General features: G+C 71.7%; 50 protein-coding genes (1 of these 50 only partly in view). 33 read left to right on the top strand and 17 right to left on the bottom strand.

The window, feature by feature from the left end; translation table 11 throughout:
• The 8 genes from ACFFR3_RS48465 to ACFFR3_RS48500 all read left to right on the top strand — a co-directional run.
• Positions 1–66, top strand: the final stretch of a protein-coding gene (locus ACFFR3_RS48465; protein ID WP_345406468.1) for an SDR family oxidoreductase. Its footprint begins 684 nt before the window's first position; 66 of the gene's 750 nt are visible here — the last part of the coding sequence; the start codon falls outside the window, past its left edge; the stop codon is at positions 64–66.
• Between the two features lie 343 nt (positions 67–409).
• On the top strand, positions 410–2,347 hold the full coding sequence (locus tag ACFFR3_RS48470; RefSeq protein ID WP_379485396.1) for a hypothetical protein: 1,938 nt from the start codon (positions 410–412) through the stop codon (positions 2,345–2,347).
• Between the two features lie 34 nt (positions 2,348–2,381).
• Positions 2,382–4,286, top strand: a complete 1,905-nt coding sequence (locus ACFFR3_RS48475) for a TOMM precursor leader peptide-binding protein (protein ID WP_379485397.1) — start codon at positions 2,382–2,384, stop codon at positions 4,284–4,286.
• A gap of 23 nt (positions 4,287–4,309) precedes the next feature.
• Positions 4,310–5,851 carry a SagB family peptide dehydrogenase gene (locus ACFFR3_RS48480; RefSeq protein ID WP_345406486.1) on the top strand — a complete coding sequence of 514 codons (1,542 nt, stop codon included), beginning with the start codon at positions 4,310–4,312 and terminating at the stop codon, positions 5,849–5,851.
• 39 nt (positions 5,852–5,890) lie between these two features.
• Complete coding sequence (locus ACFFR3_RS48485; RefSeq protein ID WP_355413690.1) at positions 5,891–6,070, top strand: thiopeptide-type bacteriocin; 180 nt, start codon at positions 5,891–5,893, stop codon at positions 6,068–6,070.
• 120 nt (positions 6,071–6,190) lie between these two features.
• Positions 6,191–8,815, top strand: coding sequence for a lantibiotic dehydratase (locus tag ACFFR3_RS48490; protein ID WP_379485398.1), 2,625 nt, complete (start codon positions 6,191–6,193; stop codon positions 8,813–8,815).
• Positions 8,812–9,801: a lantibiotic dehydratase C-terminal domain-containing protein gene (locus ACFFR3_RS48495; RefSeq protein WP_364375148.1), complete on the top strand. Its 990-nt coding sequence runs from the start codon at positions 8,812–8,814 to the stop codon at positions 9,799–9,801. The genes ACFFR3_RS48490 and ACFFR3_RS48495 overlap by 4 nt, the downstream gene beginning before the upstream one ends.
• Positions 9,789–10,922, top strand: a complete 1,134-nt coding sequence (locus ACFFR3_RS48500) for a thiopeptide maturation pyridine synthase (RefSeq protein WP_379485399.1) — start codon at positions 9,789–9,791, stop codon at positions 10,920–10,922. The genes ACFFR3_RS48495 and ACFFR3_RS48500 overlap by 13 nt, the downstream gene beginning before the upstream one ends.
• 93 nt (positions 10,923–11,015) lie before the next feature.
• Here ACFFR3_RS48500 and ACFFR3_RS48505 read toward each other — a convergent pair whose 3' ends face one another.
• Positions 11,016–11,153 carry a hypothetical protein gene (locus ACFFR3_RS48505; protein ID WP_345406504.1) on the bottom strand — a complete coding sequence of 46 codons (138 nt, stop codon included), beginning with the start codon at positions 11,151–11,153 and terminating at the stop codon, positions 11,016–11,018.
• Positions 11,154–11,201: 48 nt separating this feature from the next.
• Positions 11,202–12,095: a LysR family transcriptional regulator gene (locus ACFFR3_RS48510; protein ID WP_345406507.1), complete on the bottom strand. Its 894-nt coding sequence runs from the start codon at positions 12,093–12,095 to the stop codon at positions 11,202–11,204.
• 119 nt (positions 12,096–12,214) lie between these two features.
• Between ACFFR3_RS48510 and ACFFR3_RS48515 the strand changes: the two genes are divergently transcribed.
• From ACFFR3_RS48515 to ACFFR3_RS48525, 3 genes are all read left to right on the top strand, one after another.
• Positions 12,215–13,345 (top strand): FAD-dependent monooxygenase, encoded by a 1,131-nt coding sequence (locus ACFFR3_RS48515; RefSeq protein ID WP_379485400.1) that lies wholly within the window; start codon positions 12,215–12,217, stop codon positions 13,343–13,345.
• Between the two features lie 222 nt (positions 13,346–13,567).
• Positions 13,568–15,100 (top strand): serine hydrolase domain-containing protein, encoded by a 1,533-nt coding sequence (locus tag ACFFR3_RS48520; protein WP_364375156.1) that lies wholly within the window; start codon positions 13,568–13,570, stop codon positions 15,098–15,100.
• A 313-nt stretch (positions 15,101–15,413) separates the two neighbouring features.
• Entirely contained in the window at positions 15,414–16,127 is a 714-nt protein-coding gene (locus tag ACFFR3_RS48525; RefSeq protein WP_379485401.1) for a GNAT family N-acetyltransferase, read from the top strand.
• A gap of 11 nt (positions 16,128–16,138) precedes the next feature.
• Here the strand turns inward: ACFFR3_RS48525 and ACFFR3_RS48530 are convergent, their stop codons facing one another.
• From ACFFR3_RS48530 to ACFFR3_RS48540, 3 genes are all read right to left on the bottom strand, one after another.
• Positions 16,139–16,609 carry an SAM-dependent methyltransferase gene (locus tag ACFFR3_RS48530; protein WP_379485402.1) on the bottom strand — a complete coding sequence of 157 codons (471 nt, stop codon included), beginning with the start codon at positions 16,607–16,609 and terminating at the stop codon, positions 16,139–16,141.
• A 29-nt stretch (positions 16,610–16,638) separates the two neighbouring features.
• Positions 16,639–17,262: a class I SAM-dependent methyltransferase gene (locus ACFFR3_RS48535; RefSeq protein WP_345406529.1), complete on the bottom strand. Its 624-nt coding sequence runs from the start codon at positions 17,260–17,262 to the stop codon at positions 16,639–16,641.
• A gap of 150 nt (positions 17,263–17,412) precedes the next feature.
• Positions 17,413–17,649, bottom strand: a complete 237-nt coding sequence (locus tag ACFFR3_RS48540; RefSeq protein WP_345406532.1) for a hypothetical protein — start codon at positions 17,647–17,649, stop codon at positions 17,413–17,415.
• Positions 17,650–17,815: 166 nt separating this feature from the next.
• On the opposite strand from ACFFR3_RS48540, the gene ACFFR3_RS48545 reads away from it, so the two are divergent.
• On the top strand, positions 17,816–20,596 hold the full coding sequence (locus ACFFR3_RS48545; protein ID WP_379485403.1) for an AfsR/SARP family transcriptional regulator: 2,781 nt from the start codon (positions 17,816–17,818) through the stop codon (positions 20,594–20,596).
• A gap of 120 nt (positions 20,597–20,716) precedes the next feature.
• Here ACFFR3_RS48545 and ACFFR3_RS48550 read toward each other — a convergent pair whose 3' ends face one another.
• Positions 20,717–21,631, bottom strand: coding sequence for an NmrA family NAD(P)-binding protein (locus ACFFR3_RS48550; protein ID WP_379485404.1), 915 nt, complete (start codon positions 21,629–21,631; stop codon positions 20,717–20,719).
• Positions 21,632–21,749: 118 nt separating this feature from the next.
• On the opposite strand from ACFFR3_RS48550, the gene ACFFR3_RS48555 reads away from it, so the two are divergent.
• Positions 21,750–22,346, top strand: a complete 597-nt coding sequence (locus ACFFR3_RS48555; protein ID WP_379485405.1) for a TetR/AcrR family transcriptional regulator — start codon at positions 21,750–21,752, stop codon at positions 22,344–22,346.
• On the opposite strand, the gene ACFFR3_RS48560 is transcribed toward ACFFR3_RS48555, so the two are convergent.
• On the bottom strand, positions 22,341–22,784 hold the full coding sequence (locus ACFFR3_RS48560) for a VOC family protein (protein ID WP_345409865.1): 444 nt from the start codon (positions 22,782–22,784) through the stop codon (positions 22,341–22,343). The two genes, ACFFR3_RS48555 and ACFFR3_RS48560, sit on opposite strands and share 6 nt — an antisense overlap.
• A gap of 20 nt (positions 22,785–22,804) precedes the next feature.
• Positions 22,805–23,239, bottom strand: coding sequence for a helix-turn-helix transcriptional regulator (locus ACFFR3_RS48565; RefSeq protein ID WP_345406544.1), 435 nt, complete (start codon positions 23,237–23,239; stop codon positions 22,805–22,807).
• Between the two features lie 103 nt (positions 23,240–23,342).
• Here ACFFR3_RS48565 and ACFFR3_RS48570 point away from each other — a divergent pair, with 103 nt between their 5' ends.
• Positions 23,343–23,771, top strand: coding sequence for a DUF1801 domain-containing protein (locus tag ACFFR3_RS48570; protein ID WP_379485406.1), 429 nt, complete (start codon positions 23,343–23,345; stop codon positions 23,769–23,771).
• 10 nt (positions 23,772–23,781) lie between these two features.
• On the opposite strand, the gene ACFFR3_RS48575 is transcribed toward ACFFR3_RS48570, so the two are convergent.
• Positions 23,782–23,994: a hypothetical protein gene (locus ACFFR3_RS48575; RefSeq protein WP_345406550.1), complete on the bottom strand. Its 213-nt coding sequence runs from the start codon at positions 23,992–23,994 to the stop codon at positions 23,782–23,784.
• A gap of 353 nt (positions 23,995–24,347) precedes the next feature.
• Here ACFFR3_RS48575 and ACFFR3_RS48580 point away from each other — a divergent pair, with 353 nt between their 5' ends.
• Positions 24,348–26,366, top strand: a complete 2,019-nt coding sequence (locus tag ACFFR3_RS48580; protein ID WP_345406553.1) for an SUKH-4 family immunity protein — start codon at positions 24,348–24,350, stop codon at positions 26,364–26,366.
• 46 nt (positions 26,367–26,412) lie between these two features.
• Here the strand turns inward: ACFFR3_RS48580 and ACFFR3_RS48585 are convergent, their stop codons facing one another.
• Both ACFFR3_RS48585 and ACFFR3_RS48590 read right to left on the bottom strand, forming a co-directional pair.
• Complete coding sequence (locus ACFFR3_RS48585; protein WP_379485407.1) at positions 26,413–27,429, bottom strand: GDSL-type esterase/lipase family protein; 1,017 nt, start codon at positions 27,427–27,429, stop codon at positions 26,413–26,415.
• Positions 27,430–27,434: 5 nt separating this feature from the next.
• Positions 27,435–29,225, bottom strand: a complete 1,791-nt coding sequence (locus ACFFR3_RS48590) for a right-handed parallel beta-helix repeat-containing protein (protein WP_379485408.1) — start codon at positions 29,223–29,225, stop codon at positions 27,435–27,437.
• Positions 29,226–29,434: 209 nt separating this feature from the next.
• Here ACFFR3_RS48590 and ACFFR3_RS48595 point away from each other — a divergent pair, with 209 nt between their 5' ends.
• Genes ACFFR3_RS48595 through ACFFR3_RS48640 form a run of 10 tightly spaced genes read left to right on the top strand, consistent with a single transcriptional unit; the run spans position 29,435 to position 41,408 of the window.
• Positions 29,435–30,490: a LacI family DNA-binding transcriptional regulator gene (locus tag ACFFR3_RS48595; RefSeq protein ID WP_345406565.1), complete on the top strand. Its 1,056-nt coding sequence runs from the start codon at positions 29,435–29,437 to the stop codon at positions 30,488–30,490.
• Positions 30,487–31,413, top strand: coding sequence for an ABC transporter permease (locus tag ACFFR3_RS48600; RefSeq protein WP_379485409.1), 927 nt, complete (start codon positions 30,487–30,489; stop codon positions 31,411–31,413). Before ACFFR3_RS48595 ends, ACFFR3_RS48600 begins: the two co-directional genes overlap by 4 nt.
• Positions 31,410–32,276, top strand: coding sequence for an ABC transporter permease (locus tag ACFFR3_RS48605; protein WP_379485410.1), 867 nt, complete (start codon positions 31,410–31,412; stop codon positions 32,274–32,276). The genes ACFFR3_RS48600 and ACFFR3_RS48605 overlap by 4 nt, the downstream gene beginning before the upstream one ends.
• A 28-nt stretch (positions 32,277–32,304) precedes the next feature.
• Positions 32,305–33,834 carry an ABC transporter substrate-binding protein gene (locus ACFFR3_RS48610; protein ID WP_379485411.1) on the top strand — a complete coding sequence of 510 codons (1,530 nt, stop codon included), beginning with the start codon at positions 32,305–32,307 and terminating at the stop codon, positions 33,832–33,834.
• A complete protein-coding gene (locus tag ACFFR3_RS48615; RefSeq protein WP_345406574.1) occupies positions 33,831–34,847 on the top strand; it encodes an ABC transporter ATP-binding protein in 1,017 nt (338 codons plus the stop codon). Before ACFFR3_RS48610 ends, ACFFR3_RS48615 begins: the two co-directional genes overlap by 4 nt.
• Positions 34,844–35,638, top strand: coding sequence for an ATP-binding cassette domain-containing protein (locus ACFFR3_RS48620; protein ID WP_364375202.1), 795 nt, complete (start codon positions 34,844–34,846; stop codon positions 35,636–35,638). Before ACFFR3_RS48615 ends, ACFFR3_RS48620 begins: the two co-directional genes overlap by 4 nt.
• Before the next feature lie 26 nt (positions 35,639–35,664).
• Positions 35,665–37,275: an FAD-dependent oxidoreductase gene (locus ACFFR3_RS48625; RefSeq protein WP_379485412.1), complete on the top strand. Its 1,611-nt coding sequence runs from the start codon at positions 35,665–35,667 to the stop codon at positions 37,273–37,275.
• Complete coding sequence (locus ACFFR3_RS48630) at positions 37,275–38,183, top strand: dihydrodipicolinate synthase family protein (protein ID WP_345406581.1); 909 nt, start codon at positions 37,275–37,277, stop codon at positions 38,181–38,183. Before ACFFR3_RS48625 ends, ACFFR3_RS48630 begins: the two co-directional genes overlap by 1 nt.
• On the top strand, positions 38,176–39,870 hold the full coding sequence (locus ACFFR3_RS48635; protein ID WP_379485413.1) for an alpha-amylase family glycosyl hydrolase: 1,695 nt from the start codon (positions 38,176–38,178) through the stop codon (positions 39,868–39,870). Before ACFFR3_RS48630 ends, ACFFR3_RS48635 begins: the two co-directional genes overlap by 8 nt.
• On the top strand, positions 39,867–41,408 hold the full coding sequence (locus ACFFR3_RS48640; protein ID WP_379485414.1) for an arylsulfatase: 1,542 nt from the start codon (positions 39,867–39,869) through the stop codon (positions 41,406–41,408). Before ACFFR3_RS48635 ends, ACFFR3_RS48640 begins: the two co-directional genes overlap by 4 nt.
• Before the next feature lie 329 nt (positions 41,409–41,737).
• On the opposite strand, the gene ACFFR3_RS48645 is transcribed toward ACFFR3_RS48640, so the two are convergent.
• Both ACFFR3_RS48645 and ACFFR3_RS48650 read right to left on the bottom strand, forming a co-directional pair.
• Complete coding sequence (locus ACFFR3_RS48645) at positions 41,738–42,343, bottom strand: peptidase inhibitor family I36 protein (protein WP_379485415.1); 606 nt, start codon at positions 42,341–42,343, stop codon at positions 41,738–41,740.
• 730 nt (positions 42,344–43,073) lie between these two features.
• The gene (locus tag ACFFR3_RS48650) at positions 43,074–43,496 is read right to left on the bottom strand and encodes a hypothetical protein (protein WP_345406588.1); all 423 of its coding nucleotides are present in this window, start codon (positions 43,494–43,496) and stop codon (positions 43,074–43,076) included.
• A 572-nt stretch (positions 43,497–44,068) separates the two neighbouring features.
• Here ACFFR3_RS48650 and ACFFR3_RS48655 point away from each other — a divergent pair.
• Both ACFFR3_RS48655 and ACFFR3_RS48660 read left to right on the top strand, forming a co-directional pair.
• Positions 44,069–47,746: an nSTAND1 domain-containing NTPase gene (locus ACFFR3_RS48655; RefSeq protein ID WP_379485416.1), complete on the top strand. Its 3,678-nt coding sequence runs from the start codon at positions 44,069–44,071 to the stop codon at positions 47,744–47,746.
• Positions 47,747–47,820: 74 nt separating this feature from the next.
• Positions 47,821–48,069 (top strand): helix-turn-helix domain-containing protein, encoded by a 249-nt coding sequence (locus ACFFR3_RS48660; protein WP_345406594.1) that lies wholly within the window; start codon positions 47,821–47,823, stop codon positions 48,067–48,069.
• Positions 48,070–48,149: 80 nt separating this feature from the next.
• Here the strand turns inward: ACFFR3_RS48660 and ACFFR3_RS48665 are convergent, their stop codons facing one another.
• Complete coding sequence (locus tag ACFFR3_RS48665; protein WP_345406597.1) at positions 48,150–48,455, bottom strand: DUF1330 domain-containing protein; 306 nt, start codon at positions 48,453–48,455, stop codon at positions 48,150–48,152.
• A gap of 155 nt (positions 48,456–48,610) precedes the next feature.
• Here ACFFR3_RS48665 and ACFFR3_RS48670 point away from each other — a divergent pair, with 155 nt between their 5' ends.
• Positions 48,611–49,513: a LysR family transcriptional regulator gene (locus tag ACFFR3_RS48670; RefSeq protein WP_379485417.1), complete on the top strand. Its 903-nt coding sequence runs from the start codon at positions 48,611–48,613 to the stop codon at positions 49,511–49,513.
• Positions 49,514–49,530: 17 nt separating this feature from the next.
• On the opposite strand, the gene ACFFR3_RS48675 is transcribed toward ACFFR3_RS48670, so the two are convergent.
• Positions 49,531–50,130 carry a TetR/AcrR family transcriptional regulator gene (locus ACFFR3_RS48675; protein ID WP_379485418.1) on the bottom strand — a complete coding sequence of 200 codons (600 nt, stop codon included), beginning with the start codon at positions 50,128–50,130 and terminating at the stop codon, positions 49,531–49,533.
• Positions 50,131–50,207: 77 nt separating this feature from the next.
• Here ACFFR3_RS48675 and ACFFR3_RS48680 point away from each other — a divergent pair, with 77 nt between their 5' ends.
• Positions 50,208–51,686, top strand: a complete 1,479-nt coding sequence (locus tag ACFFR3_RS48680) for a carboxylesterase/lipase family protein (protein ID WP_379485419.1) — start codon at positions 50,208–50,210, stop codon at positions 51,684–51,686.
• A 293-nt stretch (positions 51,687–51,979) separates the two neighbouring features.
• Here ACFFR3_RS48680 and ACFFR3_RS48685 read toward each other — a convergent pair whose 3' ends face one another.
• Positions 51,980–52,219 (bottom strand): helix-turn-helix domain-containing protein, encoded by a 240-nt coding sequence (locus tag ACFFR3_RS48685; protein WP_379485420.1) that lies wholly within the window; start codon positions 52,217–52,219, stop codon positions 51,980–51,982.
• Between ACFFR3_RS48685 and ACFFR3_RS48690 the strand changes: the two genes are divergently transcribed.
• The 4 genes from ACFFR3_RS48690 (at position 52,188) to ACFFR3_RS48705 (ending at position 55,662) form a co-directional block, all read left to right on the top strand.
• Positions 52,188–52,346 (top strand): dihydrofolate reductase family protein, encoded by a 159-nt coding sequence (locus ACFFR3_RS48690; RefSeq protein ID WP_379485433.1) that lies wholly within the window; start codon positions 52,188–52,190, stop codon positions 52,344–52,346. The genes ACFFR3_RS48685 and ACFFR3_RS48690 overlap by 32 nt on opposite strands.
• A 157-nt stretch (positions 52,347–52,503) precedes the next feature.
• The gene (locus ACFFR3_RS48695; RefSeq protein WP_379485421.1) at positions 52,504–53,889 is read left to right on the top strand and encodes an alpha/beta fold hydrolase; all 1,386 of its coding nucleotides are present in this window, start codon (positions 52,504–52,506) and stop codon (positions 53,887–53,889) included.
• A 10-nt stretch (positions 53,890–53,899) separates the two neighbouring features.
• Positions 53,900–54,988, top strand: coding sequence for a sensor histidine kinase (locus tag ACFFR3_RS48700; RefSeq protein ID WP_364375252.1), 1,089 nt, complete (start codon positions 53,900–53,902; stop codon positions 54,986–54,988).
• Positions 54,985–55,662, top strand: a complete 678-nt coding sequence (locus ACFFR3_RS48705) for a response regulator (protein WP_379485422.1) — start codon at positions 54,985–54,987, stop codon at positions 55,660–55,662. Before ACFFR3_RS48700 ends, ACFFR3_RS48705 begins: the two co-directional genes overlap by 4 nt.
• Before the next feature lie 257 nt (positions 55,663–55,919).
• Here the strand turns inward: ACFFR3_RS48705 and ACFFR3_RS48710 are convergent, their stop codons facing one another.
• Entirely contained in the window at positions 55,920–56,564 is a 645-nt protein-coding gene (locus ACFFR3_RS48710) for a hypothetical protein (RefSeq protein ID WP_379485423.1), read from the bottom strand.
• Positions 56,565–56,612 lie beyond the last annotated feature (48 nt).

The following is a 56,612-nucleotide window of genomic DNA, read 5'->3' on the forward strand; positions in this document are numbered from 1 at the left end:
GCCTCCGACGACAGCGGCTACGTCACCGGCCATCGGCTCGACGCCTCAGGCGGGACGACCATGTAGTCGTAACTTACTTTGTAAAGGCGCCGGGTTTTCGCAAACCCATCCATACAAAGGCACGGGCTCCGCCCGTACCCCCACCGACAACCAGGAGGCGCCCTCGAGTGCCCCTGGGTTGTCGGTCTTTCTACGCGTTCGCCGTACTGGAGATGGTGCCAGTTGGTGGTGGTGCCGGCGCGGAGCACGGTGACTCTTTTTCGGTAAGTGACATTCCGTGACCGTTAGTGGGAATTGAGGATTATAACCGGCATCGGACTTCCTTTAAAGGGGTGATATGGGGTTTACATAAAGGCTTTCCGTTCGTAATATCCACTTCATGGGAGCGCTCCCAAAAGCCGATTCGGCGATGAGACCGCAGCTTAGAGACGACGTACGGTTCGTCGAATGCCCCGACGGCGCCTACGTTCACAGCGACTACGGTGCGTGCACCTTGCGCGGGCGGCAGGCGTACGCGTGGCTCACCCGGCTGGCCCCCGCGCTGACCGGCCACCACACCCTGGGCGAGCTGACCGCGAACCTGTCCGGCGACCGGAAGGCCATGGTCGAGCGGCTGGTGGGGCAGCTCGCCGAGTGGCGCTTCGTGGTGGACGCCCGGCAGGCCGGCGCCCACGGGCTGAGCGAGATGGAGCTGGGGGCGTACGCGGAGGAGATCGCCTTCATCGGCTACGCGCTCGACTCGCCGGAGGAGCGCTTCGAACGGATCCGGCGCGCGCGGCTGGCGCTGGTGGGTGCGGGGCCGCTGCTGGAGGCGCTGGCGGAGGCGTGTGTGGGGTCGGGATGGCGGCACGTCACAGTGATCGCCTCCAGCTCTGAGCGGGACGGGTTCGAGCGGGTGCGGCGGGTTGCTGATGCCGCTCGCCGTGATCCTCTTCAGGAGATCCGTACGCTGTCCCTCTCCGGCGGCATCCGGGCGATCGCGGAGAGCGCCGACATCGTGCTCCAGGTGAGCGCGGACCTCGATGAGCTGGTGGCGGCGGCCCGAGCCTGTGAGGCGGCCGGGATCGTGCTGGGGCAGGTTCTGGTCCGCCCGGCGGAGGTCTGGGTCGGCCCGGTGGGGCGGCCCTCGGAGACGGCGGCCGAGTCGGGCTGGCAGCGGCTCGCCGGCCTGCCCGCCGCGTCCCCGGCCCCGCCCGGCGAGGACCTGCTGATGGGGCCGGTGCCCACGGTGGTGGCCGCGATCGTGGCGCTGGCCTGCTTCAGCCGCGTCACGGGGCTCGACACGGGCTCGGAGCGTGAGCTGATCCGGGTGGATTTGCGCACTCTCGACACGCTTCCGCACCGCTTCCTGGCTCACCCCCGCGCCTCCGGTGTTCAAGGGGGCGGCTCTGATGCGGTCGAAGAGCTGGCGGAGGCGCTCGCCGCGCATGACGGGGTTCCTGCGGCGGAGAAGGCGGTGGCCGCTGTCGAGGTGGACGGGTTGCTCGCGCTCACCGCTGAGCTGGTCGACTCCCGGCTGGGTGTGCTCGGGATGCTGGAGGAGGGGGCGCTGGTGCAGTCGCCGGTGGCGGTGTGTCGGGCGGTGGTCTCTGATCCGTTGGGTGTGCTGCCCGGCTGGGCGCCGGCGCGGGAGGCGTTCGGCTGGGGCGCCGATCAGCGGACGGCTCGGTTGCGTTGTCTGCTCGCCGCGCTGGCCACGTACGGCGTGCTGGCTCTGCGCACCGAGGGGGAGGGGTCGGTCCGGGGGGTGGCCTTGCCCGATGGTCTGCCCTGCGGCGTGCGCTTCACCGGCCTTCGCACCCTACAGGACGGGTCGGGGCCGCCGGTCGGGACCGGTGCCGGGTTGAGCTGGATGGAGGCGGTGGCCGCCGGTCTGCGGGCCCACTGCGAGGATCTCCTGCGCGGCCGCCTCTCGAACGGATCGCCACCCGCTCGGACGGCGACCTCGATCGAGCCGTCGCAGGATTTTGAGGTTGAGGCGTTGATGCGGCAGCTTGCCCTCGCGGGTGGGAGCCCGGACGTTCGTGATCACACCGCGGTGCTCGGGGTGCCCGGCGTCGCGCTCGCGGTTCCCGGTCAGGAGGTGCTGGTGTCCGTCGGCCCTACGCTCACCGATGCGATCCGGGACGGGCTGGAGCGGCTGCTGCTGCGGTGGCAGTCCCCAGCGCTTGGGGGGAGGGTTCATCCCCTGTGGCCGCCGGGTGGTGATCCGGTGGAGGCCGTCAGGGTGATGGCCGGGGCGTTGCGGCGGATCGGGAAGGTGCCTGTTGCGGTGCCGCTGCACGGTGATCCTGAGGTGTCGCGGCGGTTGCCGTTCGTGGCTCGAGTCGTTCTGGTCGATGACTGAGGCCGTCATGGGGTCCGTCGCGGATCCTGATCTGGTGACCGTCCTGGGGGAGGGGCGGCTGCATGGGGCGATCAGGCGGGCGCTCGCGGCCGAGCCGGCCGGGGCTGCGATCGTCGTGGCGAGTGATGCCGATGACGTGCGGCCGTATCCGGCGGTGGCGAGGCTGGCGGTGGAGCGTGGGGTGCCGTGGTTGCCGGTGCGGGTCGAGGCCGGGTGGGTGCTGGTGGGTCCGGCTGTGCGTCCGGGCCGGCCCGGTTGCCCGACGTGTGTGGCGCGTCGGCGGGCCGGTAACCGTCCTGATGCGCCGGCCCGGGATGCTCTGCGGGCGAAGTGGGGCGGCGACCTTGAGTCGCGGGCGACGACGCTGCTCACGCCGCTGGTGTCGCGGACGGTCGCGGCGCTGGTCGCTGAGGAGGTGCGCCGGTTGCGGCGGGATCCTGGCTCCGCGCGTACGGTCGGCGCGCTGCTGCGGGTGCGGCTGACGAGCGGTGCGGTGCGGCGGCACGCGTTCCTGCCGGATCCGTTGTGCCCCGAGTGCGGCGTGCGGGCGGACGACGGGCCGCAGGCCGGTCGGTACGTGCCGCGCCCGGCGCAGAAGCCGGATCCTGGGACGTTCAGGGTGGGGGAGATCGACGGCGCGCGGCTGGAGCGGTTGTTCGTGGATGCGGAGACGGGCATCGTGCAGGCGGTGGTGGCGCAGGAGCGTGGTGGCGGTCCGATGGCGGTGGCGCGGCTGAGCCCGTCGCGTACTGAGCACGAGAGCCATCACGGTTATGGCCGCAGTGATGATTTCGCCTCGGCGCGGGCGACCGCGATCGCGGAGGCGTTGGAGCGGATCGCGGGCATCCATCCGCGTAGTCGCCGGACCTGTGTCCGTGCCGCGTACAGCGAGATCGCCGATCGGGCGCTCGATCCGCGTCTGCTGGGTTTGTATCCGGACGACTGGTACGACCGGCCGGGCTTTTTGTTCACCCGTTTCGATCCGGAGCGTCCGACGACCTGGGTGTGGGGGTATTCGTTCGGCCGGGACGCGCCGGTGCTGGTGCCGGAGAGCTATGCGTTCTTCGGGCCCCGCCCGAGGAACGACCTCGGTTTCGCCTACGAGTGCTCGAACGGCTGCGCCTTGGGTGGTCATCCGGCGGAGGCGGTGCTGTACGGGCTGCTGGAGGTGGCCGAGCGTGATGCGGCGCTGGCGACTTGGTATGCGCGGATGCCCGTCCCGCGGGTGGATCTCGGTTCGGCGGCGGATCGGCGCATCCCGATGCTCGCCCAGCGGGTACGTGACCGGCTTGGCTACGACGTGCACGCGTTCGCGGCGCTGATGGAGCAGCGGGTGCCGGTGTTCTGGGTGATGGCGGTGGACGCGCTGGGCGGGCCGGGGCGTCCGTACGCGCTGTGCGGTTCCGCCTCGCACCTCGACCCGGAACGGGCGCTGCGCCGGGCGCTTGAGGATGTGAGCCCTATGCTGGCCGGCCATCTCGAACGCTACGATCCCGAGGCGTCGGCGCGGCTGGTGGCCGACTCCGAGGAGGTGCGGTTGCTGGAGCACCATCCTCTTGCCTGCGCGCACCCGGACGCGGCGGGCAGGCTGGGTTTCCTGCCGGTGGACGGGCCCGCGCTGTCTTTGCCGGAGATCAGGGCCCGTGCCGCCTGGCCTCGTCACGAGGACCTCTGCGGGGACGTGGCGGAGCTGGCCGGTCGTTACCTGGCGACGGGGCTGGACGTGATCGCCGTCGACATCACCTCGCCCGAGGCGCGGGCGGCGGGCATGTTCGCGGCGAAGGTCATCGTGCCGGGGACGCTTTCCATGACGTTCGGTCACCGCTATCGGCGTGTCCACGGCCTGCCGCGGTTGCTCGCCCTGCCCAGGCTCCTCGGTCATCGGGATCGCGACCTACGTCCCGACGAGCTGAACCCCTACCCGCACCCGTTCCCGTGACCGGTCACCGAGAGGAGGCCCGCGTGCGCACGACGACGGCGCCTGGCGCGGCCACGAGCCGTTACCTGGCCGCGATGCGGAAGCGGCGGCCGCTGGACATCGACTGGGCCGCCGCCCCGACCCGCCACAAGCGTTACCCGAGCGCTGAACGGGTGCCGCTCTCCTGGAACCACCTGGTGGGCGAGCTGCTGCGGAACCTGCTCGGCCTGACCCGGATCGTCTGGTCCCACCACCTCGGCGACGGCGGCCGGCCTTTGGGGCGGCCCCCGATGTTGCTCGCGGGCCGGCCCGCCCCGTCGGGCGGGGGTCTGTACCCGGTGGAGGCGTACGTGGCCGCGGGGGAGCCGCACCTGCCCGCCGCGCTGTACCACTATGACCCGGTGCACCACGTTGTGGAGCGGGTCCGGGGCGGCGACCATGTCCCGGCGTTGACCGGGCTGCTCGGCGGTGGTGATCGGGCGGATGTGGTGGTCGTGCTGTCGGCGGTGTTCTGGCGGTCGATGTTCAAGTACGGAGATTTCGGTTACCGGCTGGTCTGCCAGGAGACCGGGGTGCTGATCGCGCAGGCGCTGGCCGTGGCCGGGCGGCTGGGGCTGGCGGGTAGGGCGCAGTTGCGGTTCGCCGACGGCGAGGTGGATCGGCTGCTCGGTCTCGACGGTGCCCGCGAAGCGACCCTGGCCGCTCTCACCCTGTCCTTGCCTTCCACGAAGGACTCGCGGGCTGAGCCGCCGTCGCTCGATGAGCTGGTGTCGCGTCCGGCGGCGGACGAGAGCACGCCCCTTCCCCGGCCCATGCCCGGCGGGCTCGCCGCGGCCCTGCACCGGGCGTGCACGCTCGCGGCCCCTCACGCGTCGGACCCGCCTGTCCCGCCTGTCCCGCCTGTCCCGCCCGCGCGTGCGGTTCGCCCGGCCCCTGAGCCCGCGCCCATGCCGCGCCAGCCCGGTGGGGAGCGCCGTGCCTCGCCCCTGGCCGGCTACCGCCCGGTCCCGCTCGGGGGCGGGGCGCTCGGCGCGGTGCTGCGGGCGGCCTGCGCCGGTTACCCGTCCGACCTGCCCGGCACCGCGAAGGGCCCGGCCGCCACGGCCCTGTGCCTGCTGTCGCTGCGGGTGGACGGCCTGCCGTGCGCCGCCTACTGGTACGACCCGGCCGGCCACACCCTGCACGAGCCGCCCGCGACGATCCCGATCGACGCGGTGACCACCGGCCCTTTGCTGCCGAACACGCAGGTGGCGCTGCGCGGGGCGGCCGCCGTCCTGATCCCGGTGGGCGACCCGGTGGCGGGCGCGCCGGCGTTCGGTGACCGCTGGTACCGGATGCAGCAGATGGAGGCGGGCCTGATCGTCCAGCGGGCGGCGCTGGCCGCCACCGCGCTGGGCCTGGCGGCCCGCATCCACTCCGACGGCGCGAACGAGACCACCGACGAGGTGCTCGGTCTCGCGGCGAGCCCGTTGAGGAGCCTGTCGTTCCTGGTGATGGGCACCCCACCGACCGGCGGGCCCTTGGTGACCCGCCCGATCCACGGCCTCATCAGCCAGGAGGTGATGCCGCCCGACCGACCAGCGTGACCCCTTTTCGACGGATACACAGCAGAAGGAGAAGTGCACATGTCCGCTGAGAACCTGAAGCTCGACCTGCGTGGCCTGGAGGTCGACTCGATCGACGTCGTGTCGGCCGACTCCATCGTGGCCGAGGGCCACGGCAGCATCGAGACCGGGGCGTCGTCGTCGCCGGGCTACTGCTCGTCGTACCTGACGGCGATGAGCTGCTGGGCTCCGGAGCTGTAGCGCCGGTGCCGGTCCTCCGGTGAGCCCGCCGCGGCCACCGGGATGACGAGCAGGGCCGAGGGCGCCCGTGCCGTGAGCGCCCTCGGCCCCTGACGAACCCCTTCGAGGAGCGCGTTTCCTTTGACCCAGATAGCGCACGCCGCCGTCCCCGTCGCGGGGGACGGTGACTCTTCAAGGCTCGCTGACCCCGATTATGCCCTGTCGCCCGTTGTCGCGGTCCGTGTCGCGGGGCTGCCGGTGGCGGGGCTGGAGCGGATGCGGTGCACCCGTACGTGGCGGCTGGTGGACGAGCTGGCGGACGTGTCGTCCCGGTTGCGGCGGGAGGGCGCGGAGCTGTCGGAGCCGTTGCACGAGGTGATCGGCGGTGTGGCGGCGGGGCCGCTGCGTGCCGGGCTGGTGGCGTTGCGGCGCGCGGTGTTCGCGGGCCGGCGCCTGGGCGGGCGGGCGGTGTCCGCCGAGGTGCTGGGCGCGCTGCCGGCGGGCCTGGCGGCCAGGATCGGGGCGTGGACGGCGTTGCGGCGGCGCGCCGACGAGTTGCGGGCGGCGCTTCCCGGTGTGCTGGCCGAGGAGGCGCGGGAGAAGACGGGGGTGCTGCGGGAGGCGGTGTCGGATGCCGGGTTCCGGCACGGGCTGGCGCAGGGCAGCGCGGTGCTGGCCGATCGGCTTGAGGCGTGGCTGGGCGGGCGGCCGCCGGAGCGGCAGGAGGTGTTGCGGCTGGCGCGTTATCTGGCCAGGGCGAGTGTCAAGACGAGTCCGTACGCGACGTTCACGGCCGGCGGGCTGGGCCGGTGGGAGACGGACGGGCCGGCGGTGGCCACGGGCGGTGAGCCGTCCTGGCTGGTCATGGCCGAGCTCGACCGGGCGGTCCTGCGCCCGCTGTGGGCGGTGCTGACGCGGCATCGGCGGGTGCGTGAGCGGGCTCGGCTGCGGGTGAATCCGTCCGCGGCCGATGACGGGGAGCGTGTGTGGTTCCTCAGCCCAGGGCCTGGGGAGCCGCTGTCGTCGGTGCCCGCGACGGCGCAGGTGCGGCAGGCTCTGGACTGGGTGCGGCGGCGGGACGACGCCACGCTGGCCGCCGCGCCGGGGATCGAGCCGCTGGCCGAGGCGGGGCTTGTGGAGTATGTGCCGCCGTATGACGAGCAGGGGCCTGATCCGATGGGGGAGCTGGCGTCGTGGCTGGCGGCCGATGGGGCGGCCCCGTACGCGCTGGCCGTCTCCCGGGTCGCGCAGGCGCTGCGGGCCGAGCCGGCGAGGAGCTCCGGCGTCGTACGGGCGGCGCTGCGGGAGGTGCTGCCGCCGGGGCCGTCCCTGCCGGAGAAGAACCTGCTGTGGCACAGCGCGGTCATCCCCGGTGTCGCGGGGCGGCTGAACGCCTCCGCCTGGCGCGGTGTGTGCGACGACCTCGACGCGCTGCGGGGGCTGCTGGGCCTGTTCGACCCTGACCTGCCCGTCAAGGTGGCCGCCGCCGCGTACTTCGTGGACCGGTACGGCCCCACGAGCCGCCTGCACGCGATGGCCCTGTACCGCGACGTTCACAGCGGCGCGCCGGGCGCGGGCGGGGAGTTGCTGCGGGCGATGCTGCGCGACCCGGTCGCGGGCACCCGCGCCCTGCCCGATGTCGACCCGCCGGCCGGCCTGCGACGCCTGACCGAGTTGCGGCGCGGCTTCTGGGACCGCCTCGGCGCAGGCCCCATCACGGACGCCACGCCACCCGGCCCGGCCGGGACCGGACCCCGCACGAGCGGTGAGGTGCCGGTGGTGGATGTCACGGCCGGCCGCCTGGCCGCGCTGGCGGAGAGCTGGCCGGGCTTCGTGCGGCCGCCCGGCTCCATCTGCTGCTACGTGCAGGCGGTGCCGGAGGCGGCCGGTGTGCGGGCCGTCGTCAACTCGGTCTCCGCCGGGTACGGGCGCGGCCTGTCGCGGCTGCACCGGCTGGTCGCGCTGGCCGGCGGTGAGGCGCCGCCCGTCGAGGAGCTGCGGGCGGCGCAGGGTGACGTGCTGGTGGCCGAGTGCCGGGGCCTGGCCGGCGGCGGTCTCAACGTGCGGCCCGCCACGGCGGACGTCGCGCTCGATCACCCGTTCACCGCGCCCGACGCGCATCTGCCGGCGGTGACGCCGGCGGAGCTCACCGTCGGCTACGACCGGGAGCACGATCGCCTGGCCCTGCTGGACGGGGCCGGGCGGCCGGTCAGGCCGGTGCATCTGGGCATGACGGCTCAGTACTGGCTGCCGCCGTGGCTGCAGTTCCTGGTGCGGGTGTTCGGGGAGCCGTCCACGGCGATGGTGCCCGGCTGGGTGTTCCGCACCCGGAGTGAGCCGCCGCAGGAGGGTGTGGTGGAGTGCTGGCCGCGCGTGGACGTGGGGCGGGTGACGGTGGCGCGGGCGGCGTGGCGGATGCGGGCCGGGGTGTTCCCGGTGCCGGCCAAGGGGGAGAGCGAGGCGGCGTACCTGCCGAGGCTGGCCGAGTGGCTGGCCGGGCACGGGGTGCCGCGCCGTTTCTTCGCCCGGGTCGTCGATGTGGGTCAGGGGTTGCTGGCGGGGCTGCTCAGCAAGGACCGCAAGCCCATGTACGTGGACGTCGCCGACCTGCTGCTGCTGACCGGTTTCGTGCGCACGCTGCGCGACCCGGGCGCGCTGCTGGTGGTGGAGGAGGCCCTGCCCGACCCCTCCCAGGCGCCCCGTTACGGTGATGAGGCGCGGGTCACCGAGTACGTCATCCAGCTGTCGGCGAGGCCGGTGTCATGACGGCGCATCCGATCGCGGGCGAGGACCGGTGGGTCAGCGCGCACCTGTTCCACTTCGGCGACCTGGACCCGCTGATCATGGGTGTGGTGCGGCCGGTGACGCGGGAGCTGGTGGCCTGCGGGACGATCCGCCGCGCCTTCTTCCTGCGTTATTGGGAGGGCGGCCAGCATGTGCGGCTGCGGCTGCAGGTGCCGGACCCCGCCCGCCAGCAGGACGTCCGTAACCTGGTGCGCGAGCGTGCTGCGGCGCATTTCGCCTGCCATCCGTCTCCGGTGGTGGATGCGGCCGCGTATCGGGCGTTCGCCGCCGCGATGGCCAGGGGTGAGCGCCGTGCCGACTATGACGATCGGCTGCACGAGCCGGGCACGGTGGCGTTCATCGGGTACCTGCCGGAGTACGAGGCGTACGGTGACGCCGCCTGTGTGGCCGCCGCCGAGCGTCACTTCGCCGTCTCCAGCCGTCTGGCCCTGGAGGTGCTGGCCGCCGGTACGGACATGGGCCGCCGTACGGCGATCGGGCTGGCGGCGCTGACGATGGCGGTCGCCGCGTGTGAGCCCGATCTGCCCTCGGCCGCCCATCGCCTGGCCGCCGTCATGCGTGGGCCCGCGACGGCGGCGGCCGGGGTGGAGGAGGACTGGCGGCGGCGGAAGGAGGCGCTGCTCGCCCAGACCCGCCGGTTGTGGGAGGGCCCGGAGTCGGCCGGCGGGTTGCTGGCCGCGTGGGCGGCGTCGCTGCGGGCCTTGCGCGACGAGCTGGACGTGCTGCACGCCGAAGGCCGGTGCGTGCCGCGCGATCCGGGTTCGCCGCACGCCGCTCTCGCGCTGGCGGCGCCGCCCGAGCGGCGCACGGTGGCGCTGATCTTGATGCGGTGCGTTCATCTGTTCCACAACCGGCTGGGGCTGCGTGCCGGAGCCGAGCAGCACACGACGTTCCTGGCGGGCCGCGCCGTGGCCGGTCTCGCCGACTCCCGGAGGTGGTCCCCCTGACTCCCGTCTGGCACTGCGTGCACGTCTACTATCACGCGCCCGACAAGGACGCCCTGCTGCTGGATGCGGTGCGGCCGCTGCTGGAGGGGTTGCGCGGCGAGATCGAGCAGGCGTACGTGCTGCGTCACTGGCGGCAGGGCCCGCACCTGCGGATCAACGTCAAGGCGGCGCCCGAGGTGTGGGAGCGGGTGGTGCGGCCGCGCGTGGACGAGGTGGTCGGCGCGTACCTGCGCGAGCACCCCTCCACGGTGGTGCTCGATCCGGCCGACAGTTTGCCCAGGCACCGGTTGATGGCGATGCGGGAGCAGGAGCGCGGCCCGCTGATGCCGTGGCCGCCGGACAACTCCGTCCGCGACGCCGCCTACGACTCGCGCCGCCACGTCCTGGGCACGGACGAGGAGGCCGAGCTGCTGGCCGCGTTCTACACCGACGCGACCCCGCTGCTGTTCGGCATGCTGGAGCACGTACGGGAAGGCCGGGACGGCAGGACGGGGCTGGCGCTGAGCCTCATGCTGACCATCGCGCACACCTCGCAGCGCATCGACCGCAGCTACCTGTCGTTCCGGATGCACGCCGAGGGGTACCTGACGTGGGCGGCCGACCCGGCGGCGGCCCGCGCGTCGTTCGAGCGGGTGTTCGCCGAGCGGCGGGCGGCGCTGACGGGGCGCGTCCGCGACGTGGTGGCCTGCCTGGACGACCCGGGCGCGGCGGCGGTGCCGTTCGTGCGGGAGTGGGCGGCGCTGCTGGAGCGCTACCGGCCGCGGATCGCGGCGATGATGGACGACGGCCGGCTGGTGCAGCCGGCGCTCGAGCCCGGTGCGGCGTTCGCGGGCCGGCCGGGGGAGCCGCGCGCGCCGCATCGGGAGCCGAGTGAGCTGCAGCGGCTCGTGTTCGACAACCCGGCCTACCACGAGGCGATCTTCCGCAGCCCGGCCTTCCGGCGGTATCGGGTGCTGCTGAACTACACGTATCTGCATCTGACGCGGCTCGGGCTCACCCCGCTGGACCGGTTCAGGACCTGTCACCTGCTGGCGGACGCGGTGGAGGACGTCTACGGCGTGTCGGGGGTGGAGGCGCTGCGCCGCTTCACCGGCGTCACGGGGCCGGCGGCGCGTTCCTGAGGTAGGCGGTGAGTGCGCGTTTCAGCTCGGCGACCAGGTCGGCGGCGCGTGCCGGCGCCGTTCGAGACGCTGACCGGCGGCTGGCCGGCCCGCTCAGCTGGTGGCGCCGCCGCCCCCAGCCGGGGCGGCGGCGTGCAGCAGGAAGGCCAGCACGTCGGCGAGCAGCGCCTGGTCCTGCTCGCGGGTCGCGCCGGCGCCGTGACCGCCGTGCTCCTCCACCTGCAGCAGCACCGGCGACCGCGAAGCCGTGGCAGCCGGGTTCACCCTGTTGCCCGGCGATCAGCTCTGTGGCGTGAGGGGGCCAAGGTCGCGGACGACCTCGGCCAGGGCCCGGATGGGCTCGTTGTCCGTTTCGCTGCGCCATACCAGCGCGTACGGCAGCGGTCCCATGTCGGTGACGGGCAGGTAGGTGATGTCGGGCCGTGCCCAGTAGCGGGTCATGTGGGAGGGGAAGAGCACGACGATCTCGGCCATGCTGGCGAGGGTGATGGCTTCTTCGGTGTTGTGCACCACGGGGCCGCGCTCGATCGTGCGGCCGCGGCGGGTCTCGCGGGGAATGTAGGCGTCGTACCAGTAGCCGGGCCGGGTGTCGGACTGCGGGTGCTGGAAGTCGGCGGCGATCTCCAGCGAGACCGACGTGCGCTGGGTGAGCTCGTGGCCGGTGGAGACGGCCAGCACCCGGGGTTCGGCGAGCACGACCGGTCCGACGGTGAGGTCGGGCTCGTCGACGGGCAGCCAGGCGATCAGGACGTCGATGTCACCGCGGCGCAGCGTGGCGAAGGCGTCGCTGAACTGGGCTTTCTGGACGCGCAGCTTCCACTGCGGATGCCGCAGGCGGAAGACGTCCCAGTAGGGGCGCAGGTCGTGGGCGTTGGCGGGCAGCATGCCGACGCGCAGGATGCCGGTGATTCCCTGGCCGGCGAGCTGGGCGCGTTCCACGCTGTGCTTCAGCCCGGCGTAGAGAGGCCGCAGGTCGTCGCGGAGCTGCCGCCCGACCGGGGTCAGCCGTACCGTGCGGTTGGTGCGCTCGAACAGTGGCGCGCCGATCTGCCGTTCCTGCTTCTGGATGGCCTGGGTGACGCGGGCGGGTGACAGGCACAGCCGGGCGGCGGTCCGGCCGAAGTGCAGCTCATCGGCCAGGGTCAGGAAGATCTCGATGTCGCGCAGTTCCACGCCTGACCTGCTCCGTTTACTCCCGCTGAAGGTGATCTTTCAGCATTCATCATTGTTCTGGGTGCTCACCGTACTTGATCCTCGAATCACATGATTCGTTGGTTCGATGGAGCAGGGTGATGGACGTCCTCATTTCCGGCGCCGGCCTCGCCGGGACCGCTCTGGCGTACTGGCTGCGCCACCACGGTTTCGCCCCCACCGTGGTCGAGCGGGCCCCGCGGGTGCGTGCGGGCGGGGGCGTGGCGGGTTTGCGCGGCGAGGCTCTGGACGTGCTGGACCGCATGGCCCTGCTGGAGCGGATTCAGCAGTTGAACACGCGGCCGGACGGTGCGGCGCGTGCGGACCGTGACGGGAGCCCGCACCACCTGCAGATCCTCAGAGGTGAGCTGATCGGCCTGCTGTACGAGGCCACCCGCCAGGAGGTGGAGTACATCCTCGGCGACTCGATCGCCGCTGTGGAGCAGGACGCCGACGGCGTGCGGGTCACCTTCGAACGTGGCCGTCCGCGCCGCTTCGCCCTGGTGGCCGGCGCCGACGGGCTGCACTCGGGCACCCGCTCGCTGGTCTTCGGGCCGCGCGAGCGGTTCGTCCGGCACCTGGGCATCTACACGGCGACCTTCAGCCTGCCCCTCGACCTCGGCCTGCCCGGCTCCGGCCGGCTTGCCGGCATGCCGGGCAAGGCGGCCGACATCCTCAGCATCCGCGACAACGCCGAGGCGCACGCGGCGCTGCACTTCACCTGCGGACCGCTGGCCTACGACCGTGACGACGTCGCGCAGCACAAGCGCATCGTGGCCGGGCAGTTCGCCGGCGAAGGCGGGCCCATCCCGCGCCTGCTGGAGGAGATGAGCAGGGCGCAGGACTTCTTCTTCGACGCCAACGCCCAGGTGGAGATGTGCCACTGGTCCTCGGGCCGGGTGGTGCTGCTCGGGGACGCCGGCTACTGCGCGGCGCAGGCCTCGGGCCTGGGCGCTTCCCAGGCGCTGATCGGCGCCTACATCCTGGCCGGCGAACTGGCCGTCGCCGGCGGCGAGCACCCGGCGGCGTTCGCCGCCTACGAGCGGGAGATGCGCGGCTTCGTCGCCGAACACCAGCAGATAGGACGCGAAGGCGCCGACCGGTTCTTCATGGGCATGCCCGCCCAGGAGGCGCCGGACATGATCGCAGCCGGTACACGGGAGACGGCCCGCGCGCACCTCGTCAGGCTGAAGGACTACGCGCCCAGCTTCGCCGCACGGTGGCCGCCGTGACCGGCGGCGATCGAAGGCCCGGTCCCCACCGGCGTGCACGCGCTCACCCACGGCGCGGACAGCCATCGCGCTCAGCGCCGGCCAGACGCTGCCATGTCAGCGGCGAGGCCAGGACGGCAACCGGGCGGTATCCCTTCGCTTCCAGACCCCGCTGGCCACCAGCACACCCTTCCATCATGTGTCCGTTCATGTGAAATTTCCCCTGTTAAGGAGTACGTCACCATGTCCCTCACCCTTACCGAGCAGGACCGGCTCACCCTGCAGACCGCCGCGTGGGGCGCCGTGTCGCTGATGTCCGCGGCTGGTGCCGCCGGCTCGGCGCACCGGGCCGCCACCGAAGGATCTGTCGCCCTGACATCGGCGACCGGCCGCATCGGTCATGTGCTCGCCAAGGCGCCCAAAGGCGTGAAGTACGGCAAGACCGTGGCCGACCTCGCCGACCAGGTGCTGCCGGCCCTGACAGCGGCCATGACCCTGCTCAAGCAGCAGGATCCGGCCGAGGCCGGCGATTTCCGTCGCACTGTCCTGATCGCCGTCGAGGCAACCACCAGGGGCGAAGCCGGCCCCGCCATGAGGGAGATGGCTCGCAAGATCACCGAAGCGCTCGACGTCGCCTCGGCCACCTCCGGCGGCGGCAGCGGGGGCGTGCCGACGGACGCTGCCGCCCAGGATCGCCCGGAGCTGCAGAAGGTCATCCAGGAGATCGTCGATTCCGGTTTCACCGGAGTGTCGTTGCGCGTGCACGACAAGCGGGGTGAGTGGGCCGGCAGCGCCGGAGTGGCCGAGCTGAGCCAGAACACCGAGCCTCCGGTTGACGGGCATGTGCGGATCGGCAGCAACACCAAGACCTTCACTGCCACCGTGGTGCTGCAACTCGTCGCCGAGGGCCGGATCGCCCTGGACTCCTCGGTGGACGACTACCTGCCCGAGTTCGGGCTGGACCGGCGCATCACCGTGCGGATGCTGCTGCAGCACACCAGCGGGATCTTCAACTTCACCGGCGACTTCGACCCTGACGGCACGTTCGTGCCGGGAATCCCCGCCACCCCTGCGGGCAAGGAGTGGGTGGACAACCGTTTCCGCACCTACCGGCCCGAAGAGCTGGTCCGGCTGGCGCTGTCCAAGCCGGCCCGGTTCGAGCCCGGCACCGACTGGAGCTACGCCAACACCAACTACGTGCTGGCCCGCCTGCTGATCGAGAAGGTCACCGGCCGCCCGGTCGCCGAGGAGATGCACCGGCTGATCCTGGGGCCGCTCGGTCTGACCGGCACCTTCCAGCCGGTCGGTGAGACGGACATCCCCGAGCCGCACGCGCACGCCTACTACCGCTACGAGGAGGACGGTCAGATTCGGACAGTCGATGTCACTCGGCACAACCCGTCCTGGATCTCCAGCGGCGGGGACATGATCTCCACTACCCGTGACCTGCACACGTTCATCTCCGCCCTGCTGGGCGGCAAGCTGCTACCGGCCGAGCTGCTGGCCGAGATGTGCGCCCCGGAGGCCAAGGCCGGCTACGGCCTGGGCGTGTTCGTGCAGGAGGCGCCCGGCGGCGGCACCGTCATCACCCACAATGGCGGCATGGCCGGTCACGCCGCGCTCCTGTACAGCACCCCTGACGGCAGCAAGACCCTGACCGCCGCGCTCAACTACGTCGACGACGCCGCCCTGTCCCTGGGAGCGGCCTTCCAGCAGGCGACCCAGCGCCTCGTCGCGGAAGTCTTCGGCAACGAGCAGACCGGACCGGCTCAGTAGCCAGACCTGAGCACCAGACACGCCGGGGAGATGTCGGCAGGCGAGCCGACGAGCACGCGGCCCCCTACCGGCCCCCGGCCTGCCCCCAGCCTGTCCGTGGGATGGAGAGGTCCGTCTTGGGCTTCGCCCGTGACTCCCGCGCCGACACCGCCTGATCGAACAAGGCCACCACCTCATCGAGCTCAGCTCGCCGCGTCCATCGCGGCAGGGGGCGGCTGGCCGGCCTGACCCCGCTCGGGCGAGGTCTTGCCCGCGTCCGGCGCCGCCCGGCACCATGATCGGGGCAGTTGCCGAGCCGAGGGCCGAGGACGCGATGATCACCACCGAGAGGGTCGGCGACCGGGCGCGCCTGGACGCCGTCCACGCTCTGCTGCGCTCCGAGTTCGCCGCCTCCGAGCTCGAGGCGCAGGAGTCGTTCCCGGTCCGGGAGGTGGCGGGGGCGCGGCGGTTCGCGGTGGCGAGGCTTGCGGGCGACCGGGTGCTTGCCGCGCTGACCTGCGACTACATTCCGCTGGTCACCCAGCGGGAGCCGGTGGCGGTGATCGGCGGCGGGCACATCGTCACGGCTCCCGGCGAGCGCGGCCGCGGGCACGCGCGCATGCTGCTCGCGCGCGCCGAGGAGCTCGTCTTCGCCGAGGCCGCGGCGAGAGGCGAACGGCCGGTGCTCGCCCTGGTGGAGAGCAGGCCGGAGACCACCGCGTTCTGGGCTCGCAACGGTTTCCGCCAGGTCGAGCACGTCCGCTACGTCCAGCCGCCGATGCGCGTCGACCGCCTCACCGGGCGCCCCCTGACCCCGCCCCGTCCGCACCCGCTGATGGCCAGGACGGCCGACCCCGCGGCCACCGCCATCCCGGCCCGGCTGCTGGCCGACGCCGTCCACGCCCTGTGGCGGCACTGGTACGAACCCCCGGCCCTCACGCTCACCCCGGCCGCCCGCGCCCGCGCATCGACCCTGCTGTGGGCCGACCTCTACCCGGCCTTCATCGCCTCCTTACCGGCGGCCGGGGAGGTGCCGCTGGCGCCCTGAGCCCGGCGCGGTCAGTAGTAGGAGCTCATCAGCTCGCTCGCCCAGGCCGGCTGGGTGACCGGGTGGCGGGGGGCGAACTCGGTCAGGTACGGCTTGATGTCCAGGACGGGGGTGCCCGACAGCGCGTCCAGGTCGGCGACGTGCAGGTCAAGGCCGTCCACGGCGAGGAGCCTGCAGCGGGAGACGCCCAGCCGGTTGGGACGGTACGGGCCCCGGTGGGCGAAGATCCCCACGGGCGCCGCGGCCGGGTTTCCCCGTGGGGGACGGGGGTCGGTGCGCACCTCGGCCGGGTCGATCCGGTCGAAGACGAAGACGATCTCCAGGTGGGAGAAGTCCTCCAGGCCGAGCACCGCCGAAGGGGTGAAGGCGGAGTCGTCCAGCCGGATCACGGCCCGTACGTCGTGCCAGTCGTCTTCGACCCATTCGCTGCGACCGCCCATCACGCGGCCGACTGGTCGCAGGGTCACGGGGCCGGGTGTCATGGTGCTCTCCCTATGCGTCGGGGGCGCCGCTAGCCGTCGCGGCGCAGGGTGAACCAGAAGGTGGGGAACGGGTTGGTGCCCGGTGTGACGTCGAGGAGCTCCCAGCCGTCGAACCTGGCGCGGATCTCGTCGGCGGTGACGCCGGCCGCCCACGACGCGATCTTAGTGGCCGGGCCGCCGGCCGGTTCGGGGCCGTACCCGAACATCAGCAGCCGCGCCCCCGGAGCGGCGCGCCGGGTGAGGCCGGCGGCGTAGGCGTCGCGGCGGTGCAGCGCGACGCCGCAGTAGCAGCTCAGGTCGAAGAACAGGTCGAACGGGCCCGCCACGTCGAGGTCGTCGAGGCGGGTGACGCATCCGTGCAGCAGCTTCACCGTCACCTGCGCCTGGGCGGCCTTCTCCTTGGCCTGCTCGACGGCGCCGGCGACCAGGTCGACGGCCGTCACCTCCCAGCCGTGCCGCGCCAGGTAGACGGCGTTGGTGCCGGTGCCGCAGCCAAGCTCCAGGACGCGGCCGGGCGGCAGGCTCCGCGGCCCCTCGATCAGGCCGGCCAGTTCGGGCGGGGTCACGCCGGTGTCCCACGGTGCCTTGCCGTCGCGGTAGAAGCGCTCCAGCGCGCGGTGGATGGTCTCCTCTTCGGCGTGTTGCCGGGTCATCGTTCCCTCCAAAGCTTAGAGTTCATTTCTAGTGATGGACTCTAGAGTTACACTCACGCACTGAAGGACGTCAAGCTCAGCGGGCGGCGACATGCCGATGTCCGCCCGGTCACGCGGACCGGACGGACATCGGGATGGGGAGATGGGCCCTTACGGACGGGCGAGGGCGTACATCTTCGTGGAGCCGATCTTCACCGTGGTGCAGTAGTACTCGGGGCCGGCGGCGTTGGCGGCGCTGTTGCACGACTTCGCGCCCGCGGTGGTGTACGGATACCAGCGGACGATCACTTCCGCGGAAGCCGGCGCCGGTGCGAGGACAGCGGTCATGGCGGCGGCAGCGACAGCGGTCGACATCGCCAGGGAGACGCGCCTCATGGCAAGCTTCATGCGCCAATCCTTTCGAGATGCGGAGCCGCGGGGGTCGCGAGCGGCTCCATCTGCGGAACTTCGATGCGAGCCTAAAGATCAGGTGTCTGTTTTCCGCCTGATTTCCGCACGGTTCCTGATCTTCACGCCCGTACACTCGTCAGGGCGCGAAACGGGAGGATCGTAGATGGAGAAGCCGGACGGTAACGCACCGGCGATACTGTTCCGCCTGCTCGGCCCCCTCCAGCTAGAAGCGGGCGCCGGCAAGGTCACCTTCTCCGGCAGACAGGGCGCTCTGCTGGCCGCGCTGCTGCTGCAGGCCGACCGGGTGGTCTCCACGCAGCGGCTGGCGGAGGCGATCTGGGCGGAGCCGCTGCCCAGCGGCGCCGCCTCCCGGGTCAGGATGCTGGTGTCCGAAGTGCGGCGCGCCTGCGCGGCGCTCGGCGCCCCCGTCATCCACACCCAGCGGCCCGGCTACCTGGTACGGCTCGGCCCGGCCAGGCTCGACCTCGCCTGCTTCCAGGACCAGATCGCGCTGGCCAGGCAGGCGCCGGCCGAGCAGGCGCTCGGCCACTACGACGAGGCGCTGCGCTGGTGGCGGGGCGCCCCGCTGGCCGGCATCACCGGCTCCTACGCCGAGACGCAGGCCGAATGGCTCGACGGGCTGCGTCTCGACGCCCTGGAAGAGCGGCTGTCGGTGCTGCTCGCCCTGGGCAGGACCACCGACGTCGTCACCGAGGCACGCGCGCTGTCGGGCGAGGCCCCGTTCAGGGAACGCCTCCACGAACAACTCATGCAGGCCCTGTACGAGAGCGGCCGCCCCAGCGAGGCCCTGGAGGTCTACCGCCAGTTCCGCTGCCGGCTGGTCAACGAGCTCGGCCTGGAACCCACCGACGAGCTCCAGCAACTGCAGCACCGCATCCTGCGCTCCGAGGCCAACCCGCGCCGGCCGCACCGCCAGGACGGGCCGCCCGCCCTCCCCGTGCCCAGCCAGCTCCCCGCCGCGCCCGCCTCGTTCACCAACAGAAGCGACGAGCTGGCCGAACTCGACCGCCGCCAGAGCGTCGAGACCGGCCACGTCGGCGTCACCGTGATCAGCGGCCCCGGCGGCAGCGGCAAGACGTGGCTCGCCCTCCACTGGGCGCACACCCACCGCGACCGCTACCCCGACGGCCAGCTCTACGCGAACCTGCGCGGCTTCGACGCCGCCGAGGAACCGGTGCCGCCCGGCACCGTGCTGCGCCACTTCCTGACCGCGCTCGGCGTGCCGCCCGCCGTCATCCCCGACGAGCAGGAGGCGCGGGCCGCGCTCTACCGGTCCGTCCTGGCCGACCGGCGGGTGCTCATCGTCCTGGACAACGCCAGGGACAGCGCCCAGGTGACGCCGCTCATCCCCGGCCGGCCCGGCTGCACCGTCCTGGTGACCAGCCGCAACCGGCTCGTGAGCCTGCACACCACGCACGACGCCCGGCTGCTGGAGGTGGGCGCCTTCTCCGACGAGGAGGCGCGCCGGATGCTCGCCCACCACTTCGGCCCCGACACGATGGCCGCCGACCCCGATTCCGTCGCCGTGCTGCTCAAGCACACCGGCGGCCTGCCCCTGGCGCTCGGAGTGCTGGCCGCCCGCGCCACCGCCCACCCCGGCTTCCCGCTGGCCGTCCTCGCCAGGGAACTGCGCGACCCGGCCACCAGGCTCGACGCCCTGCAGACCGGGGACCTCGGCGCGGACCTGCGCGCCGTGTTCGCCTCCTCCTACGCGGCGCTCGATCCGCCGGCCGCGCGGCTCTTCCTCCTGCTCGGCACCGTCCCCGGCCCCGAGATCGGCCTGCCCGCGGCCGCCGCACTCGCCGGGCTCCCGCCCGCCGCGACGCGCACGCTGATCTCCATGCTGGAGACCGCCACCCTCATCCGGCAGCACGCCCCCGGCCGCTACTGGATGCACGACCTGATCCAGCTGTACGCCGCGGAACGGGCCGAAGCCGACCTGCCCGCCGAGACCCGCAGGCAAGCCCTGACCCGGCTCGTCGAGACGTACACCGACACCGCATGCGCCGCCGACCGGGCGCTCTACCCGCACCGGCCCGCCGTTGCCCGGCGCGGGGGCCGGCACGTCTTCGCCGACGCCGCCGCCGCGCTGGCCTGGTTCGAGGCCGAGCTGCCGTGCCTGCTTCCGGCGCAGGTCCTGGCCGCCGAGCTGGGCATGGACGCCGAGACGTGGCAGCTCGCCTGGGGCATGAACACCTTCCTGCTGCGCCGCTCCTACACCCGCGAACGGCTCACCTCCTGGGAGATCGCGCTGGCCGCCGCCGAACGGCTGCGCCTGCCGTACACCGCCGCCGTCGTCCACTGGCACACCGGCTACGCCCACGCCGCGGCCGGCCGGATCGACGCGGCGGCCGGCCACCTCGACCGGGCGCTGGAGCTGTTCGGCCAGGCCCAGGACCGGCCCATGCTCGCGCAGGTGCACCACACGTTCGGCTGGACGTGGAGCGTCCACGGGCAGCCGCGGCGCGGGCTCGCGCACGCGCAGACCGCGCTGCGCCTGCAGCGCGAGGCCGGTGATCCGATCTGGGAGGCGAACGCGCTCAGCGCCGTCGGCTGGATCCGCCTGCAACTCGGCGAGTACGACGCCGCGCGCGACGCCTGCGAGCAGGCCCTCACCCTCTTCCGCCGCCACCACGACGGCGGCGGCGAAGCGGCCACCCTCGACAGCCTCGGCCTGCTCGCCTTCCACCAGGGCGAGTACGAACGCGCGCTGGAGTACTACGGGCGCTGCCTCGACCTGCGCGAAGGCACCGGCAACGCCTCGCAGAGCGCCGACACGCTGGTGGCGTTCGGCGACACCCACCACGCGCTCGGCCACACCGCGGAGGCCAGGGCCGCCTGGCGCAGGGCGCTGACGCTGTACGACGCCCAGCACCGCCGCGCGGAGAGCGAACGGGTGCGGCAGAAACTGCTTCCGCCCTGAGGCTGTGCCCGTGGTCACACCCGGTCGCGCGCCAGTTCCCCTGGGAAGCCTCCATCGCCTCCCCGGACGGCGGCTACCAGCCCGATGGCGGGTACCCGCCCGGCTGACGGCCCAGGGCGTTCATGGGTTCTGCCCGGCGGCCTCCTGGGCGGCCAGGAAGGCGGCGATCTGGGCGGCTCCCGTCCGCCGCAGCCAGGTGCGCAGGTCCATCAGGCCGGGGTGCAGGGCGCGGGTGAAGGCGACGTCGGCACGGTAGCCGCGTTCGTTGAGCCAGGTGTAGGCGTGGGCGAAGTCCGCGCCGAGCCGGGCGATCACCTCGAGGGGGATCTGGACGTACGGCAGCGGCCGGCCGATCGCCTCGGAGATGGCGGCGGCGATCTGGCGCGGGGTCAGTTCGTCCCCGGCCAGATCGACCGCGCGGCCGATCCACTCGCCCGGCCGGCCGAAGGCCAGCGCGGCGAAGGCGCCGACGTCGTCGACGGCCATGACCTGCTGCGGCACGTCGGCGGCGAACGCGGTGGCCACGGCGCCGTCGTGCAGGTGGTAGGCGCCGGTGTAGTTCTCCATGAACGACACCGGGCGCAGGAAGGTCGCGGGCAGGCCCAGCCGGATGATGTGCTGTTCGACCCGCCACTTGCTGATCGTGTTGCCCGGCAGTTTCTCGGTGTCGTGGCGGCCCGCGCCGGCGAGCGAGGCGTAGACCAGGTGCCGCACACCGGCGGCGTGTGCCGCGTCGGCGACGTTGCGTCCCCAGCGGACCTCGTCCTCGGCCGAGAAGCCCGCCGGGGTGCCCGGAGAGCCGACGGTGGGCTGCACGCTGAACAGGCCGTCGGCGCCTTCGGCGGCGGCGGCGAGTGAGGCGGGGTCGTCCATGTCGGCGCGGACGAGCTCGGCGCCCGCCCGCGTCAGTGCCCGGGCGGCTGCGGCGCCCGGATCGCGGGTCACCGCCCGCACGTGCGAGCCGCCGGCGAGCAGGTGTGCTGTGACGGCCCGGCCCTGCAGGCCGGTGGCCCCCATCACCACGATGGTCTTCACGAGGTGTCTCCAGACGGAAGGCATGCGGAGGCCACCCGCTTAAGTGGGGTGGCCCTCCGGTTCTGTGCGAGTACGATATGGAGGGCCACCCCGTTTATGCAAGCCCGCCGGAGAACACATGCCGCCCCACAGCCGTACGGCCACGCGTCCGATGCGCGCGGACGCCCGCCGCAACTACGACCGCATCCTGGCCGCGGCCGCCGCGGCCGTCGCCGAGCACGGAGCCGAGGCGTCGCTGGAGGAGATCGCCCGGCGCGCCGGCGTCGGCTCGGCCACGCTGCACCGGCACTTCCCCTCCCGGCAGCTGTTGCTGGAGGCCGTCTTCCGCGACAAGGTCGAGGCCCTGTGCGCCACCGCCGCCGGCCTGGCCGCCGAGCCCGGCCCCGGGCAGGCGCTGGCGGCCTGGCTGCGAGCCGTCGCCAGGCACGTCGTGACCAACCGGGGCCTGGCCGCCTCGCTGATGCGGGGAGCCCACGACGGCGATCCGAGCCTGGGCGCCACCTGCCACACGATGATCATCGACGCGGGAGCGGACCTGCTGGCCCGCGCATGCCGGGCGAACGCCGTACGGCCCGACGTCTCGATCACGGATCTGCTCACACTCGTCAACGCCATCTGCCTGGCCGTCGAGCACGAACCCGACGGCCAGGCCCAGGCAGACCGGCTGCTCACCCTCGCGCTGACCGGAGTCCGCCCGCAGCCGTCATCCTCATAGGCGACGGGCTGAGCCCGCCCGTCGCGGCGGTGGGGCGCCGGTCACGCGGACGAGGTTGCCGGCGGGGTCGCGGAAGGCGCAGTCGCGGACCCCGTAGTCCTGGTCGATGGGCTCCTGCACCACGTCGGCGCCCGCGGCCTGCAGCCGGTCGAAGAACCCGTCGAGGTCGTCGGTGGCCAGGGTGACGGCGGCGTAGACGCCCTTGGCGATGAGCTCCAGGATGGTGCGGCGCTCCTCGTCGGTGACGCCGGGGTCGGCCGCCGGCGGATGCAGCACGATGGACGTGCCGGGCTGCCCGGCCGGGCCCACGGTGATCCACCGCATGTCCTCGTAACCGGCGTCGGCCCGGACCTCGAAGCCCAGGACGTCGCGGTAGAAACGCAGCGCGGCCTCGGGATCGGTGTGCGGCAGGAAGGTGTGCTGGATGGTGACGTTCATGCCGCTCACGCTAGGCACGATCACCGGGCGCGGGCTTCTCGATTCTTGACCGGCCTGGTCACCTGCTTGCTCAGGCACGGCGGGATGCCCGCCGCGGCCTTGGACTGGTCACGCCGGTAGACGCTCGGCGGCACGCCGACCAGTTCGGCGAACCTCGTGCTGAACGTGCCCAGCGAGGAGAAGCCCACCTCGAAACACACCTCCGTGACGCTCAGGTCGCCGCGGCGCAGCAGCGTCATCGCCCGCTCGATCCGCCTGGTCATCAGGTACGCGTACGGGGACTCGCCGTAGAGGCGGCGGAACTCCCTGCTCAGGTGCCCGGCCGACAAATGCGCTCCCCGGGCCAGCGCCTCGAGGTTGAGCGGCTTGGCGTACTCGCGGTCGATCCGGTCGCGGACCCGCCGGATCACGGCGATGTCGCGCAACCGCTGCGCCTGCGCACGCCCGCTGCCCATGGACACCATCGATCAAGAATCGAGAAGCGCCGGTTCGCGCGGCAGGGTTAGCGTCGTGAGCACGTGATCACCGATGGCGACCGGGCAGGGGACAGTGATGAGCATGGACGGTTTCTCCGAGGAAGAGCGCAGGGCGATCAAGGAGCGCGCCGAGGAGCTGAGGAAGGAGGCGAGCGGGGGCCGTGGCGGCAAGGCGGCCGCCGCCGAGCTCGACGTGCTGTCGAAGATCGCGGAGATGGAGCAGCCCGACCGCGCGGCGGCCGAACGCATCCACGCCATCGTCACCGCCCACGCCCCGCAGCTTTCGCCGAAACTCTGGTACGGACAGCCGGCCTACGCCGGCGAGGGGAAGGTCGTCTGCTTCTTCCGCAGCGGGCACGTCGACAAGGAGCCGTACTCCACCTTCGGCTTCACCCCCGAGGCGAACCTCGCCGACGACAGCGGCCTGTGGCCCACTTCCTTCGCCGTGACCGAGCTGAGCGACGCGGCCGTCGAGACGATCACCGATCTCGTCAGGAAGTCCGTGAGCTGACCGCGGCCGGTCAGGTCTCCCGGGGGCCGCGCCGCCTGGCGGCGTACGGCGCCGCGAACAGGTACAACCCGGTGAACATCTGGAGGGCGAGCGGGAGCAGCGGCAGGTAGAACACCCACTCGGCGACCTCCAGGACCCCGGCGACGATGCCGGCCAGGACGGTCACCGTGAAGACGATGGACAGCCAGCGGTGCGTCTGCCGTACCCACGTGTTCCCGGTCATCGGGACCTCCTCTGCTGGACGGGCGGCTTCAGGCCGGAGCGCACCTCGTGCGCTCTCTGGCAGATCACGCTAGGCGCGGCTCAGGGGGCGGCGCTTCTCGATTCGTGACCGGTTCGGCTCTTGGACGTGACCGACCTCGCCCATGACGCGCTGGTCGAGCACGGCGTGCTCAAAGCCGGTGGATGAGACGGGGCAGGCGGACCTGACCTATGCCCGCCTCCATCCGAAGAGCGGGCCGAACTCCCCGGCCGGCGAAGCGCCGGACAGCGCCGGCACGTCTTCCGCTGCCTGTTCCGCGAGGACTGACCGCCGGGCGAAGGGGTGTCGTGGCCGCGCCCTAGACTCGGTGGATCATGGACGTACCGCGTGACCTCCCCTCCCGCCTGTCCGGCGCGTTCCTGGCCGTCGGCCTGCCCTGGCCGGACGTGCGGATCGGCCACTTCGACGGCGTGCTGGGCGCGCTCGGCGAGCACGCGCAGGCGCCGCGGCTGCGCGAGCACGTCGGCAGGCTGCGCACGATCCAGGAGGCGTTCTTCGGGCAGCTGGGCGAGCTGGCCGACGATCACGACGACGACCCCATGAGATTGGCGCGGCACAGGGACGAGCCCTGCGTGCGCGGCGTACGGGACGACTGGGCCGAGACCGCGGCGCTGATGCCCGGCTTCCACGCGGCTCTCACCACGTTCGTCCGCGAGCTGCTGGGCGGGCCGCGCGAGGTGCCCGACTACCTGGCCGCCGCACCCGCCTGGGTGGAGACACGTCCTGGGCGCGGCATCCGCGACGAGCCCACCGCCGGCCGCGCCCCCGCCGCCGGCGCGCTGCTGCGCTGGCGCGAGGACCCCTACGGGCCGCGCGTCTGCGTCGTCACCGGCTCGCCCGCCGCCGGCAAGACCCGGCTGCTGTCCTGGTTCGGCTACGCCGGCGTCTGGGACTGGTCGGGCTATCCGGGCTCGGACGAGGCGGCGATCCTCCTGCGCGGGATGGACGTGGACGACGCCGTACGCGACCTGGCCGGGCAGCTGAAGCTCGACGGCGCGGGCCTGGACGCCATCGACCGGCCCGTGCTCGTCACCGTGGCCGACACCCACCGCAGCAACGACCCCGAGCGCGCGTTCACCGAGCTCGTCCTTCCCCTCGCCGTCAACCCGCACGTCCGCCTGCTCGTCGAGCTCACCCGCCCCGACGCCGAGGAGGGGCTCGGGCCGGCGGCGTTCGTGCTGGACCTGGACGACCCGCGCGCCACCGACCGCGCCGCCTTCACCGCCTGGTACGACGCCGAGCGGGTGCCGCGCTCGCCGTTCACCGCCGGCCAGGTCTACCCCTCGCCGGGCATCGCCGCGCTCGCCGCCCGGGCCGAGGGCGCCGATCCCGGCCCTGACCTGCCGATCGACGGACGGGTGGCGCGTGCCTGGCTGGCCGGCCTGTCGCCGGACGCCCGCGCCGCCGCCGGCACGCTGGCCCTCGCCTTCGGCCCGATCGGCCCGTACACGTGGCGCCTGCTGCACTGCGGCCGGCACCGCGACGCACCTGAGGCCGCCGCCCGGGGCGTCGCGGAGGCCGCCGCCCGGCTGCCCCTCGCCGAGCCCGGCCTGCCCGCCTACGCCATCGGCCTGCCCTGCCTGGCCGAGATGGTCGCCCCGCCGGCCGAAGCGCACGGGGAGCTGGCCGCCGTCATGCGCGGCTGGCCGGTCTCGGCCGAGCTGTCCCCGCCCGACTACCTCACGCGCCACCTGGCCCACCACGAACGCCTGGCAGGCGGGCCGGACACCGTCACCCCGCTGCCGCTCCGCCGCCCCGCGACCAGGGTCACCCGCGAACTGCTCGACGACCTGTACGGCCAGGACGGCGTCTTCAGGCCGGCCGACGGCGGGCTCCATCCCGCGATCGCGCACGCGCCCACCCGCCGCTTCCTGACCGAGGTCGGCCTGCCCGCCGGCGGCCTCCACGAGCCCGGCTGGACGGGCGAGCGTCGCCGTTTCGCCCAGCCGATGTCCGAGTACTGGTCCGACGGCCTGGACGAGCTGCGCGCCTGTCCGGGCCTGCCGGACGACCTCGGCGCCCTGTTCATGCTCGACGCCATGGACACCTGGTACCTCTTCCTCGACGGCCGCACCGGCCTGGTGTACGAGGTGCACGAAGCCTTGGAGAGCGCCCGTGTCGCCCACCGGCACGTCGAGTCGTACGCCTACTTCGTCTACGTCGTCCACCGGGAACGCAGGCTGTGGTGCGAGGGCCGCGACGCGCACCGCGAGGCGGCCTACTGGTGCGCCGACGACCTCGCGCTCGAACTGCACACGTACGAGCCGGAGGCCATGGCGGGCGAGGACGCCCTCTGGCCGCCGACGCTGGAGGACTACACGCTCCTCACCTAGACGGATCACCACGCGCGTCCCGTTCGTCCTCCGAGTGTGACCGTACTCAGGGAACTCGACGGTGGGCGGCGACGGCGGCCAGGCGGGGGGTGAGGCGGTCGGCCATGAGGCGGTAGCCGTCGGCGTCCGGGTGGAGGGCGTCGTCCAGCAGGAGGTGGGCGTCGCGCGGGCCTAGGACGACGGGGCCGTCGATGAGGTGGAGCCGGGTCTCGCCGCAGCTCCGCAACGTCCGTACGGCGTCGGCGACGGCGGCGCGGATCTCGTCGCGGGTCAGCCCGACCTGGTTGGGCAGCCGCTCGCGGGGCGGTGACGTGATCGGGGTGAGCACGGCGATCGGCACCGACGGGTGCGCGTCACGGATGGTCTGGATGAATCCCGACACCTGGCCGGGGAACGTGCGCGCGCTCATGCTGGCGAAGCCGTGGACGTTCCCGCCGAGGCACAGCGAGATCAGGTCCGCGGGCGTGCGCGCGATGGCGCGGGCCGCGACGGGGTCGAGGTGGCATTCGCCGGCGAACCCCAGGCAGGTCAGCTCCCAGCCGAGCCGCCGCGCGACCAGGGCGGGCCAGGTCTCGCTCGGCCCGGCCGCCGAGCGGCACTGCGTGATCGAGCTGCCGTACGTGACCCACCGCGGCCCTCCACCGGGGGTCGCGGCGGCGTACGTCGCGCCGTGCAGGACGAGGGGCCCGATCCTGACCTCGCCGAACTGGGGCAGCCAGACCTCGACGGCCTTGGCGCCGGGCGGCAGCGCGACGTGGCTCGTCGCGGCCCCCGCCGCCAAGGCCGTGCGCTGCCACAGCGCGCCGTCCACCGTGACGTCGAGCGAGGTGACGTCGTCGGCCGCGGCCCAGGTGCGCAGCTCCAGCGCGGCGGCGTCGGTACGGACGGCCGCGCGGACGCCGGCCGGCATGCGGGCCCGCGTGACCAGGACGGGCGCGTGGGCGGTGGCGATCCGCTCCGGCGGCAGCCGCCACGGCTGCCATCCGCCGTCTTCCTCCGTCCAGGCCAGGGCGCCCCGCCAGACCCCCGGCCGGGCGCCGGGGGTGAGCAGGATCGGTCGCATGCCGGTCAGACCTGGGGGCCGAGGACGACGTTGCGCCAGGCGGCTCCGTCGGACAGCGCGAGGCCCCGCTTGCCCGTCTTCGGGTCACGGACCAGGATGATCCCGCCGGACTGGCCGGCCGCGTCCGGCAGGCTGTCGGGGGTGTGCTCGGCCAGGACCACCTGGTGCGCGTACACGGTCCGCATCCGCTGCGTGGCGCTGCCCAGGTCGCGCGCGTTGTCGGCGGGCGGGACCAGCCCGGTGGCGTTGGCGGCCATCGACACCAGCTCGTTGGTGGACGTGGTCGCGCAGAGCAGTTCGGTGGCGGCCGACCCCGACTGGTTGACCGGCACCACCCGCACCCCGCCCTTGACGCCCGGGTTGGCGTTGCTGCCCTCCACGACGAACGAGCCGTACCGGTCCGTGCCCACCTTGACCGGCTCGGTCGAGGTGCTGATGACCTTCGCCGCCGCGCCCAGCGGCCCGGCCACCTCCATGCGGTTGAACCTGCCGGGGGTGGCCTGGACGAACGAGTCCGCTCCCACGGGCCCGCCGACCAGCGGCACCTGCTCGGAGGCGTTGCCGATCACGTGGGAGGCGTGCAGCCCGCCGGTGGTCGCGATGGGCGGCCGGTTCGCGGGGTCGGCCGAGATGACGTTGCCGATGACGCTGAACGCGCTCGCCTTCCCGGCCACCGAGATGGCGGCGTTGTCGCTGCGGCCGGAGAGGTTCCAGTTGTCGAAGGAGTTGTTGGCGATGGTGATCCTGCTCGCGTCGTTCTCGAAGCGGATCGGCGTGCCCTTGAGCCAGTTGAAGGTGTTCCCGCTGATGGTGACGTTGTGCGCCTTGACGTCGCTGGAGAACTGGATAGCGCGGGTGCCCTTGTCCTGCGGCGCTTCGAACCCGCCGAGCACGTTGTCGCCGATGGTCAGGTTGTGGCCGCCGCTGGTGATCTCGATGATGGCGCCGTTGTCCGCGTTCTCCACCACGTTGCCGCTGATGGTGGAGTTGGAGATGCTGCCGATGAACAGGCGCCGGCCGATGTCGAGCAGGTTGCCTTGGATGATCATGCCGCGGAAGTCGCTGCTCTCCGCGCCCTGGGCGACGATGGCCTGGAACGGGCTGTGGAAGTGGTTGTTGGTGATGAGCCACTTGCGCAGCCCGTACGGCGGGAGGTGGACGCCGCCGCCGTCCACGCCCTCGGTGGGCCAGGCGAGGCTGATGCCGGTGGTGCAGAGCGCGACGAGGTTGTGGGAGAAGTAGAGGCCGCGGCCGACGTGGTCGACGGCGAGCTTGAACGACACGAACGTGCACTCCAGGATGGCGGCGTCGGTGTCGTCGGTGTTGACCTCGCCGGCGAAGCGCAGCGCCACGTTGTGCTCGGTCTTGGCGGGGGCGACGAAGGCCAGGCCGTAGATCGCGGCGAGCGAGCAGCGTACGTCGATGCCGACGCCGTCGTGCGTCACCTGGATGATCGAGGCGCGGTTGGTCATGGTGCTGTAGCCGCGCAGCTGGATGCGGTTGAAGGACTCGCCGGACACGTCGGGGATGACGATGGTCCTGGTGATGCGGTAGGTGCCGGGCGGGAAGACGACGATCCTGGTGGTCTTGGTCCGCGTGGCGTTGATGGCCTGCTCGATGGCGTCGGTGTCGTCGTGCTGCCCGTCGGCCAGTGCGCCGAACTGCTGGGGCGTGATGACGTCCTCCGGGTCCGCGGCGGCCGCGGGTGCGGCTCCTAAGGTCGCGGTGGCCGCGGCGGCGCCGAGCGCCGCACCGCCGATCCGTAGGAGCGCTCGGCGATCGGTCCACTCGGGCATGGCCGTTTACCTCCGACTGAGCGGGTTGATACGTATTGATCGGGGATCGTACAGACGGCCTCAGAGGCTCACAAGAGCTAATAAATGCTGATAATCGGACGACATCTCGACATCTAGCGGCAACATTCATGGAATTTCCCCCTTGTGGGAACCGTCGCCGGGTGTCTAGAGTGCCGCGAAGTCGTTACGTATTAGCCAACAGGATCCCCATGCGCAAACGAGCGGGGCCACGACGCCCCACCCAGGTCGAGATCGCCCAGCGAGCCGGCGTGTCCCAGGCCACCGTCTCCCTCGTGCTCAGCGAGCGCCCCGGCGTGCCGGTCGCCGAGGAGACCCGCCGGCGCGTGCAGCGGGCGATCGAGGAGCTCGGGTACGCCGTCAACCCCGCCGCCAGGGCGCTGCGCGGCATGAGCGTCAAGACCATCGGCCTGTACACGTTCGAGTCCGTCTTCCCCGTCGACCAGCGCGACTTCTACCACCCGTTCCTGGTCGGCGTGGAGGAGGAGGCGGCCAGGCTCGGCTACGACCTGCTGCTGTTCACCTCCGCCAACAACGCCCAGGGCGGCCTCTACGCCAGAGGACGCAACGCGCTGCTGAAGGCCGACGGCTGCGTGCTGCTCGGCCGGCACATCTCGCGCGACGACCTGACCAACCTGGTCGACGAGGGTTTCCCCTTCGTCTTCATCGGACGGCGCGACATCGACGGCACCGAGCTGTCCTACGTCGCCCCCGACTACGTCGCCCCCACCGCGGCCCTCGTCGAGGAGCTGGCCGCGCTCGGGCACCGGCGGATCCTGCTCCTGCGGCAGGACGACGGCGCCGAGCCGGGCGACGACCGCGAGCTCGGGCTGCGCCGCGGCGCCGAGGCCGCGGGCCTGCGCGAGGACGACCTGCTGGTCGAGTACTCCGCCGGCGCCGCCGACGTCGGCGCCGGCCGGGTCACCGGCTGGGTGGACGACGGCGTCACGGCCGTGCTCGTCGAGCCCTCCGAGGACAACGCCACCGGCCTCGCCCTCGCCGACGCCGCCGAGGCCGCCGGCGTGCGCATCCCCGACCGGCTGTCGGTCGCCTTCCTGGGCTCCGCCCCGCCGCCCACCGCCACCAGGATCTGGACCTCGTTCGACATCCCCCGGGTGGAGATCGGCCGCGCGGCCGTGCAGCTGCTGGTCACCCTGCTGGAGGACGCGGAACGCACGCCGCTGCAGCTGGTGGTGCCGTGCACCGACGTACGCGGCAACTCGATCAGCCGGGTGGTACGGCGATGACCCGGTACGCGCTGCGCACCGCGGCCACCGGCGTCCTGATCATCTTCGGCGCCGCCACGCTGGTGTTCTTCATCATGCGGATCGCCCCCGGCGACCAGGCGCTGGTGCTGCTCGGACCCGACGCCACGAGCGCCGAGGTGGCCGCCGCCAGGACCAGGCTCGGGCTGGACCAGCCGCTGCCGGTGCAGTACTGGCACTACCTGACCCAGCTGGTCACGCTCGACTTCGGCGACTCCTACCGCTTCGGCCGGCCCGCGTTCGAGCTGGTGCTGTCCCGCCTGCCCGCCTCGGTCGAGCTGACCCTGGTGGCCACCCTCATCGCGATGACCGGCGTCGTGCTCGGCGCCCTGGCCGGCGCCTACCGGGGCCGGTGGATCGACCGCGGCATCTCCGGTCTCGCGCTGTTCCTCTACTCCATGCCGCCGTTCTGGATCGGCATCATGCTGATCCTCGTCATGGCGCTGCAGCTGCGACTGCTGCCCAGCGCCGGCACCGGCACCCCGGCCCACATCGTGCTGCCCGCGCTCACGCTCGCCGCCCCGTTCACCGCGCTGCTCACCCGGATCACCCGCAGCAGCGTGGCCGACACCATGGCGGAGAGCTACGTGCAGCGCTCCTACGCCAAAGGCCTCAGCACGCGCGAGGTCGTGACGGGACACGTGGTGCGCAACGCGGCGACGCCGGTGGTGACCGTCGGCGCGCTGCACGTCAGCACGCTGCTGGGCGGCGCGGTGATCGTGGAGAGCGTCTTCACCTGGCCAGGGCTCGGCTCGCTGCTGGTGACCGCGGTCGCCAACCGCGACTACTCGATCGTGCAGGCCGCCGTGCTGCTCATCGCGGTCATCGTGGTCTGCTGCAACGTCGCCGCCGACCTGATCGCCGCCCGCCTCGATCCGCGCGTACGACTGGGGGCCGGCGCATGAGCGTCATCACCGTACGGCCCCGGCTGTGGCCCGTCCGCCTGCGTTCCACGCCCGCCGTCGCCACGGTCGCCTCGGTCGTGCTCGCCTGCTACGTGCTGGTCGGGCTGATCGGCCCGCTGCTGATCGCGTACGACCCGGTCGCGACCAGCGTCGCGGACCGGCTGCTGCCGATCGGCGCCACCCGCGCGGACGGCACGCTCGCCCTGCTCGGCACCGACGGGGCCGGCCGGGACATGCTCGGCCAGCTCGTCCACGGCGCCAGGACGTCGATCATCATCGGCGTGTGCGTGGTGGCCGCCTGCGTCGCGGTGGGGCTGGCCTTCGGCACCCTCGCCGGCTACCTGGCGGGCTGGACCGACGTCGCGATCTCCCGGCTGATCGACATCCTGATGGCCTTCCCCGGCATCCTGCTGGCGATCGTCATCGCCGGCCTCTTCGAGCGCAGCATGCTGGTCGTGGTGCTGTCGCTGTCGGTGGCCGGCTGGGTCGGCTTCGCCCGGCTGGCCCGCGGCATCACCCTGTCGCTGCGCGAGCGGCCCTGGGTCGACGCCGCGCGGCTGATCGGGGTGCCCACGCCGGTCGTGATCGTCCGGCACGTCATCCCGTTCGTCATCGGTCCCGTGACGGCGCTGGCGACCACGGAGTTCGCCGGCGCGGTGCTGTCGGAGGCCGGTCTCAGCTTCCTCGGTCTCGGCCTGCCCTCGGCCACGGTCTCCTGGGGCCAGGTCATCGCCAACGGCAAGGACTATCTCGACACCGCCTGGTGGATCTCAGCACTTCCGGGGCTGGCGCTGACCGGCCTCGTGGTGAGCACGGGCCTGCTCGGCGACCACCTCACCCAGCGGCTCGGCTCGAGCCGCTGACAAGCTCAGCAAGGTCAGGAGGAACCCCATGAGGCCCGTACGGCTTCGTCGTGCGGCGGCACTCGCCGCCGCGGCATTTTCCCTCGTCGGGCTGGTCGCCTGCAGCACCACCACCACCGGCGGCGGCTCGACCGCGGCCGGTGACGCGCCGCAGGAGCTGTCCGTCGCCGTGTGGACCCCGATCGAGAACCTCGACCCGCACGGCGCGTCCGGCATGGACAACGGCACCCAGGTCGCCGCCAAGGCGATCTTCAGCCCGCTGATCAAGATGTCGGGGAAGGGGGAGTTCGACGGCGTGCTCGCCGAGTCGTGGGAGGCCAACGAGGACGCCACGCAGTGGACGTTCAAGCTGCGCGGCGGCGTGACGTTCTCCGACGGCACCCCGGTCACCGCCGCCGACGTCGTCGCCTCGTTCGAGCGGGTGCTGGAGCTCAAGGGCGCGATGGCCGGCAACTACGCCGGTCACAAGGCCGAGGAGGGCGACGCCGGCACGGTCGTCATCACCTCCGGGGACCCCGACCCCGCGCTGCTCGGCAAGCTCATCAGCTTCTACGTCACCCCGAAGGCGCACCTGAACGACGGCTGGACCAAGCCCATCGGCTCGGGCCCGTTCGTCGTCCAGCAGTTCACGCCCGGCCAGAGCCTGGTCCTGGCCCCCAACCCCGGCTACTGGGCGGGCAAGCCAGCGCTGAACCGCCTGGAGCTGCGCAGCATCGGCGAGATGGCGGCGAAGATGACCGCACTGAAGACCGGCGAGGTCTCCATGACGTGGGCGGTCCCCGACGACCAGCTGCCGGGCCTGAAGGGCAACCCGGACCTGGTGGTGGAGAAGAGCGCGGGCAACGGCGTCATCACCATGTGGATGAACGGCTCGGTCAAGGGGCTCAAGGAGGCCGCCGTCCGGCGCGCGCTGTGGCAGGCGGTCGACTTCCCCACCATCATCACGTCGCTGTTCCCCGAGACCGGCTCGCCCGCGGACTCGGTGGTGACGCCCAGCGTGCTCGGCTACGCGCCGCAGACCCCCGTACGCCACGACCCGGCGGCCGCCAAGAAGGCGCTCGACGAGGCCGGCTGGGACTACGGGCAGACGATCAAGATGCAGTTCTCCCAGCCGCAGTTCCAGCAGTTCGCCGACGCGGTGGCCAGCGACCTGGCCAAGATCGGCGTCAAGGCGGAGCCGGTCCAGAAGGAGCCTGCCGTCTTCCTGCAGGACCTGCTGGCCCTCAAGTGGGACGTCAACATCCAGCAGCTCGGCACCGCGGGCTTCGACGCGGCGACCAACCTCGGCCGGCTCTACACCTGCGCCGCCAAGCGCACCGGCTACTGCAACCCCGACCTCGACAAGCTGCTCGCCGAAGCCGGCTCCACCAGCGACAACGCCAAGCGGCAGGAACTCTACGCCCAGGCCAGCAAGATCATCTGGGATGACGCGGTCGGCATGTACCCCATGTTCGTGCGCAACGTGTACGTCCGCAGCAAGTCCGTCCAGGGCCTGGCCATCCCGCCGGACATGACCCCGGACTTCTCCACCGTCCGCATCGGCAACGGTGGATCATGAGCCGGTCGTTCGACATGACCGATCAGGCGCCGGCCGCACGCGGCGCGCAGCCGGCGCCCCTGCTCAGCGTCGAGCACCTGTCGATCGACCTGCCGGGCAGGGACGGCCCGGTCCGCGTGGTGGACGACGTCTCGTTCACCGTGGCCGCCGGCCGTACCACCGGGCTGATCGGCGAGTCGGGCAGCGGCAAGACCATGACCGCGACCGCGATCATCGGGCTGCTGCCGCCCGGCGCGGCGGTGACGGGACGGATGCTCTGGCACGGCGACGACCTGGTCACCATGACCGAGCAGGACCGGCGGCGGCTGCGCGGACGCGGCATCGGCATGATCTTCCAGGATCCCCAGGCCGCGCTCGACCCGACCCAGACCATCGGCCGGCAGGTCGGCGAGATCCTGCGGCGCGGCGGCATGCCCAGGAAAGAGGTCCACAGGACCGTCATCGACCTGCTCGACCGGGTCGGCGTCCCCGACCCGCAGACCCGGCACGCCCAATATCCGCACCAGTACTCCGGCGGGCTGCGCCAGCGCGCCATGGTCGCCACGGCGCTGGCCGGCTCGCCCGAGCTGATCCTCGCCGACGAACCCACCACCGCGCTCGACGTCACCGTCCAGGCCCGCATCCTCGCCCTGCTGCGGCGCGTCCGCGACGAGGAGGGCATGGCCATGCTGCTGGTCAGCCACGACCTGCGGGTCATGGCGCACGTCGCGGACGAGGTCGTCGTCATGTACGCCGGCCGGATCTGCGAGATCGGCGCCGGCCGCGAGGTGCTCAACCGGCCGGCGCACCCGTACACGCGGGCGCTCGTCGTGAGCGTCCCCGCCGTCCGCAGCAAGACCGCCATCGCAGAGCCGCTGCCCGGCAGCCCCGCCGGCCCGGCGGAACGCCCGAGCGGCTGCCCGTTCCACCCGCGCTGCGCCAAGGCGCGCGACCGGTGCGCGAGCGAGGTGCCGCGCATGCGGCAGGTCGCCGCGGGCCGGCAGGTCGCCTGCCACTTCCCGGAGGAGACATGAGCGCATCGGCCCTGCTCGAGGTCAGCGACCTTGTGGTCAACTTCCACTCCCGCAGGGAACGCAGAGCCGGCAAGCCGAACGCCGTGGACGGCGTCTCCTTCGCCCTGCGTCCCGACGAGACGCTGGCGATCGTGGGGGAGTCGGGCTCGGGCAAGACCACCGTCGCCCGCTGCGTCGTCGGGCTGCAGGCCCCGCAGGAAGGCGTGATCCGGTACGACGGAGCCGCGATCGGCCCGGTGTCGAAGCGGTCACCGGCGACCCGGCGGGCCATCCAGATGGTCTTCCAGGACCCCGCGGCCTCGCTCAACCCCAGGATGACGGTCCGGTCGATCATCTCCGAGACCTGGCGGACCCACCCCTCGGTCGCGCCGGACGGCCGGGCGTGGGACGCCGCGATCGAAGAGCTGCTCGCGGACGTCGGCCTGGACCCCGGCGTCGCCGACCGGCGCGCCGCGGCCCTGTCGGGCGGGCAGTGCCAGCGGGTCAGCATCGCCCGCGCGCTCTCCCTGCGCCCCCGGCTGCTGGTCTGCGACGAAGCCGTCTCGGCGCTCGACGTGTCGGTGCAGTCGCAGATCCTGCGGCTGCTGGCCGGCCTGCGCGCCGCCCGCGGCCTGGCCATCCTCTTCATCACCCACGACCTCGGAGTGGTCAGGCAGATCGCCGACCGGGTGGCGGTCATGCACCGGGGCGGCCTGGTCGAGACCGCGACCGCCGACGACCTGTTCGACCGGCCCGGCCATCCGTACACCAAGAAACTGCTCGAAGCCGCCCTCGACCTCGAGGGCGCGTGAACACACATGCGATCAGGGGGAACACGGTGGAATCGCGGATCACTGACGCGGACCTCGCCATCATCGGCGGCGGTGTCGGTGGAGTCGCCGCCGCGCTGGCGGCGCTGCGGCACGGGTTGCGGGTGGTGCTGACCGAGGAGGGCGACCGGATCGGCGGGCAGTTCACCAGCCAGGGCGTGCCCCCGGACGAGCACAGGTGGATCGAGCAGTTCGGCTGCACCGCCTCCTACCGCCGCTACCGCGACGCGGTCCGCGACCACTACCGGACGTGGTACCCGCTCACCGCGGCGGCCAAAAACGACCCCCACCTGAATCCCGGGCTGGGCCGGGTCGGCGCCCTCTGCCACGAGCCGCGGGTCAGCGGGGCGGTGCTGCGCGCCCTCGTCGACCCCTACCTGAGCAGCGGCCGGCTGCGCATCCTGCTCGGCGCGCGGCCGGTGGCCGCGCAGACCTCCGGCGACCGCGTCAGCGGCGTGACCGTGCGGCGCGCGGACGGCGGCCTGGTGCACCTCACGGCTCCGTACTATCTGGACGCCACCGAGCTCGGCGACCTGCTGCCGCTGGCGGGCGTGGAACACGTGACCGGCTTCGAGTCCCGGCACGACACCGGGGAGCCGAGCGCGCCCGACGTCGCGCAGCCCGCCAACATGCAGGCCTTCTCCTGGGTGTTCGCCGTCGACCACCGGGAGGGGGAGGACCACGTCATCGACCGGCCGGCCCGCTACGACCACTGGCGCGCGTACCGGCCGGACTACTGGCCCGGCAGTCAGATCGGGCTGACCGCGCCGGACCCGCGCACGCGCGAGCCGCTGACCCGCACCTTCACCCCCAACCTCACCTCAGGGCCCGTGCTCGCCGACCAGAGCCAGGATCCCGGGGACCGGGAGCTGTGGGAGTTCCGCCGGGCCGTCGCCCGCGAGCAGTACGAGCCCGGTTTCGTCACCAGCGACGTGACCCTGGTCAACTGGCCCATGATCGACTACGTGGACGGGCCGATCATCGGGGTGAGCGAACAGGACAAGGAACGCCACCTCGCCGGCGCCCGCGAGCTGTCGGAGAGCATGCTCTACTGGCTGCAGACCGAGGCCCCGCGGCCGGACGGCGGGCGCGGCTGGCCCGGCCTGCGGCTGCGGCCCGACGTCATGGACACCCCCGACGGCTTCGCCGCCGCGCCCTACATCCGCGAGTCGCGCCGCATCAGAGCCGAGTACACGGTCGTCGAACAGGACGTCTCCCTCGCCGTACGCGGTGAGGCGGGCGCGGCCCCGTACGACGACACGGTCGGGATCGGCATGTACCGGATCGACCTGCACCCCTCCACCGGCGGCGACAACTACATCGACGTCCCCAGCTGCCCGTTCCAGATCCCACTCGGGGCGCTGCTGCCCGTACGCGTGCGCAACCTGCTGCCGGCCGGGAAGAACATCGGCACCACGCACATCACCAACGGCTGCTACCGGCTGCACCCCGTCGAGTGGAACATCGGCGAGGCGGCCGCCTCGCTGGTGGCCTACTGCCTGAAGGAGACCGTGGAACCGCACGACGTCCGGCGCAAGGACGTCCATCTGCGATCATTCCAGAGCGCGCTGAAAGCCGACGGCGTCGAGCTGGCCTGGCCGGAGATCAAGGGGTACTGATGTTCGTCTCCGATGTGATCGTCCCCGCCGTGACCCCGATCGGGGCCGACGGCCGTCCCGCCCTCGCGGCCGGCGCCCGCTACTTCGGCGCGCTGGCCGCCGCGGGCATCGAGAAGATCATGCTGCTGGGCACCAACGGCGAAGGGCCGCTGCACCGGACGGGGGAGATCGGCCCGTTCCTGCGCGAGGCCGTCGCCCACTGGCGCGCACTCGTGCCCGGCGGCGTCGTCATCGTCAACGTCTCCACCGCCGGCACCCGCGAGTCGCTCGCTCGCGCCGAGCTCGCCGCCGAGGCCGGCTGCGACGCGGTCGCCCTCAGCCCGCCCTGCTACTTCCACCACGACGAGCGCGACGTCGTCGAGCACTACCGGGCGAGCCGCGCGGCCGCCCTGCCGGTGATCGCCTATAACATCCCCCGGTACGCGGCGCCGTTCTCACCCGGCGCCATCGCGGCCGTCGGCGACATGGAGCACGTCGCGGCCGTCAAGGACAGCTCCGGCGACGCGGACGTCCTGCGCCGCTGGCTCGACGTCAGGCGCCGGCGGCCCGACTTCGGGGTCAACCAGGGAGCGGAGGGCGCGATGCTCGCCGCTCTGGCCGCCGGCGCCGACGGGGTCACGCCCGGCATCGCCAACCTCGCCCCGCGCGTCGCCCTGGACCTGGTCGCCGCGTACCGGGCCGGCGACGGCGAGCGGGCCGCCCAGGCCCAGAAACGCATCGACCGGCTGCTGCCCGTGCACCGGATCCGGCCCGGCGTCCCGGTCGTCAAGGCGGCGCTCGCCCTGCGCGGCCTGTGCTCCGCCACGGTCGCACCGCCGCTGCGCACGCTGGACGACACCGAGCTGACGGCGCTGGGCGACTTCCTGGCGCCATTCGAGCCCGACCTGATCGGAGCCGCCCATGAGTGACCTCGAATGGTGGCGCGGCGCGGTCATCTACCAGATCTACATCCGCTCCTTCGCCGACGGCGACGGTGACGGCATCGGGGACATCGCCGGCATCCGCAGCCGCCTCGGCTACCTGGCCGGGCTCGGCGTGGACGCCATCTGGATCACCCCGTGGTACGCCTCGCCGAACAACGACGGCGGCTACGACGTCTCCGACTACCGCGCCATCGCCCCCGAGTACGGCGACGTAGGCCAGGCCGAGCAGCTCATCGCGGAGGCGCACCGGCACGGCCTGCGGGTGATCCTCGACATCGTGCCCAACCACACCTCCACCGAGCACCCCTGGTTCCAGGCCGCGCTCGCCGCCCCGCCCGGCTCCCCTGAACGCGCCAGGTACCACTTCATGGACGGCCCCGCCGACGGGGTCAGGCCCAACGACTGGCGCAGCACGTTCGGCGGCCCCGCCTGGACCCAGGTGCCCGACGGCCAGTGGTATCTGCACCTGTTCGACCCCACCCAGGCCGACCTCAACTGGTCCGACCCCGAGGTGCGGGCGGAGTTCCTCGACCTGCTGCGCTTCTGGTTCGACCGCGGCGTGGACGGCTTCCGCATCGACGTGGCCACCGGCCTGGTCAAGCACCCCGGCTACCCCGACCTCGGATACCGGGAGGAGGACCTGCTCGTCCTGACCGACGTACCGGACCATCCGCACCGCGACCGCGACGAGGTGCACGCCGTCTACCGGGACTGGCGCGCGGTGGCCGACGCCTACGACCCGCCGCGGATCTTCGTGGCCGAGGCCTGGGTGGCCGACCCCGAGCGGCTGGCCAGGTACGTGGTGCCCGCCCAGCTCCACACCGCGTTCAACTTCCCGTTCCTGCAGTCCGCGTGGGACTCCGGCGACCTGTTCACGGTGATCGACTCCACCCTCGCCACCATGGCGCTGTCCGGCGCGCCGCCGACCTGGGTGCTGTCCAACCACGACGTCGAACGCACGGTCACCCGTTACGGCCGCGCCGACACCCGCAAACACCAGGGCAAGTCCGGCCACGAACTGGGCCCGGTGGACGAGGACCTCGGCCGCCGCCGCGCCAGGGCCGCGCTGCTGCTCATGCTGGCGCTGCCCGGCGTCGCCTACCTCTACCAGGGGGAGGAGCTCGGCCTGCCCGACCACCTGGACATCCCCGACGACCGCCTGCGCGACCCCATCTGGACGCGCTCCGGCGGGCGGCGCCGGGGACGCGACGGCTGCCGCATCCCGCTGCCCTGGACCCCGGAGCCCGGCGGCGCCGGCTTCGGCGCCGCCGACCCGTGGCTGCCGCAACCGCCCGGCTGGGAGCGGCTGTCGGCGGCCGTCCAGATCGACGACCCCGGCTCCACCTACACCCTCGTCGCGCGGGCGCTACGGCTCCGCCGCGAGCTGGACGTCCCGCAGGAACTGCGGTGGACCGGCCGGGACGGCTCCGTGCTGCGCTTCCGCCGCGGGCCCGGCTTCGAGTGCGTCGTCAACTTCGGCCCCGCCGAGGTGCCGCTGCCCGAAGGCGCGAAGACCCTCCTGCGCAGCGACGCCCGCGCCCCGGGCGACCCGCTCGGGCCCGACACGGCCGCCTGGCTGGACCCCACGCCATCCGGGCCCGACACGGCCGCCCGGCTGGACCGCATGCCCTTCGAGCCCGACACGGCCGCCCGATTGGACCGCATGCCATGAAGCGGCCCAACATCGTGCTGATCCTCGCCGACGACCTGGGCTACTCGGACCTCGGCTGTTACGGCGGCGAGATCCGCACCCCCAACCTCGACCGGCTCGGCCGGTCGGGGGTGCGGCTGACCCAGTTCGCCAACACGGCCCGCTGCAGCCCGTCGCGCGCGTCCCTGCTCACCGGCCTGCACCCGCATCAGACCGGCATCGGCGTGCTGGCCGGCGGCAACAGGCCGGGAGGATATCCGGGCAGCCTCGACGACCGCTGCGTCACCGTGGCCGAACTGCTCGCCGACGCCGGATACGCCACCGGCATGTCCGGCAAATGGCACCTGAGCGGCCCCTTGTGGGAGCCACACGCCTCCTGGCCCACCCGCCGCGGCTTCACCGACTTCTTCGGCACACTCAGCGGCTGCGGCAGCTACTACGACCCGGCGACCCTCTACCGGGGCGAGACTGACGCGAGCGCGGAGACCCGCGACCCGGGCTTCTTCTACACCGACGCGATCACCGGCCACGCGGTGGAGTTCATCCGCCGGGAGGCCGCCGCCGGCCCGTTCTTCTCGTACGTCGCCTACACCGCACCCCACTGGCCCCTGCACGCCCCCGAAGAGGACATCGCCGCCTACGACGGCGTCTACACCGCCGGCTGGGACGACCTGCGCACCCACCGCCTCGAGCGCCTCCACACGGAGGGCCTGCTGGGAGCCGAATCGGCGCTGTCCGCCCGCGACCCGGCACAACCACCCTGGGCGGAGGCGCCGGACAAGGCGTGGGAGGCCCGCCGCATGCAGGTGTACGCCGCCCAGGTGGAGCGGATGGACCGCGGCATCGGCCGGATCCTCGACCAGCTGACGGCCTCCGGCGTCCTGGACGACACGCTCGTGATCTTCCTGTCCGACAACGGCGGCTGCGCCGAGATCCTCCCGCTCGGCGACCCCGAGGAGTTCCGCTCCAGACGGCACATCGTCCCCGCCCGCACCCGCGACGGCGCCGGCCTGCACGTCGGCAACCTCCCCTGCGTCGACCCCGGCCCGGAGAACACCTACGCGAGCTACGGCCCCGCCTGGGCCAACCTGTCCAACACCCCGTTCCGCCTCTACAAGCGATGGGTCCACGAGGGCGGCATCGCCACCCCGTTCATCGCGCACTGGCCCGCGGGCGACCTGGCCGGCGGCCGCGTCATCCGCACCCCCTTCCAGCTCACCGACGTCCTCCCCACCCTCCTCGACGCCACCGGCGCCGCGTACCCGGAAGAACGCCGAGGCCACGCGATACCCCCTTACGAGGGCCGCTCCATGCTCCCCGCCCTCCGCGGCACGCCCGTCCCCGAGACGTGGCTGTTCTGGGAACACCTGGGCAACGCCGCCGTCCGGCTGGGCCCATGGAAACTGGTCCGCGAACACGCAGGACCATGGGAGCTCTACGACATGGAGACCGACCGCTCCGAACTGACCGACCTCGCCCCCCACCACCCTGCCCTCGTCGAGGAGCTGGCCGAGGCGTACCAACAGTGGGCCGACCGCGTCGGCGTCCTGCCACGCTGAGGAATCGGCCCAACCGCCCGGTGCTGCCTCCCCTGCCGAGACGTGACCCGCGGGTTGTCACTCGTTCCGCTGTCGCAAACCTGTCGGAAATCCGCTGCCGGTACGTAGCGGCGCCATTCCCCACGTGTGAAGGGCCGTCCCGCGATGTCGCACACAGCAGCGGCCAGACCATGTCCCGTGGCGGGTGAGCGGGCTGCCGATCTGGCGGCGGGCGGCGACGTCCCACAGCCGTTCGGTTGCTGCTCAAGGGCCTTGTCGCCCTGCGTGCGAGCGGCCGCTGGTCCCGCGACGGCGGATCGGCGGCCGCTCATCCGAGGGTGCCCAGTCGCTCAGGCGTCGCAGGCCCAGACCTTGTCGATGCGATTGTTCCAGGTACCCCCGTCGGGGGCGCGGTCCAACGCAAGGTTGGCGAGCTGGCCCCCCGTCGCGAGGGTTCCCAGCTGGAGCCATGTGCCGTCGCCGCGCGTGTCTACGAATTTCCCGATCGCCCGACTGCCGCCCGACTGGGCATTGTAGATAGACGAGGCCTTGTCCCTGAACGAGAAGTCCTCCAGGTAGTACCACCTCTGGCAGCTATAGAGGCTCAGCCTCGTCCCGCTACCCCCTGTACCGTCGTAGAGGCAGAGGCGCTGCCAGTCGCAGCTCATCGCCTGGGTGCTTGCTTCTCCCGTCCCGCCAGCGCTTGGCGCGGGGAACGTCAGCATGGCGCCCTCATCGAGTTGGATGTTGTAGGTGTCGATCCGGTGTGCCTTTGGATTGTCCCGCAGAATCTGCGCGATTTCCTGTTCCAGGTTGTCTTGCCCGGCTGTCCTCGCGGCGGTATCGGCGTAACCCGAAGACACTCCCAGCAAGCTCATGGCGACCGATAGTGCAAAGTAGAAAACTACCTTGCCGATCCGCCCGCTTGCGCTACCACCAGTTTTCACGTTCTGCATGGATCTCCTCTGTGTATGAGTTCCTAACCTGCGAGATAAGCAAGGTGACGGGCGCGGCGCCTGGCCTGTCAGCTGTTGGCGATGGTGCCGACGGCGTCGTCGCAGCTGTTGTAAACGCGGATGTGATACCTTCCGTACAGTCCAGGGATCCGCCCGCTGGTCGACCCGCTTCCCACGTGGCCGCTCTTCACTATGGCGCCGTTGTCGCTATCGTGAACGCGGTAATCGGCGCTATAGCAGGGGAAACCTCCACCCTCGACCGTGTAGTCGAGCCAATGGCCTGACGCGTTCGCGGCGAGCGACCCAGAGGTGCAGGCGTTGCTGCGGAACCCGATTTCGCACCTGGCGGACGCCGCATTCGCGACGGGGGCCGCCAGGACGACGGCGGCCGCGGCCGCGGTCAACGCGAGAGCGGAACGAGTGACATTTCTTATACGCATTCCCATGAGACTCTCCAGTGAGATAATCGGCTCTCCAGAGCCATGGAGGCCGTTTCCGGCATATTTTTCAGCCGTGCTGTCGGCTTGTGTGCACACTTCGTTCTCATCGAAGTGTCCAGGCCATGGCATCGCGGGCCCATATCGGCCTCCTCCCATGGGCGGGCCGGGGGCAGCGGGACAGACCGCCGACGAACGCGTGCGGTGAACGAGTCCGGATGGCGCTCGTCACCGCACGCGTTCGGCGGGGCTGACCACCCGGCAACCGTTTGTCGTGGGCGTGATGCCGACCGTCAGCAGGAGACGCGCAGGTGGTTGGACTCCTTGAACGCGGGGCTGCCGCCGACCGTCCGACCCACGTGGATGGTGCGGTAGGTGTGGGTGCCCGTGCCCGTGCAGTTGTAGCGGACGTAGGCGTCGTAGCCGCGTCCCGTGACTGTCGTGTTGGCGAGGTCCTCCCAGCCGTACCAGCGGCTGCGCTGGATGACCAGCGTGGACGTGCCGCTCGTGCCGCAGTCCTGTGACTGGCTGCCGAACCCGACGATGGTGCTGCCGCTCTTGGAGGTGCGGCCGACGTGCAACTCGCACGCCAACGCCGCGCCCATCTGGATGGAGGCGGTGGCCTGGGCGGGGGTCGCCGCCAGCGCGACCAGGGGAGTCGCCAGGGCCGCAGTGAGGACGGTGGACAAGATGCCGGTTGCGCTGCTCTTTCGCATGGTTCTCCGTCTGGGGTCGTGGGAATGGGAGCTTGGTCACCGCTGACCCGGTTTTACTGTGACAGCGGGTGCCAATACAAAGCGGATGCCGATATTCCGACGCCTCGGAATAGACTAATTCCGCTATGCATTAGCTATTCTCCCTTTCGCTGAACGTCGAAATGGATAGGGCCGCTGCGCCGTGCATATGGCTGCGCAGTGTCGCAATCACCACCCGGTAGCGGCATGAGCCTCCCGAGCTGTCGGGACGGGGGCATGCCGTCCCTCCAAAATGGGGGAAGCGGCACCATCCGGGCCGAATCGCGTGACCTCTCCCTGTTTAGCGGATCCCTTGGTTGTCCAGCGAGGCCGAACCGACTGGACAATCAACATGCAGTTCGGCCGAGGCGTGTGACCTGCGGCAGGATCAAATCCTGAGATGTTGTCCAGCAGTCTGTGGGGCTGTGGTTCTCATGGTTTGACGGGCCGGATGGCAGGCGTCAGCATGTTAGTCAAACTTGTCTCGCGGTACGTGATTACCTGGTAGCAGCTCGTGACGGTGGCAATACTTCACTGTGAGTGAGGATGAGGCGATGGGGCGTCCTGAGCGTGTGCTGGACCCGGAAAACGACCCACTTCACCGTTTCGCGTTCGAGCTCAGGCAACTGAGAGTGAAGGCGGGCAACCCCAGTTATCGACAGCTTTCCAAACGTGCGCATTTCTCCGCGACTGCTCTATCCGAAGCAGCTGGGGGAGTGGTCGTCCCGAGTCTCGCGGTCGTCCTCGCATACGTTGAGGCGTGCGACGGCGATCGCGGCGAGTGGGAAGGCCGCTGGCATGCCCTGATGAGCGTGCTCGCCCCCGCTGATCCTGCCCCGGAAGAAAGCGCGGCCCCTTATCTGGGGTTGGCGCCGTTCGGGCCGCAGGACGCGGCCCTGTTCTTCGGACGCGAGCGGCTGATACGACAACTACGCGAACGACTGGCAGGCGCTCCTTTCCTCGCGTTGTTCGGTCCCTCGGGAGCCGGGAAGTCGTCGGTCCTGCGGGCAGGACTGTTGCCGGCTCTCAGCGGAGCCGGAACCGAAGGGGATGGCGGCGAATGGCTGGTGGTTCTCTTCACCCCGGGCGAGCAGCCGCTCCGGCATCTGTCCATCCATCTGGCCAATGCGCAAGGCATCGGGGCCGCCCCGATCCATGAGTCGCTCGACGCCTCTCCGGAGGCCATCGGCACGCTGTGCGCCCAACTGCTGAGCGGCGGAGCAGACGGAGCCCACCTGGCGATCATCGTCGATCAGTTCGAGGAGATGTTCACCCTTTGCCACGATGAGCGGGAGCGGCGCGGCTTCGTGGCGGCGCTCTTGGCCGCCGCTCGGGAACCGCGCGTGCGTGTCGTGCTCGGCGTTCGTGCCGACTTCTATGGGCATTGCGCCCTTCACCCGGCGCTTGTGTCCGCGTTGCAGGACAACCAGGTGCTGATCGGGCCGATGGAGGAGGGCGATCTGCGTGCCGTCGTCACCGGCCCGGCCCGGCACGAGGGTGTGAAGGTCGATGCGGAACTGGTGGATCTGATCGTGGACGAGGCGCGCGGGCAGGTGGGTGCGCTGTCACTGGTCTCGCACGCCCTGCTGGAGACCTGGCGTCGCCGTACGGGCGGGTCGCTCGCTGTTGCTGCGTTCCGGGCGACGGGCGGTCTGCGCGGCGCGATCTCGCAGACCGCCGAGCGCGTCTATGGCGAGCTCGATCCGGCCGGGCAGGACATCGCCAGGGACGTGTTCTTGCGGTTGACCATGCCCGGAGACGGAACGGAGGACACCCGCAGGCGTGCCTCCCGCGCCGAGTTGGAGGCGAGCCGGCAGGGGCGGCTTACGGCCGAGGTGCTGGACAGGTTGATCGCGGCGCGGCTGGTCGTGGCCGAGGAGAGCACTGTGACCATCGCGCATGAGGCGTTGATCCGGGGCTGGCCGCGACTACGGACCTGGCTGGAGGAGGATCGTGAGCGGCTGCACGCCCACCGTCGGCTGGCCGAGGCCGCCGCCGAATGGGACCAGCACGGTCGGGACGAGGCGTTCCTGTATCGCGGCAAGCGCCTTTCGGACTGGCAGGACCGCTCAGCGGACACGCTCAATGACCTCGAACGCGATTTTCTCGACGCGGGCCATCGCCGAGAGGCGGCTGAATCGGCCGGTCGGCGCCGGCGAACGCGCTTGGCCCTGACCGTGCTTGTCGCGACGACCGTTGTGGTCAGCGTGCTGGCCGGCGTTGCCGTGCTCCAGGGACGTCAAGCCCGGGAGCAGCGAGACGTGGCACTCTCTCGTCAGCTCGCGGCCGAGGCACGCGCTGAGCTGGAGTTGCGCCCTGAGCGCGGGCTGGAGTTAGCGCGACGGGCCTACGGGCTGTGGCCGACGGCCGAAGCCGAGTCGGTCCTGCGGCAGGGCATCGTCGAAGACCACCTCCTGGCGACGGTCCCCGGGCTGGGACGGGCGACGGGCGTGGCGTTCAACCCGGACGACACGCGCCTGGCCGCCGGTTCGACCGACGGCCTCGTCCGGGTGTGGCCGTGGCTCTCGGGTCGTATATCCGCTGGCCCGCCGATCGTGCTGCGCGGGCATCGCGGACAGGCGTTGAGCCCGAAGTTCAGCCCGGACGGGCGGCGTCTGGCAGTCCCGGGGACCGATGGGACGGTCCGGATCTGGGACTCGTCCGGCGGTGCCCAGCGCATCACCCTCACTGGGCACGACGGTCCGGTGTGGAATGTGGCGTTCAGTCCCGACGGGCGGAGTCTGGCCAGCGCGGGAAAGGATGGCACGGTCCGCATCTGGGACACCGGCGGCACAGGCGACCCAGAGGTCCTGCGCGGACACGAGGGGGAGAGCACGACCGTGGCGTTCAGCCCGGACGGACGGACACTAGCCAGTGCCGGCCACGACGCGACCATACGGCTGTGGCACCTGAAGGGACGCGGTGAGCCGCGAGTCCTGCGTGGACACACGGCCGCGATCAAGAACGTGGCGTTCAGCCCGGACGGGCGTCTGCTCGCCAGCGTGAGCATCGACGGCACGGCGCGCGTGTGGCAGCGCGACGGGAACATGCCGCCCGTCGTGCTGTACGGGCACCAGGGCGCGGTGGAGGGCTTGGCCTTCAGCCATGACGGGCACTGGCTGGCCACTACGAGCGACGACGCCACGATCCGCCTCTGGTCCCCGACGGGTGCCGGGGATCCGCTCGTGCTGCGCGGCCACGAACGGGTCGTGTGGGGCGCAGCGTTCAGCGCCGACGGGACCAGGCTGGTGTCCGCGGGCGACGACGGCACCGTCCGGGTCTGGGATCCGCGAGGCATGGGCCAGATCTCGGTATTGCGCGGCCACGAACAGGAGGCGTGGGTGGCGGCCTTCGGCCCCGATGGCCGGCGGGTGTTCAGCGGGGGCGTGGACGGCACCCTACGGAGCTGGGACTGGTCTGCTGGCACGCACCGCGTGCTGAACCGGCACGATGATGAGGTGGTGGGCTTGGCCGTGAGCCGCGACGGGCGGAGCGTGGCCAGCGCCGGCAGGGATGGCACGATACAGGTCGTGGACGCCGAGGGCGGCGCGAAGCCTGTGGTGCTGCGTGGCCACGAGGGTACGGTGTGGAACGCCGCGTTCAGCCCGGACGGCCGGTGGCTGGCCAGTGCGGGCGGGGACGCCACGCTGCGCATTTGGGACCTCACCGGCGCGACGGTGCCGCTGATCCGGTGGGCCGACGCCGACCAGATCCGTTATGTCGCCTTCAGCCCCGCCGGCCGCCATGTGGCGACCGGCGGGCAGGACGGCACCGTACGGGTGTGGGATGCCTACCGCGATCTGCCGCCACTGGTCCTGCGCGGTCATCAGGGTCTCGTGTGGGGGGTCGCGTTCAGTCCGGATGGGCGGCGCCTGGCCAGTGCGGGCACCGACGGCACCGTCAGGATCTGGCCGGCATCCGGCCAGGGGGCGCCTTTGGTGTTGCGCGGCCACCAGGGCATGGTGTGGTCCGTCGCGTTCAGCCCCGACGGCCGATGGGTGGCGGGGACCGGACACGATGGGACGGCCCGCATCTGGCGCACCGACGCGGCCGCCCCTCCCATAACGGTGGGAGGCTTCGCCACCACCGTCGAGAGCATCCAATTTTCCGGCGACGGAAAACTGCTGACCACCGCACACGGGGACGGCACCGTGCGTGTGTGGCGCTGCACCGCCTGCGAGCCGGTCAACGACCTGCTCGCCCGCATCGATCGGCGGCTGGCCAGAAACTGATCACCGGTCTCCGTTCTCTCGTCCACCGCGATCAGGGCGTGCGACCCGGATTTGAGGAGTTCACGTGCTTTGAGGTGAATCCGCTTTCCCCGCTCCGCGGCGTTGGCTTCCGGTCCCTGAAGGAAGCCCTCGACACCACCACCCCCGAGCAGGTCCGGCACGCCCGTGCCTTGCTCACCCGGCCCGACGCCACCGTGCCCTCGATCGCCCGGCTGCTGAACGTCAGCCGCTCCACGATCTACAAGTATGTTCCCGACCTCGCCACGGGCCGCCCTGCCGTCGAACAGCCGGCGGGGCGAGCCGAGCTGGAGACCGGCGGCTGATTCCCCGGGTCAGCGCCTGCTTGGCGGCTGGTGGCGCGTTGGTTTGCGGCACCCCACATCGACGGCATCGGACCCGCCGGTCAGTCGACGCCTTCGATGATGCGGAAGTCGCGCTCGAAGCCGTCGGGGAGGGCCACCAGCGCGTTCTGGTACGCCTCGCTCTCGTACGTTGCGACGGCCTGCTCAAAGCTGTCGAACTCGATCAGCACGACACGTTGCGTGACTCCGGCCTCGTGGGCGACGATCCGGCCGCCACGGGACGGAAGGAGAGCCAGGTTACGCCCGCCCCCCGCCTGGACGGCCAGACCGGCCAGCTTGTCGTAAGCGGTCAGCCGCTCAAGGTCGGGACTGTCGGGGTAGACGCTGACCCAGTAACCCTTTGCCATGGAAACCTCCTGTGTTGGGCCGGAGACGTCCGACTCTGATTGGACACTCATATCGATCGATATATGCGCAGGTTAGGGGTGGATGTGCGGCCGAGGGAAAGACCAGTTCGGGCTAGACTCAGAACGAATCGTTATTAATCGGCGGGGGAGGGCTCGTGGCCCCGGACACGGTGAGCCTGCGGTACTTCCTGGTGCTGGCACAGGAGCTGAACTTCACCCGCGCGGCCGCACGGATCGGTATCGCCCAGCCCGCTCTCAGCGCCCGGATGCGCCGCTTGGAGTCACAACTCGGTACGCCCCTGCTGGTCCGCAACACGCGAAGCGTCGAATTGACCGCGGCAGGTGCGGCTCTGGCGGAGGCCGCACCACCCGCGCTGGCGGCACTGGACCGGGCCTGGGACACCGCCAGGAGCGCGGCCGCCGGCGAAGTGGGCACGCTGCGCATCGGATACAGCCTCAGCGCCGGAGCCGAGACGGTCCCGGCCCTGGTGGACAGGCTGATGCACGGCACCAGCGGACTCGAGGTCGGCGCGGTCCCGATGGCGACACCCGAGATCACCCCCGCGGTCGCCGACGGCCGCCTCGACGCCGGGATCACCCGCGGTGAACAACCGGGCCGCGGCGTGCGCAGGTACCTGCTGCGACGCCTGCGCGTGGGGGTCCAGCTGGCGGAGCACCATCCGCTGGCCGAACACCCGGAGATCGAGATCGCCGACGCGGCGGCGTACCCGCTGAGACTCCCGGACCGTGCGGCCAATCCCGTGATCCACGATCAGCTGTCCGCACTGTTCCACGACGCCCGGCCACACCCTCGCTTCCACACGCCCGCGGTCTCTTACGACATGTCCCAGCGCGACCTGCGCGACGGGGTCACCCTCGCCCCGGCCGGAGAAGCCGCGGTCACGGTGCAGCCGGCCGGTCTCACCTGGCGGCCGCTGCGCGGCGCGCCCAGCCTGACGATCCACCTGGTCCTCCCACGCGAGCAGTCGCCGCTGCACCGCCGCATCCGCGCCGTCGCCAGAACCCTGGCGCAGGAGCTGCACTGGCTGTCGGACTGACGCCCAAAGCGGGACGGTCACGTACTCCAGAACAACCGGTCCAGATGCACGTCGATCGCGGCGAGCGCGTCCTGGGGCTCGATCACGTCGAGTTCGATCAGGGAGGTGAAGCCGGTGAGGGCGAGGAGCAGGTTGGTCTCGGTCGCCGGGTCGCGGCCGGGGTCGATGTGCCCCTCGGCGATCGCCTGGCGGACCACCTCCTCGACGAGGGCCCGCCCTTGGACGAGGCCGCGGCGCGCCTGCTCGTGCACGGCCTCGTCGTGCAGCGCCTCCAGGACGTAGGCGGCGCTCATCCGGCTGGTCGCACGGGCGTCGGCGTGCAGGGGGAGCATTTCCGCGAGCGCCAGTCGCAGCACGTCACGGGGGTGCGGACGGTCGCCGAGCTTCTCGAGCCCTTGGCGTACGCGCACTGAGGTCTGCTCGGACGCGAAGTCCATGGCGAAGGAGAGCATGGCGGTACGGGAGGCGAAGTAGTGCTGCAGCTGCCCGAGCGACATGCCCGCCTCCTGCGCCACCACGCGCATCGTCAGCTGGGTGACGCCGCGCTGCTCCACCACCCGCCACAGTGCACGGGCGATCGCTTCGCGGCGTTCGCGGTGATCCACCTGCTTCGGCATCGGCGGCTCCTCCCTCGTGCTGTTCTAATACAGTTGACATAATACAGTTGACCGATAATGCGAGGGAAGGCATCGTCATGAAGGTACGGACCGCAGAAGGCGTGGTGCAGGGGCGCCGACGGCAGGGGCACGCGGTGTTCCGCGGCATCCCGTACGCCCAGCCCCCGGTCGGAGTGCTCCGCTTCGCCGCGCCCGCGCCGCCGCAGCGCTGGGAGGGGACGAGGCCGGCGGTCGAGTTCGGCCCCGTGGTGCCGCTGTCCCTGCCGATCGACGTGCCCCCGCAGGGCGGCGACTGGCTGACGCTCAACGTCGGCACGCCGGATCCCGGCGCGGCGGGACTGCCGGTGCTGGTGTGGATCCCCGTGGGCGGCTACCTCTCGGCGGCCTCGAGCGACCCGATGTACGATCCGGCGGCGCTGGCCGAGGCGGGAGTGGTCGTGGTGACCATCAACTGCCGCGTGGGCGCGGAGGGATTCGCGTTCCTCGACGACGCGCCGCCCAACCGCGGGTTCCTCGACCAGATCGCGGCGCTGGAGTGGGTGCAGCGCAACATCGCCGCCTTCGGAGGCGACCCCGGCCGGGTCACCGTGGGCGGGGTGTCCGCAGGGGCGGGCTCGGTCGCCGCCCTCCTGACGATGAAGTCCGCGCGCGGCCTGTTCCGGCGGGCCATCGCCCATTCGGTGCCGGGGCTGCACAGCACCCCCACGCTCGCACGCCAGGTCACCGCCGCGTTCGCCGACCGGCTCGGCGCGGCGGCCCCCACCGCCGAGGCCCTGCGCGGCATCGACCCCTGGCACCTGGCCGCAGAGCTCACCTCCTTCAACGCCGGCCTCCACACCCACCGGGAGAGCTGGGGACGCCTCACGGAGACCGGCACCGCGCTGTGCCCCGTCGTCGACGGCGAGGTCCTCACGGAAACGCCCTGGCCCGCGTTGACCGGCGGGCGCGCGAGCGGAATCGAACTGCTCGTCGGCCACACCCGGGACGAATTCCGGTACTTCAGCGTCATGGGCGGACGGTACGGCACCTTCGCCGAGGAGGACGCCCACGCGGCCCTGGAACTGCTCGCCCCGCAGCCGGACGGCGCGCCGGCCTACCGTGCCGCGTTCCCGCAGGCAGGGCCGGACGAACTGGTGGAGACGGTGTACTCCGACGCCCTCTTCCGCATGCCGTCACAGAAGCTGGCCGAGGCGAACGCCGCAGCCGGCGGCACCTCGTACCTGTTCGAACTGTGCTGGGCCGCCCCGGCCCTCGGCGGCATCCTGGGCGCCTGCCACAGTCTCGACGTGCCCCTGGCGTTCGGCACGCTGGACAGCCCCGTCGGCACCAAGCTCATCGGCGAGCTGCCCACGCCCGAGGCCATCGCGCTCTCCAGCGAACTCCAGGAGGCATGGGTCCGCTTCATCACCACCGGCGACGCGGGCTGGCCCGCCCACCGGCCCGGCGAGCACCTCACCCGCGTCCTGGACGTCGAGCCGAAAACCCTGCCCTACCCCGAACAGGCATCCCGCCAGATCTGGGAAGGCCACTTCCCGGCCCCCTTCGATCTCCCGTGATGTTGACGATCCGGGGTGATGGGGCGATGTACGAATCGGACCCGGGGAAGGTTGGTTCGCCTGGCCACCGCGCAGCCGGTCCCGCAGGCATCGGGCCAGCTCGGGGTCGTGCTGGGTGTCGGTGAGCACAGCCCACCAAAGCCAGTCCCGTACGTGGGTTGGTGAGGAGGTCGATGAGGTTCGACAGGTCCGTGTGGGAGATCGGTCGCGAGATCACCGGTATCGGGAAAGCCGAGGCCGGTGTGCGCGAGATCGTCGATGGAGTCGAGGACCACCCTGCCCTAGGAGGACCATCAGCGGTAGATCGTCTTCTTGCTCACACCGGCACGAGCCGCGATCCCCTCGACCGTCGTCCTGGCGTACCCTTGCTCGGCACACAACACCAGGGCGGCGTGGTCGGTAGAGCGAACAAAGCGCAAACGATCGAGTCCGCCAAGCAGGCGGCCGGAAACAGGCGGGTCAGCCTCTTGGGAGGCAGCATCTCCAAGACAGTGCCTCGCACTGGGGCTCGTCGACGAAGTCCAGCTGCACATCCTGCCGATCCTGCTGGGTGAGGACGTCTCGCTGTTCGCAGGACTCGGAAAGCGCATCGACCTCGAACGCGTCGAGACCTCCGCATTCGCCGGCGAGACGCGCCTTCGCTGTCGCGTCCGTTCATGAATGACGCCCGACGCTGCCGCCCTCGATCCTGACAGGCTCACCGTAGCCATCGTTGCGGACCTCCACGGCGCGCGGGAAGCGCCTCTGCTCCCGGGCGTGGCAAAGATATGCAGAAAGGGGGACGCGTGGACGGAGCCGCTCCGGCGATCCTTCCGGCATGAACATCGTTGCCTCACTCGTCGTCGGCGCGGTCACCGCCGTCGCTCCGGTCACGGCCACGCCGCTGTCATGGCAGGACTGCGGCGACGGTCTGCAGTGCGCACAGATCCAGGTGCCGGCCGACTGGGCCCGCAGGTCAGGGCAGAAGGCCACGATCGGTCTCGCCAAGCTGCCCGCTCAGGACCAGGCCGGCAAGAAGGGCGTGCTGCTGGTCAACACCGGTGGACCTGGTGAGCAGATCGCGCTTCTCCGTCAGGCGAAGGAGTCCTTCGCAGATCTGACCAAATGGTTCGACGTGGTGATTTTCGACCCGCGAGGGTTCGGCAAGTCCAGCGTGATCAACTGCCCCATCTCAGCACCGTTCGCCACCGAGTGGGTGTTTCCGAACAAGGACGCATACGACGCGTACGCTGCGAAGAACCGCGCATTCGGGCAAGCATGCGCCAAAGAGGCCGGGCCGCTGTCGGGCAGCCTCAACTCCTGGCAGATCGCGCACGACATGGAGGCGATCAGAAAGGCCCTGGGACAGGCCAGGCTGACCTACCTGGGCAACTCGCACGGCACCGTACTCGGGCAGGCCTACGCCGAGTTGTTCCCCCGCCAGGTCGGCCGGATGTATCTCGACAGCGTCTTCGACCACACCACCCCCGACCTGCGAACCTGGCTCAAGCCACGAGCCAAGGCCCTGGAGGCCAACTTCAAGCGCTTCGCCGCCTGGTGCCGGACCACCGCCACCTGCGCGCTGCACGGCAAGGATCCGGTGGCCGTCTGGGAAGAGGTGATGGCCAAGGCCCGCCGCGAGCCCATCCCCGCCCCCGAAGCCGGTCCCGGCGTACGCATCAGCGACACCCAGATCGCCTCCCGCGCCCACTTCACCCACGAGGCCACCTGGGAGCGCCTGGCCGCAGGGCTCGCGCGAGCGCAGGCCGGCGACGCCTCGTTCTTCGCCAAGGTGCAAGGAGCACCGGACCCCGACCTGTCGCGCGTCATCCTCTGCGCGGATCTGCCCTACCCCGGATACGCGAAGGTCAAGAAGCTGGAGAGCGTCCTGCGTCGTGACACCCCCCACATCGGGTGGCGGGCCGTGTGGCTGATGGCCAACCACTGCGCCGGCCTCCCGCCGACCAGGACGTACGCGCCCCACCCCATCAAGGCGCCCGGCCTGCCCCCCGTGTTCATCGCGGGCGGCGCGTACGACGACACCACCCCGACCGCGGACGGCCGCAGGCTGGCCGCCCAGCTTCCCGGGGCCCGCTTCCTGCCGGCCATCGGCGGGCATGCGCTCTACCTCTCCGGCCACCCGTGCGTACGCGAGCACGTGCACCGCTACCTGACCACGGGCCAGATGGCGCCGCGCGGCGCCTCCTGCGGACCGGCGAAGTAGCGTTGCCGCTGTGTACGCCAGAGAGGGACTCTTCGTGCTCGCGGCCACGGCCGCGCTCACCGCATTCGCCATACTCGACGGCGAGCCACCACCGTGGCCTGAGCTGCCCCTCCTGGCGGGTGCCAGCCTCGTCGCGGCCCTGCCGCTGACGTTGCGTGACCGCCTTCCGCTGACAGGAGCGCTGCTGTCAGCGGCGATAGCTTTGCTCGGGCTGGCGATCCCAGGGTGGCAAGGCCGGCTGGTGACCATGGTCATGTTCGGCGCGGCGGCCTTCCGCCTGCCGCGCCGCGCCTGGCTGGTGATGAGCCTGTCCATCGTCTGGACCACCGGTTACGGCCTGCTCATCCCGCAGGCACAGGCCGGGCTTTCCGTGGTCACCGACCTGGTCATCATGGGTGTCGCTCCGGTCGCGGTCGGCCTCGCCCTGCAGCTGTACGGTGAGCGGGCCGCACAGGCGGCACGGCTCGACCACGCCGAGGCCCGCCGCGCCATGGCGGAGGAAGGCGCCGCGCTCGCCCGCGACGTCCACGACAGCGTCGGCCACCACCTCACCGCCATCCGCATGCAGGCCACCGCCACCCGCCGAGCACTGCGCGGCCAGGCGCAGACCGCCGACAAGGCGCTGGACACCATCGCCGAGCTGTCCGCAACCGCGTTGAACGAGGTGCGCGCCCTTCTCGACTCACTACGTGAGGCACCCACCGGACCGGACCTGGATGAGATCGAGAGCCTCGCCGAGCGGCTCTCCACCCCACGGCTGCCGATCTCGGTCCACCGCGCCGGGGCCGGCATCACGCTGCCGCCCGCTGTCGGCCACACGGTCTACCGCGTCGTACAAGAAGCGCTCACCAACGCCGTCCGCCATTCCGGAGCCGGCCACGTGGACGTCCACGTGGTGTGCGGCCCGGCCGCCGTGACGGTCTCGGTCACCGACGACGGCCACGGCCGTGCCGGAGCGGAGGGGCGGGGGATCAGAGGCATGCGCGAGCGTGTGCACCAACATGGCGGCACGTTCGTGGCAGGCCCGGGGCAGGATCACGGCTGGCAGGTGGAGGCCGTCGTTCCGATCGGGCCCGTCGGTTCAAGGAGGGCGGCGTGACGATCCGAGTGGTGATCGCCGATGATCAGCCGGCCGTACGTGACGCATTGCGCGTGACACTGGACGGCGAGCCCGACATCAAGGTGGTCGGTGAGGCGGCCGACGGAGCCGAGGCCGTCCACCAGGCGCTGTGGCGGCGCCCCGACGTGGTGGTGCTGGACCTGCGCATGCCGTACGTCGACGGGATCTCCGCGATCCGGCAACTGGCCGGCATGGAAGCTCCGCCGCGGATGCTCGCGCTGACGACGTTCGACACCGACGAGTACCTCTTCGGGGCGCTCCAGTCGGGGGCCTCGGGGTTCCTGCTCAAGGACAGCGACCCCGAACTGCTCCTGGAGGCGGTGCGAGCGCTGCACCGCGGGCACGGGCTGGTGGACCCTCAGGTCACCACCCGGTTGATCCACCGATTCGCGAGCCTGTCGCCCGCGTCCCCCGCCGACGCGCAAAAGCGGCTCACTGCGCGTGAGCTCGAGGTGCTCCGGCACCTCGCTCGCGGGCTGAGCAACGCGCAGATAGCCCGAGCCCTGACCATCGAGGAAGGCACGGTCAAGAACCACGTCGCGAGTCTGCTGCGCAAACTCGGGCTGCCCACGCGGGTGCGCGCGGTCATCTACGCCTACGAGCACGGCCTGGCACCGCGCCACTCAGAGGGTGTTTCGATCCCCCATAGGTGATACGACGAGCTCGTCACTCGCGGCCGGGAGCTGGTCGAGCTCCAGACCGTTCCACAGGCTGCATGACCGGCAATGCGCGTAGCTCGTTCTCAGGGACTCGCTCACCTGCGCGGACCCGTGGATCCGTGACCAGATGAGTGATCGTTGCGGCGCATCGACGGTTCGCCATGCCCACCTGCGGAAAGTCTCCGCACCATCGCTTCACTCCTGCGGCGCTTCACCCATGGGTGCAGGACGAGCAGCCCGCGCGCTCCGGATCAGTGCTGCGCCCAGCCTGCATCGAGAAGTCGGAACCCTGCATCGATGGTTGATTCCGGATTTGCCTCGTGAGTGGCGCTGAGCTGGATCTGCAGGGCGAAACGGACGTAGCAGCGGATCTCGTCGGTCGGCTCCGTGTGCCCGAGCTCTTCGGCGATCGCGGCAGCGAGGGCGCCCTCATGGCGGAACCCCATCTTCTCCGCGTACTCGATCAGGGCCGGTGTCTGTTCCATGAGGGTGAGGATCTGGGCCTGGGGCCCGGACCTCATCGCGGCGATCTCGGAGAGGTAGTGCGCCTTCAGCGCGTCGGAGATCGTCGTCCCCGACGCCCAGCGCCGACGCCGGAAAGGACCATGACCATGGCCGGCACCACCAACCCGTACTCGAGCCTCGAACGAAACGAACCCGCGAACGACGCGAAGCCAGAACCGCTCACCCCCGACGCGCGCCCGCCTTGGCAGCACCGAACCGCAGGAGCCCGGCTTCTTCCTGTTCGGGATCACGATTCTGGCCGGTGCGGCCGCGCTGCCCGGTTTACGCGGCCGGCACCGCTGGGCAGCTCTTGCGCCCGCTACGCTGCTGGCCGCCGACGGCGTCCTGCTGGGATTGTTTCCCGGATCAGGCGAGGCGATGAACGACGGCACCGGCGACTTCCAAGCCTTGGGCGCCCTGGCAGGCTTCGTCGGCGGCGC

It is taken from the genome of Nonomuraea salmonea (genome assembly GCF_042428605.1).
Taxonomy (GTDB): domain Bacteria; phylum Actinomycetota; class Actinomycetes; order Streptosporangiales; family Streptosporangiaceae; genus Nonomuraea; species Nonomuraea salmonea.

Bases quoted from the DNA above. Each gene is read 5' to 3' on its own strand.
- ACFFR3_RS48470 (WP_379485396.1), top strand. From the start codon at position 410: ATGAGACCGCAGCTTAGAGACGACGTACGGTTCGTCGAATGCCCCGAC.
- ACFFR3_RS48485 (WP_355413690.1), top strand. From the start codon at position 5,891: ATGTCCGCTGAGAACCTGAAGCTCGACCTGCGTGGCCTGGAGGTCGAC.
- ACFFR3_RS48495 (WP_364375148.1), top strand. From the start codon at position 8,812: ATGACGGCGCATCCGATCGCGGGCGAGGACCGGTGGGTCAGCGCGCAC.
- ACFFR3_RS48515 (WP_379485400.1), top strand. From the start codon at position 12,215: ATGGACGTCCTCATTTCCGGCGCCGGCCTCGCCGGGACCGCTCTGGCG.
- ACFFR3_RS48520 (WP_364375156.1), top strand. From the start codon at position 13,568: ATGTCCCTCACCCTTACCGAGCAGGACCGGCTCACCCTGCAGACCGCC.
- ACFFR3_RS48525 (WP_379485401.1), top strand. From the start codon at position 15,414: ATGATCACCACCGAGAGGGTCGGCGACCGGGCGCGCCTGGACGCCGTC.
- ACFFR3_RS48530 (WP_379485402.1), bottom strand. From the start codon at position 16,609: ATGACACCCGGCCCCGTGACCCTGCGACCAGTCGGCCGCGTGATGGGC.
- ACFFR3_RS48535 (WP_345406529.1), bottom strand. From the start codon at position 17,262: ATGACCCGGCAACACGCCGAAGAGGAGACCATCCACCGCGCGCTGGAG.
- ACFFR3_RS48540 (WP_345406532.1), bottom strand. From the start codon at position 17,649: ATGAAGCTTGCCATGAGGCGCGTCTCCCTGGCGATGTCGACCGCTGTC.
- ACFFR3_RS48545 (WP_379485403.1), top strand. From the start codon at position 17,816: ATGGAGAAGCCGGACGGTAACGCACCGGCGATACTGTTCCGCCTGCTC.
- ACFFR3_RS48555 (WP_379485405.1), top strand. From the start codon at position 21,750: ATGCCGCCCCACAGCCGTACGGCCACGCGTCCGATGCGCGCGGACGCC.
- ACFFR3_RS48560 (WP_345409865.1), bottom strand. From the start codon at position 22,784: ATGAACGTCACCATCCAGCACACCTTCCTGCCGCACACCGATCCCGAG.
- ACFFR3_RS48565 (WP_345406544.1), bottom strand. From the start codon at position 23,239: ATGGGCAGCGGGCGTGCGCAGGCGCAGCGGTTGCGCGACATCGCCGTG.
- ACFFR3_RS48570 (WP_379485406.1), top strand. From the start codon at position 23,343: ATGGACGGTTTCTCCGAGGAAGAGCGCAGGGCGATCAAGGAGCGCGCC.
- ACFFR3_RS48575 (WP_345406550.1), bottom strand. From the start codon at position 23,994: ATGACCGGGAACACGTGGGTACGGCAGACGCACCGCTGGCTGTCCATC.
- ACFFR3_RS48580 (WP_345406553.1), top strand. From the start codon at position 24,348: ATGGACGTACCGCGTGACCTCCCCTCCCGCCTGTCCGGCGCGTTCCTG.
- ACFFR3_RS48585 (WP_379485407.1), bottom strand. From the start codon at position 27,429: ATGCGACCGATCCTGCTCACCCCCGGCGCCCGGCCGGGGGTCTGGCGG.
- ACFFR3_RS48590 (WP_379485408.1), bottom strand. From the start codon at position 29,225: ATGCCCGAGTGGACCGATCGCCGAGCGCTCCTACGGATCGGCGGTGCG.
- ACFFR3_RS48595 (WP_345406565.1), top strand. From the start codon at position 29,435: ATGCGCAAACGAGCGGGGCCACGACGCCCCACCCAGGTCGAGATCGCC.
- ACFFR3_RS48600 (WP_379485409.1), top strand. From the start codon at position 30,487: ATGACCCGGTACGCGCTGCGCACCGCGGCCACCGGCGTCCTGATCATC.
- ACFFR3_RS48605 (WP_379485410.1), top strand. From the start codon at position 31,410: ATGAGCGTCATCACCGTACGGCCCCGGCTGTGGCCCGTCCGCCTGCGT.
- ACFFR3_RS48610 (WP_379485411.1), top strand. From the start codon at position 32,305: ATGAGGCCCGTACGGCTTCGTCGTGCGGCGGCACTCGCCGCCGCGGCA.
- ACFFR3_RS48615 (WP_345406574.1), top strand. From the start codon at position 33,831: ATGAGCCGGTCGTTCGACATGACCGATCAGGCGCCGGCCGCACGCGGC.
- ACFFR3_RS48620 (WP_364375202.1), top strand. From the start codon at position 34,844: ATGAGCGCATCGGCCCTGCTCGAGGTCAGCGACCTTGTGGTCAACTTC.
- ACFFR3_RS48630 (WP_345406581.1), top strand. From the start codon at position 37,275: ATGTTCGTCTCCGATGTGATCGTCCCCGCCGTGACCCCGATCGGGGCC.
- ACFFR3_RS48635 (WP_379485413.1), top strand. From the start codon at position 38,176: ATGAGTGACCTCGAATGGTGGCGCGGCGCGGTCATCTACCAGATCTAC.
- ACFFR3_RS48640 (WP_379485414.1), top strand. From the start codon at position 39,867: ATGAAGCGGCCCAACATCGTGCTGATCCTCGCCGACGACCTGGGCTAC.
- ACFFR3_RS48645 (WP_379485415.1), bottom strand. From the start codon at position 42,343: ATGCAGAACGTGAAAACTGGTGGTAGCGCAAGCGGGCGGATCGGCAAG.
- ACFFR3_RS48650 (WP_345406588.1), bottom strand. From the start codon at position 43,496: ATGCGAAAGAGCAGCGCAACCGGCATCTTGTCCACCGTCCTCACTGCG.
- ACFFR3_RS48655 (WP_379485416.1), top strand. From the start codon at position 44,069: ATGGGGCGTCCTGAGCGTGTGCTGGACCCGGAAAACGACCCACTTCAC.
- ACFFR3_RS48665 (WP_345406597.1), bottom strand. From the start codon at position 48,455: ATGGCAAAGGGTTACTGGGTCAGCGTCTACCCCGACAGTCCCGACCTT.
- ACFFR3_RS48675 (WP_379485418.1), bottom strand. From the start codon at position 50,130: ATGCCGAAGCAGGTGGATCACCGCGAACGCCGCGAAGCGATCGCCCGT.
- ACFFR3_RS48680 (WP_379485419.1), top strand. From the start codon at position 50,208: ATGAAGGTACGGACCGCAGAAGGCGTGGTGCAGGGGCGCCGACGGCAG.
- ACFFR3_RS48685 (WP_379485420.1), bottom strand. From the start codon at position 52,219: ATGTGCAGCTGGACTTCGTCGACGAGCCCCAGTGCGAGGCACTGTCTT.
- ACFFR3_RS48695 (WP_379485421.1), top strand. From the start codon at position 52,504: ATGAACATCGTTGCCTCACTCGTCGTCGGCGCGGTCACCGCCGTCGCT.